The following is a 56854-nucleotide window of genomic DNA, read 5'->3' on the forward strand; positions in this document are numbered from 1 at the left end:
GACGTTGATAGGTCGGGTGTGTAAGCGCAGCGATGCGTTGAGCTAACCGATACTAATGAACCGTGAGGCTTAACCTTACAACGCCGAAGGTGTTTTGGCGAAGAGACGAAATTTTCAGCTTAGATTCAGAGTCCGAAGGATTTTGCGCTGAGACAAGGCGGCAAACGAAGGAAAGGAAGGAGCATACTGAGGTATGTGACTGACTTTACGAGAGCAGCCAACGCAGTATCAGTGCGAAAGACACAGGAGAGAGCACAAGAATTTGCCTGGCGGCTGTAGCGCGGTGGTCCCACCTGACCCCATGCCGAACTCAGAAGTGAAACGCCGTAGCGCCGATGGTAGTGTGGGGTCTCCCCATGTGAGAGTAGGGAACTGCCAGGCATCAAACAAGTGAAGAGGCCATCCGCAAGGATGGCCTTTTTGCGTTTGTTTGCTGAAAAACGGCAGGCCGTAAGGCGAAGCCGCCATCCGGCAACTCAGAGCGCACTATCCACATTCAAACGACGCAATTGCCGCTGATGGAAACGCCCAAGGATCAGCACCGTCGTTAACGCACCAAGCAGCGCGCAAAACATATCAGACTGGGTATCCCATGGATCGCCCTGCGTCCCCAGAAAATCATCCGCACCCTGTCCCATCGCCAAAGCAGCCCACCACTCAATGAGTTCATAGGTGGCGCTAATGGCCAGAGCAACACAGCACACCAGAAACCCCGTCATCTTATGTCCACGAACATACCCACCGCGCAGCAGAATTTCTCGCGCTGCCAGTGCGGGAACCAGCCCCTGGAAGAAGTGACCGAGCTTGTCATACGGATTTCGGCTAAGCCCGAGCATCTCCTGAACCTCAAAACCAACCGGAACCTTTGCGTAGGTGTACATTCCACCAACCATCAGAATGATGGCGTGGAAGAAAACCAGAGTATAGAGAAGGGGAGTCAAAGGGTATCGCCGGTGTGTGGCAAGCAGAAGTGGGATGATGATAATGACGGGCGTCACCTCCATCAACCAGGTGACGCGATCGCTCGTGAACAGGCCGGTATAAAACAGGATCATCAGCAGGAGCAGTGACCCGGCTTTTAAAGCAGATAAGGTCATATCATTTTCATTGTCAGGAAAAAAAATCACTATTACCTGACAGAAGGGAAAATTCAATGCGTAGCGGGGACAGAAAAGCAAAAACCCAGCCATAGGCTGGGTTCTTTAAATAGTGGTGCCCGGACTCGGAATCGAACCAAGGACACGGGGATTTTCAATCCCCTGCTCTACCGACTGAGCTATCCGGGCAACGGAGCGCATTAAACCGCAATCGCGCGCGATCGTCAACATTATTTCGGGAAAAGCTGTTCAACTGCTTAAGTTTGCGGCAATCTGTCCGTTTGTGCCCTGGAATTGCACAAATCTTCCAGACAGTTCAGGCAAGATGTGACAATGCTGACGGTAAGAGGAGGGCAGTATGGCAAACGACTGGCTTGAGCTGCGTCAGCATGCAGAAACAGGTATTGAGACAATTAAGGCGCATTTCGAAGGACATGCCTTTGATCCCCACTGGCATGATAGCTATCTGGTCGGAATAACCCTTTCCGGTACGCAGCAGTTCCACTGTCGCCGTGAACGCCACCGTAGCCAGCCGGGCGATGCTTTTTTACTTGAGCCCGGGGAGATCCATGACGGTGATGCGCCGGTAGAGGGCGGCTTTACTTATCTGACCTTTTATCTGGATGAACACTGGCTCACCCATACGCTTCAAGGCCTGTATGACTCTACTCCCGGGAGTTACACTCTCCACTTTGCCCAAACGCTGACGCGAGAGCCTCAGTTGGTGCGCGCTATCGGTGATACATTTGCCTCGTTGCATAACGATGAGATGAAGATCGTCCAACAGAGCACAATGGATAACCTGCTCTCTCAGATAACTACCCACTGCCACTGGCGTAAGAAACTCCCGTCGCAATTACAAAGCTCCGCTGTAGCGCATCGTGCCCGCGACTATCTCTATGCGCATATCGGCGAGAACGTGGGGCTATCAGACCTTGCCCGCGAGACGGGTACGGATCGCTTTACCCTCACCCGCTGTTTTAAACGCGAATTTCACCTGGCACCGCACGCCTGGCTTATCCAGCTGCGACTGGCAAAGGCCCGACAGATGCTGGCGTGTGGGGAACTGCCTGTTGATGTTGCGACGGCAGTGGGTTTTGCCGATCAAAGCCATCTTGGTCGCTGGTTCCAGCGTGCATACCGTATTTCTCCGGCACACTACCGCCGGTTGTGCACAAACCTTCCAGACGTTTCCAGAAAATAACGGCACATTCGTGGCTCTAATAAAAAAGGAGTCACCTGTGAATTTATTACCCTTCCTGCTGTTTGCATTTGTCGCCTCGATTACACCGGGGCCAACCAACATTCTGGTACTGGCTAACAGTCAGCACTTTGGTGTAAAAAATACGGTTCCTGCGATCCTGGGCGGGTGTATTGCCGCCAGCGCTATTGTTCTGGTTTCAGGCGCTGGGGCAGGAGAAGTGTTACGCCAGTATCCACTGATACGTCAGGTAATGAGCTGGGCGGGTGTGCTGTGGCTTTCCTGGATGAGCTGGCAGCTGTTTAGCGCCCCGGCCGCGAATCTCTCCTCCAGAAGTCACGTCCGATTTACCGCGCGGGCGGCGGCGTTACTACAGGTTGTAAACCCAAAAACATGGATGATGGCGCTGGCAGTTGTCAGCCTGTTTGCTCCGGCAAGCGACCATGCATTACGGGATATTACGCTGATGGCGCTATGGTTTCTGGCGATCTCCGTGGTCTGTTTGTTGTGCTGGGCGTGGCTGGGGAAGGCGGTGAACCGGATTTTCCGCACCACCGTGGCGATGGTGCGATTTCAGCGCGCGATGGCGCTGTGTTTGTTTATTTCCGCCTGGATGGGAATGCTGGCTTAGGTCAGTGCACCACCCATACGACACTGCGCGAACCGCAAAATATCTTCCGCCAGACGGTGCGCCGTATCCACATCCGCCTGGCTACGGTTCACCAGCATGCGGCTCAGGCAACCTTCCAGCACCAGCTCCATCTGCTTCGCGACCATTGCCGGATCATCCACTTCAAGTGTGGTCAGCAGCTCATGTGTGAACTCGTGCGCGGCTCGTTTTTGCTGATCTGCCAGTTGATGGATGGGGTGCCCAGGATCCGGATAGTAGGTGCAGGCGGCGATAAACAGACAACCTGGGTAACGGTTGTTGGTAACACACTCCGTCAGTGCGGTATAGCGCGCCAGCAGCTTTTGCTCGGTGGTCAGTTCTTCATTCAGCATCAGCTGCCTGCGCCAGATATCCACCTGCTGGCTGAGATAGCGCAGGGCATCGTACAGCAGCGCCTCTTTATCCGGCCAGAAGCGCTTAAGTTCATCCAGAGGGTAATCGATACGGTCGGCGACCATCTCAAGCGTGGTGCTGGCGATCCCTTGAATCTCAAGCAATTGCAGGGCTTGTCCCAGTACGTCTTCGCGTTGCACGGTTATCTCCTCCGCTATTCCCAACGGTTTGTCCCGTCTAAAGTGTTGTTTACGGTTGGCGATTGCGCAAATGCGCGTTGAATGCCGTCGCGTCCATAAACCCGGTTACACGCTGCGTCGGCTGTTCTTCCCCCTGTTCATTGAAGAACAGGATGGTAGGCAACCCGAGCACTTTAAGTTGCTTCAGCAGAGCCTTATCCTGCGTGCTGTTGGCGGTAACGTTCGCCTGGAGCAGAACGGTATCGCTCAGCGCATGTTGTACCTGCGGATCGCTGAAGGTGTATTTTTCAAACTCTTTGCAGGCCACGCACCAGTCGGCATAGAGATCGAGCATGACCGGTTTGCCTTTCGCCTGCGCCAGGGCGTGGTTAAGGTCATCCACGTTTTTAATCTGTATAAAATTCAGATGAGCCTGTGTTTGACCTGCCGGGGTGCCAAACGCCCAGTCCTGTAGCGGACGGACGCTCACCAGCGCGGCCGCCAGCAGAAGGATCTGTAGCAGGCGCATCCACGGTTTCTTCGCCCCCAGACTCACGATAAACGCCCAGCTGAAGAAGGCCACGCCGAGCATCGCCCAAAGACGTGTACCCCATACATCACCGATGATGCGCTCCAGCAGAAATACCGGCAGCGCCAGAATGACAAAACCAAACGCGGTTTTCACCGTCTCCATCCACGGGCCGCTTTTCGGCAGCAGACGATTGCCAAACACCGTCACCAGGATCAGCGGCAGGCCCATGCCGAGCGCGTAGAGGTACAGCGTGCCGCCGCCGAGCCACAGGTTGCCGCTCTGAGCAATGTATAACAGGATGGCGCTCAACGGCGCAGTGGTGCAGGGGGAGCAAATCAGCCCGGCGATGGCACCCATAGCGAACACGCCGCCCGCAGAGCCACCCTGCTGACGGTTGCTCATCAGCGTCAGACGGGTTTGCAGGGAAGAGGGCAGTTGCAGGGTGAACAGGCCAAACATCGACAGCGCCAGCAGAATAAACACTGCTGACAGTCCGATAAGCACATAAGGGTGCTGAAGGGCGGCCTGGAACTGCAACCCGGCAGCGGCGACCACGAGGCCGAGCGCCGTATAAGTTAACGCCATGCCCTGCACATAGATAAAGGCCAGCAACAGCGCGCGGGCGGTGGAAAGGCGTTGTTTACCGCCCAGCACGATGCCAGAGATAAGCGGGTACATAGGCAGTACGCAGGGCGTAAAGGCGATGCCGATACCAATCAATAACGCCCAAAGTGCTGAGAACGGAAGGTCTGAAGTGGCTTCGCCTGCGCCTTCACCCTTCATCCTGGCCCTCTCCCCTGATGGGAGAGGGGAGGCAGCGCCTTTCACTTCGCTAAGCGGAACGACCTTTGTTTCAGGTGGGTAACAGAATCCGGCGTCTGCGCAGCCCTGATAGGTGACCGTTAATGTGGCACCTTTATCGGCATGGTTCACCGTGACGGGCACGCTTAAGCGCTGGCGATAAATTTCACTCTTACCGTAGAACTCGTCCTCGTGCCACACGCCAGCGGGCATCTGCAATGCGCCGACGTTCGCCTTTGTCGGCGTGATGCTGACCTGCTTGCGATAGAGGTAGTAACCCTCTTTCACCTGCCAGGTGAGACTGAGATCGTGCTGGTTTTGCTGAAAGTCGAAAACGAATGCCTGGTCGGCAGGAATAAAGTTCGAACGGCCGGGTGCGTCAAACAACCCGGCAAAAACTGACGTGCTGCACAGCAGCAGGATCAGCGTAATGAAGCGTTGAGCCATGAGAGATAATCGTTATCGCCGTGGACCACTGGCAGCACCAGCAGCTCCGGGGTTTGGTATGGATGATGAGACTTGAGGCAGTCGAGGAGCGCCTGCTGGTTTGTCAGGTTGGTTTTGAGCAACATCTGGACTTCGTACTCTTGCTCCAGCTTGCCTTCCCAGTAATAAAGGGAGGTGGCGCCGGGAAGAAGCGTGACACAGGCAGCCAGTTTTTCGGCCAGCACTTTGGCGGCCAGATCCTGGGCAGAAGCTTCATCAGGGGCGGTGCACAGTACAACAAAAGCATCAGGCGTGTTCACAAGTCGACCTCCTCATCACGAAAGTCTTCACTATATCACGCAAGGCGGTTGGTCATTAATGAAACGGGCCGCAGAGCGGCCCGTTTTTAACTATTTTTACAACGGCTAATCGTTTACAGCACAATGCCGCCGATGATAAAGCCGAGGATCACGCAGAGCGTAATCGCCACCACGCCCGGGATGAGGAACGCGTGGTTAAACACGTACTTACCAATACGGGTTGAGCCGGTGTCATCCATCTCAACTGCGGCCAGCAGGGTTGGGTAGGTTGGCAGCACGAACAGGGCGGAAACCGCTGCAAAAGAGGCAATCGCCGTCAGCGGCGTCACGCCCAGCATCAGTGCCGCAGGCATCAGCGCTTTGGTGGTCGCAGCCTGGGAGTACAGCAGCGTCGCGGCAAAGAACAGCACTACTGCCAGCAGCCACGGATAGTTGTGCAGCAGGTCGCCTGCAACGGTCTGGATATCGCTGATGTGCGCTTTCACAAAGGTATCACCGAGCCACGCCACGCCCAGCACGCACACGCAGGCGCTCATACCGGATTTGAAGGTGCTGGCGTTCAGCACTTCACTGGTGTCGATTTTACAGGTGATGCTGATCAGCGTCGCGATGGTCAGCATAAACACCACAATGGCTTCGTTACGCGGCAGAACCGGGTTCTGGATCAGACCTACCGTGTCGCTGATGGCGGTCGCGTAGAACATCACGGCGACGATACCAATCAGAAACAGCAGCACGGAGCGTTTTGCATGCGGCTTCAGCTCGAAGACCTGGCTACCGCGCAGGCTCACTTCACCTTTTGCCAGACGCTCCTGGTAAACCGGATCGTCTTTCAGCTCGGCACCGAGGAAGTTACACAGCACGGCAGTGATCATTACCGCAATCAGCGTGACCGGAATACAGATTGCCAGCAGCGTCAGGTAACTTACGCCCATTGGCTCAAGGATGCCCGCGAAGAAGACCACCGCCGCGGAAATAGGCGAGGCGGTAATCGCAATCTGGGAGGCGACCACGGCAATAGAAAGAGGGCGAGACGGGCGAATACCCTGCTCTTTCGCCACTTCGGTGATGACCGGCAGCGTGGAGAAGGCAGTATGGCCAGTACCGGCGAGAATGGTCATAAACCAGGTCACCAGCGGGGCAAGGAAGGTGATGTATTTCGGATGGCGACGCAGCATACGCTCCGCCAGGCTCACCAGGTAGTCCATACCGCCAGCGACCTGCATGGCCGCGATAGCAGCAATAACCGCCATGATGATTTCGATAACGTCAAAAGGGATTGCGCCGGGTTTAATCTGAAAGATCAGGGTAAGTACAAGCACTCCGAGACCGCCAGCAAAACCGATGCCGATTCCCCCGAGTCGTGCGCCCAAATAAATCGCCAACAGGACGATGACGAGTTCTGCTCCAAACATAAAGACCTGCCTTGCTCATTAACAAGTTGATATTGAATTGTTGTGTTTTGGTAACGCCCATAAAGAAAAAAGGCACGTCACAAGTGACGTGCCTTTCGGAAGCTTAGCCTGAACGGTTACTGTTCGCTTTCATCGGTATATCGTTTCGCTTTATATGCCGGGTGCATCAGGTTCTGGGCGGAGAAGATATCGTCCAGTTCGGCTTCGGTCAACAATCCTCGCTCGAGAACCACCTCACGTACGCTCTTACCGGTTTCGGCACAAATCTTCCCGACGATATCGCCGTTGTGGTGGCCGATGAAGGGGTTGAGGTAGGTGACGATGCCGATGGAGTTATAGACGTAGCCTTCACACACTTCTTTATTCGCGGTGATGCCGTTAATGCATTTTTCCAGCAGGTTGTAGCAGGCGTTGGTCAGAATATGGATAGATTCAAACATCGCCTGGCCAATCACCGGCTCCATCACGTTCAGCTGGAGCTGACCGGCTTCGGAGGCCATGGTGACGGTCGTATCGTTACCAATAACCTTGAAGCAAACCTGGTTCACCACTTCTGGCACCACCGGGTTCACTTTAGCTGGCATGATGGATGAACCCGCCTGCAACTCTGGCAGGTTGATTTCATTCAGGCCAGCGCGCGGACCGGAGGAGAGCAGGCGCAGGTCGTTACAGATTTTGGACAGTTTCACCGCCAGACGTTTCAGGGCGCTGTGCACCATCACGTAGGCGCCGCAGTCTGAGGTAGCTTCAATCAGGTCTTCCGCAGGCACAACCGGCAGGTTGGACACTTCAGCCAGCTTCTGTACCGCCAGTTGCTGATAGCCATCTGGCGTGTTCAGGCGTGTACCGATGGCGGTTGCGCCCAGGTTCACTTCCAGCAGCAGTTCGGACGTACGCAGCAGGTTTTTCGTCTCTTCGTTCAGCAGCACGTTAAACGCGTGGAATTCCTGTCCGAGGGTCATTGGCACCGCGTCCTGCAACTGGGTACGGCCCATTTTCAGGATGTCCTGGAACTCAACGGCTTTACGCTGGAAGCCATCGCCCAGCTGATTAATCGCGTCGACCAGTTTGACGACAGAGGCATACACCGCGATGCGAAAGCCGGTTGGGTAGGCGTCGTTGGTGGATTGACATTTGTTAACGTGGTCGTTCGGGTTCAGGTACTGGTATTCACCTTTCTGATGACCCATCAGCTCCAGGCCGATGTTTGCCAGCACTTCGTTGGTGTTCATGTTGACAGAGGTGCCCGCGCCGCCCTGATAGACGTCGACCGGGAACTGATCCATGCATTTGCCGTTGTTCAGCACCTCATCGCACGCGGCGATAATCGCATTTGCAGCGCTTTTAGGAATGGTTTGCAACTCTTTGTTTGCCAGAGCCGCGGCTTTTTTTACCATCACCATGCCACGCACAAATTCAGGGATGTCGCTGATTTTGCTGTTGCTGATGTAGAAGTTTTCAATCGCTCTCAGAGTGTGAACACCATAGTAGGCATCCGCTGGAACTTCCCTGGTACCCAACAAATCTTCTTCGATACGAATGTTGTTTAACATGTGAACCTTCTTTTCAAGCTGCCGATGGATTGTACTAAACACACAGTATATATGTGGTTTTGAATATTTTATGACCGACGATTATTCCCTCAATCGGCCAGATGTTCGAGATCATATGCTGATGATAGCGAATTGCCGTAAGCTGGATCACTTATTATCGACCCGATTTCATGATAATTATTAATCTGTGAAATATGTCACCGCTTTAATATTTCCAGAAAAAATATCCGTGCAAACCGATTGAAATTTGGCTAACCGTCGCCATCTCTTATCTACGCGCTTCGCGAACACATTCAGTCAGGGCCAGAAGGCACCTGCCATACAGGAGATGCCAGTGCGCTGGATACCATTTATTGCTTTCTTTCTTTATGTTTACATTGAAATTTCGATTTTCATCCAGGTTGCCCATGTGCTGGGCGTCCTGCTGACGCTGATTCTGGTGATCTTCACCTCCGTCATCGGCATGTCGCTGGTGCGCAATCAGGGTTTCAAAAATTTCCTGTTAATGCAGCAGAAGATGGCCGCAGGCGAAAGCCCGGCCGCCGAGATGATCAAAAGCGTGTCGCTGATTATTGCTGGTTTGCTGCTGATCCTGCCGGGCTTCTTTACAGACTTCCTCGGCCTGCTGTTGCTGTTGCCGCCGGTGCAGAAGCACCTGACCATGAAGCTGCTGCCGCATCTGCGTTTCAGCCGTATGCCAGGCGGTGGTTTCAGCACCGGCCCGGGGGATACCTTTGAAGGGGAATACCAGCGTAAGGATGAGCAGCGCGACCGGTTAGATCATAAAGACGATCGGTGAGTTTCTGGCCCGGTGGCGCTCGCTCACCGGGCCTGCGGAGCTTGTCGCTTCGGTAAAAACACCCACAGCCCCGCCAGCATGACGATGGCGTACACACTCTTCCATCCCACCATCGCCAGCAGCATCAGGCACAGGACACACCCGACAGCCGCCAGCGCCTTAAAGCGTCCTTTCAGTAGCCGACAGCCCGCCAGCATGCACAGCAGGTAGATCATGATGAAAATACCGTTGGCGTAGACAATCAGCGCGTCAAGGTTGATGTCGAGGAGATAAATGGCCAGGGAACTCACCACGCAGCAGCCCAGTACGGTATTCAGCGCATTCACCGGAAGCTGACGCTTTGACAGGCGTGAGAGGGGGCTATCCGGTTTATAAAGTGCCTGAGACCACACCAGCCGGGCGAAGCTCTGAATATAAATGTTGAGGCTGGCAAAGCAGGCGAGATAGCCAATCACGCAGGCTACCCACAGGGCTTTAACACCAAACAGCTGCACCACGATGCCCGGCAGCGACGCGGCGGCGGCTTTCTCTTCACTGAACGCGTTGAAGTGCAGCACCAGTACGGTACAGGCCCAGTACACGGTGCCCGCCAGCAGCAGGCCAATCATCAGAGCGCGGGGAAAGTCACGCTCGGGCTGTTTAAACTCGGATGCCAGATGAGCGAACGCCTCCAGACCGACGAAACACCAGAACATGACGGATAGTGCAGCGAAAAGCTGTGCGTGGTCGATGTCGTTAATCGCGGGGAAAGGGATATCCGCCACCGTAATGTCACCCGCAAACCAGATGGCGACGATCAGCGCGACAATTAACACGGCGACCAGCGTTTGCAGATTGGCGCTGGAACTGGCCCCTCGCGAGCCAACCCACCAGACAATCGCCAGCGTACCGATTTCAGCCAGCAGCAGTTGTTCATCGTGCCAGCCAAACAGCGCCTGTCCGAAGCCGGTTGCGATATGCAGGGCTGCCGGAAGGCCAACGGGTATCACCGACAAAAATAGCCAGCCGGTGACACGCTTCATCCGCGGCCCAAACGCCATGCCGACAAAATGCGCTACGCCGCCTGCGCTCGGGAAGTGCCGCCCGAGTATGGCAAAGACAATCGCCACCGGAAACACCAGCACGATCAGCACCGGCCATGCCCAAAGACTGTTATTGCCGGCAACCAACGCCGCCAGCGCGGGAACCGCAAATACCCCCGTGCCTAATAAAGACGTTGAGAGTAAGCCAATGCCCTGCGCCAGCCCCAACTCCTGCCTGAGTCCACTCATTTACCTCGTCCCGCCACCATCAAAAGAGAGTGGATGGTAACACTTTCGCAAATTTTTTTTCGATTACCCCTTGAAGGGGTAAAAAGCTATCCCCATCTCTCAGGGCACTAGCCGGAAAACCGCATGCGGACCGGCGTCATCCATAACTGATAATGACTTTCTCAAAGGAGAGCTATCAATGAGTATTCGTCCGTTACATGATCGTGTGATCGTCAAACGTAAAGAAGTTGAAACCAAGTCTGCTGGCGGCATCGTTCTGACCGGTTCAGCAGCAGCAAAATCAACGCGTGGCGAAATCATCGCTGTCGGTAAGGGCCGCATCCTGGAAAACGGAACTGTGCAGCCACTGGACGTTAAAGTTGGTGACATCGTCATTTTCAACGATGGCTACGGCGTGAAATCCGAGAAGATCGACAATGAAGAAGTGTTGATCATGTCCGAGAGCGACATTCTGGCAATTGTTGAAGCGTAATTAACGCACGAAAACTGTACGAATTTGAGGAAATAAGAACATGGCAGCTAAAGACGTAAAATTCGGTAACGACGCTCGTGTAAAAATGCTCCGCGGCGTAAACGTACTGGCAGACGCAGTGAAAGTCACTCTGGGCCCGAAAGGCCGTAACGTAGTGCTGGACAAATCCTTCGGCGCGCCAACCATCACCAAAGATGGTGTTTCTGTTGCACGTGAAATCGAGCTGGAAGACAAGTTCGAAAACATGGGCGCACAGATGGTGAAAGAAGTTGCCTCTAAAGCGAACGACGCTGCCGGTGACGGTACCACCACCGCGACCGTACTGGCGCAGGCGATCATCACCGAAGGCCTGAAAGCCGTTGCTGCGGGCATGAACCCAATGGATCTGAAACGTGGTATCGACAAAGCCGTCGCTTCCGCTGTTGAAGAACTGAAAGCGCTGTCCGTACCGTGCTCTGACTCTAAAGCCATTGCTCAGGTTGGTACTATCTCCGCTAACTCCGACGAAACCGTAGGTAAACTGATCGCTGAAGCGATGGATAAAGTCGGTAAAGAAGGCGTGATCACCGTTGAAGACGGTACTGGTCTGGAAGACGAACTGGACGTGGTTGAAGGTATGCAGTTCGACCGCGGTTACCTGTCCCCATACTTCATCAACAAGCCAGAAACTGGCGCTGTTGAGCTGGAAAGCCCGTTCATCCTGCTGGCTGACAAGAAAATCTCCAACATCCGCGAAATGCTGCCAGTGCTGGAAGCCGTTGCGAAAGCAGGCAAGCCGCTGGTAATCATTGCTGAAGACGTTGAAGGCGAAGCGCTGGCGACCCTGGTGGTTAACACCATGCGTGGCATCGTGAAAGTGGCAGCGGTTAAAGCACCTGGCTTCGGCGATCGTCGTAAGGCGATGCTCCAGGATATCGCTACCCTGACCGGCGGTACCGTGATCTCCGAAGAGATCGGTATGGAGCTGGAAAAAGCGACTCTGGAAGACCTGGGCCAGGCGAAACGCGTTGTGATCAACAAAGACACCACCACCATCATCGACGGTGTGGGTGAAGAAGCCGCTATTCAGGGCCGTGTTGGTCAGATCCGTAAGCAGATCGAAGAAGCAACTTCCGATTACGACCGTGAAAAACTCCAGGAGCGCGTAGCGAAACTGGCAGGTGGCGTAGCGGTAATCAAAGTCGGTGCGGCTACCGAAGTTGAAATGAAAGAGAAGAAAGCACGCGTTGACGACGCCCTGCACGCGACCCGTGCTGCGGTAGAAGAAGGCGTGGTTGCTGGTGGTGGTGTCGCGCTGGTGCGTGTAGCCGCTAAACTGGCTGGCCTGACTGCTCAGAACGAAGACCAGAACGTGGGTATCAAAGTTGCGCTGCGCGCAATGGAAGCTCCGTTGCGTCAGATCGTGTCCAACGCCGGTGAAGAGCCGTCTGTGGTTGCGAACAAGGTGAAAGCGGGTGAAGGTAACTACGGTTACAACGCGGCAACTGAAGAATACGGCAACATGATCGACTTCGGTATCCTGGATCCAACTAAAGTGACCCGTTCTGCTCTGCAATACGCGGCATCTGTAGCTGGCCTGATGATCACGACCGAGTGCATGGTGACCGACCTGCCTAAAGGCGACGCGCCTGACTTAGGTGCTGCTGGTGGTATGGGCGGCATGGGTGGCATGGGCGGCATGATGTAATCATGCTGTTCTGAACCTCTCAGAACGAGCCCCGGGCAGCAATGCCCGGGGTTTTTTATTATCTTCTACTCAAACGTGCCTTTCACGCACACCACGCCTTCACGCACCATCTGGCGGCCTTTCGCCCAGACCTCACGGATCTTCAGGTCATCCGTCAGCACCAGGAAATCGGCATCGCATCCGGGCGCGATCCGCCCTTTATGCTCCAGACCGAGAAACTCCGCCACGTTACGCGTAAATGGCAGAAGTGCCTCCTCCAGAGGCAGGTGATACCGGCCGACCAGCTGCTGTAGCGTATCAAGCAGGGACTCAAAACCCGCCACGCCAATGCCAACAAGATTACCGTTTGCGTCAAAATTCGGCTGGCTGCCGTTGCCATCCGAGCTGAGCGTGAGCCGGTTAAACGGCACCTGCGCGTCACGGGCCGTCGCGATGGCGGTAGCGGCATCAATGGGCTCACTGATGCTGGTGGTGATGTCGATGTACCCCCCTTCGCGGGCATAGTCCAGTGCGGCGTGGAACAGTGCCTGGGCGCGGTTGACGTGGGTTGGCAGCAGCTTCGTGCGAGGCACGTCGGCGTTATTCAGGATGTTAAGCAGTGGCTCCAGCAGTTTAGGGCTGTTGCCGAGGTGAAATACGGATATCCCCGCTTTGGCGCCCAGCAGCCCGCCGACGCGCGACTGGGCGGCCATATTCGCGAGCTGGTCATCTGCCGGTGCGGAAGAGCGATGGTCAGAAATCGCGCATTTCACGCCAATGATTTTATCAATTAGCGCCACATCCTTTTCGATACTGCCAGTGATCGTCGGAGAAGGCAGGCCATACGCGCCTGTCAGCATCCATGCGCTGATCCCTTCATGCTCAAGTGCCCGCGTTTTCGCCAGCAGCGACTCGGGATGGCGGGTCACGCCGTCGGTGCCCAGCAGGCCTACAACGGAGGTGATGCCAGCCGCCACCAGCGCAGACAATCGTACCTCTGGCGTCCGGGTGTGGGGACCGGCTTCACCGCCGCCGCCAATCAGGTGTACATGCTGATCGATAAACCCCGGGCAAACCACCGCTCCGGCGAGATCGCTTTCAGGACAGTCTGGCCTCATTGTGGCGTGGCCCGCTTTTTCGACTGCGACGATTTTTCCTCCGGCAATCAGCAGATCGCAATGCCCAAGAGCCTCGGGAGCGTAAAGCTGCGCATTGCGGAAAAGGTGCGGTTCCAGCACTGAAAAATCCATTTTTATCTCCTCAGAAGAGTAGTTGCATCACCCACATTGAGAGCAGGGCGTTAATGACGCAGACAGCGATGATGTGCGGATAATACTTCGGGTTGACGCCTGCGGTGCCAAGGCAACGACCCGTGTTTTGCACCGGATTACCCATCAGATAGATGGCGGGCAGCAGGATGGTGGCATCGTGACCGTTGAGCGTGCCGGCAGCGACCAGACTGGCGCAGACCCCCACACCGCCCCCCATGCTCATCACCGAGGCCAGAAGAACCGTTGCCGCCGCACCCGGAAGTCCCCACAGAGCCATGATGGGCTCGCATACCCTGCCGACAATATCCAGCAGGCCGGTTACCTTGAGCGCCTGAATGATAACAAACGCCATGACCACGTTCGGCAGCAGGCTGGTGGTGGCGATGGTAAAGCCGCGGCGGGCGCCATCGATAAACAAGTCCATGATATTTTTACGCGACCGGGCGATCATTTTTCCTCCTGAGCGCAGCGAACTTCCATGTGGGCGATCCACAGTCGCAGAAAGTTCGCGCCAACAAATTTGAACACCAGAATGACGGCAAGCGGCGTGATTACGGGGACGGTAATAAAGGTAAAGAGTGCGGCGCCGGAAGAAAAATAGTTGGTAATAATGGCGCTACCGCTGGTCTGGAAGGTGGCGAAAATGGCGCGCTCATGGTCAGTAATTGCCCCTTCGTTGGTCAACTCTTTGGTCATCCCTGCGGCAGCATCAGTATTTTGCAGGTTGGCGATAAGCGCCAGAGAGCAAATGCCCGGCACGCCGAGCAGCGGGCGCAGAATGGGCGTCATAAGCTGTTGTGCGGCGCGCAGCCCGCCCAGCCCCTCGGTAACGGCAATGATCCCGAGCGATAAAATGACCGAGGGCGCCAGTTCAAGGGCAAACAAAAAACCATCTTTCGCTCCCGTGCCGCCCTCGCCGCGAAACGTCAGCGCACCGTTCACCGGTCCAAAGCTGCCGTTCAGGACGGTAAAATCCAGCACGCGCCACCATTCGGTACTTTTGGCGAAAAAACCTGAGAAAAATACGATGGTGAGCACGAACGCCAGATAGCCCACCCAGGTTACTTTTTCCTCTCCTGAGGATGATGCACTCATGAAACCCCCTTTTTTGAGTCGCGTACAAAAGTTGTACGTCGCATCACTAAAAACGATCGGGGGCTAAAACACGATATCCCAAAGGTTATTATCAGAATTCATTTAAGATGTCGGAGGAGTGCCAGCGGAATCTGGCTCGCAGAAATGCTCAGCATTTTTCTTTTGGTCATCTTTTTAGTATAAGGTTTACACGCGGACAACTACTGTCCAGCTTATTGAAAACGAGGAATAACATGCGCATAAAAGTCTGTGCAGGGATTGTAGGTGCAGCATTGCTGCTGGCGGGTTGTAGCACCAGCAATGAGCTGACGGCAGCGGGCCAGAGCGTTCGCTTTGTGGAAGATAAGCCGGGCAGCGAATGCCAGCTGTTAGGCACCGCCACTGGCGAGCAAAGCAACTGGATGTCGGGGCAGCACGGCGAAGAGGGCGGCTCTATGCGCGGTGCGGCCAATGCCCTGCGTAATCAGGCTGCGGCAATGGGCGGCAACGTGATTTACGGGGTGAGCAGCCCGACGCAGGGGATGCTGTCCAGCTTTGTGCCAACCGCCAGCCAGATGAACGGCCAGGTCTATAAGTGCCCGAACTGATATAACCGTTTGATGGCGCTGCCGCTTTATCTCCAGGGCAGGTAAGCGTAGCGCCACCTGCCTTTTTACTGCTGACGCAGCTGCAAATCCAGCGGCGTCTTACTCGGCTCTCCGCCAATCTCACGTGCCAGCTTCGGCACCATATAACCTGAAACCAGCGTTAACAGCTCGCGCATAATCTTCCGGGCCTCTTCATCTGTCACCATGAAGTGCGCCGCGCCCTGGACGCGATCCAGAACATGCAGGTAATAGGGCATAACGCCCGCATCAAATAAGGCATTGCTGAGATCGGCCAGCACGCGGGCGCTGTCGTTCACGCCGCGCAGTAATACGCTCTGGTTGAGCAGCGTCACGCCTGCCTTTCGCATACGCGCCATTGCCTCACGAAAGTCCGCGTCAATTTCATTCGCGTGGTTGATATGGTTTACCAGCAGCACCTGCAAACGGGACTGCTCCAGGCGCGTGACCAGGGCGTCGGTGATACGCGCCGGGATGACGATCGGTAAACGGCTGTGAATGCGCAGACGCTTAATGTGCGGGATGGTCTCAAGCTGAGTCAGCAGCCAGTCCAGCTCATGATCTTTTGCCATCAGCGGGTCGCCGCCGGAAAAGATGATTTCATCCAGTTCCGGGTGCGCCGTGATGTAGTCCAGCGCCACCTGCCAGTTGCGCTTATTGCCCTGGTTTTCGGCGTACGGGAAGTGGCGACGGAAGCAATAGCGGCAATTTACCGCGCAACCGCCCTTAACCAGCAGCAGGGCACGATTGCGGTATTTATGCAGCAAACCCGGTACGACACTGTTCTGCTCTTGCAGAGGATCGGTGCTGTAGCCGGGGGCGGTAATAAACTCATCCTGAGAGGTAAGCGTTTGTTTTAATAACGGATCATCAGGATTGCCCTTTTCCATTCGGGCAACAAACGCGCGGGGAACGCGCAGGGCGAAAAGGCGTTTCGCCTCACGACCTGCACGCAACGCTTCGTGCTGTTCGAGGTCTAAAAGACGCAGCAATTCATCAGGACTGGTGATTACATCGGCAAGTTGCGATAACCAATCTTCTCTGGACGGGGTGTTTAGGGTTACAATATGCGCCATTTTGTGGCTTAGCTACCAGTTAACAAATTTAGAGGGCCTTATGGCAACGTACTATAGCAACGATTTTCGTGCTGGTCTTAAAATCATGATGGACGGCGAACCGTACGCGGTTGAAGCCAGCGAATTCGTTAAACCAGGTAAAGGCCAGGCATTCGCACGCGTAAAGCTGCGTCGCCTGCTGACCGGTACCCGTGTTGAGAAAACCTTCAAATCTACTGACTCCGCTGAAGGCGCTGATGTTGTCGATATGAACCTGACTTACCTGTACAACGACGGTGAGTTCTGGCACTTCATGAACAACGAAACCTTCGAGCAGCTGTCTGCGGACGCAAAAGCGATTGGTGACAACGCCAAGTGGCTGCTGGATCAGGCTGAGTGCATCGTGACCCTGTGGAACGGTCAGCCTATCGCGGTTACGCCTCCGAACTTCGTTGAGCTGGAAATCGTTGAAACCGATCCAGGTCTGAAAGGTGATACCGCAGGTACTGGCGGCAAGCCTGCCACTCTGTCTACCGGCGCTGTGGTGAAAGTGCCACTGTTCGTACAGATCGGTGAAGTGATCAAAGTGGATACCCGCTCCGGCGAATACGTATCCCGCGTGAAGTAATTTACGTCATGATGTAAGGCGCAGCGCCCGCTGCGCCTGATTTTGCAGGCAGGGAAGATGAAACGTACCGTTAAAATTCTGCTTCTGTTAGCGCTCTCCAGCGCAATTCTCTCCGGTTGCAACACCGCGCGTGGCATGGGTGAAGATATCCAGGATCTCGGCCATATCATTTCCCATGCGGCCAGCTAATTCCGTCTAATTTTCCTAAAAATTCTTCCTTTTCCGTCAAACGACAAGATCTTGTCTATTCTTAAGTTGCTATACACAAAATAACTTTGGCTATAAAAGGAAGATATTATGGTTAAGAAAACAATTGCAGCGATCTTTTCTGTTCTGGTGCTTTCTTCGGTACTGACTGCATGTAACACCACCCGTGGCGTAGGGGAAGATATCTCCGACGGTGGTAACGCGATTTCTGGCGCAGCAACCAAAGCTCAGAACTAATGAAAGCGACGGTACGGCAGGTCATTTCACCGTACCGTCAATTCTCCACTTCCTGTAGCGATAAAAACGGGGAGTAGCGCGTATCCATATGTAGCTTCATGCGGATATTGCGTTTGTACGTGTACACCGTTTTTCCGTTAATGCGCAGATTGCTGGCAATTTTCTGGTTGCTCGCGCCATCCATCCACAGGCTAAGAACTCTCTCTTCCTGACGCGTCAGTAACGGTGCCGCCATCTCCGGAAGCTCCGCGCTTGCGCATGACGTTAGCGCGTCATTTATCACCGCCGCTAGTTTTTCCAGATCGGTATTTTTGGAAAGAGAAGACCATATCGGGAACTGCGCCAGATAATCTGTCATCTCTTGCTCCTGGCCTGATTGCAGCATAATAAAAGGCAATGTTTCGCTGGCAATCAGCAGGGAGGATAGCTGCTGAAAATGGTGTAAATCCTGCCGGAAGCCAGATAAATCAGCGATGACCAGCGCAGGTTTCCATTGCAGGATATGCTCTCTGGCGAGGAAAAGATTATTTACCCCGGTTACGACGAAATGACCCGAAAACAGGTCTGAATGATTGACCCAGGCTTCAAATCCCGTGCGGGTGAAGTGACAACGGTCAATCAAAAGAATTTTAAACATAAAATTTTCGCAGTCGGCTAGTGGTTTGGCTTCCTGCCATCAGAAAGCCTATCATCATAGAGAAGTCGGATGAGTCATAAATGCCTGAACTCCGTGTCTTACTGAGGCTATTTCTTGCCTTAACATGTTCAGCAGAAAAAGTTTGAAAAAAAATTCCATGCTAACCAAAATATAAGGCGCAACCTCAGCCTTGCGGGACGACCCGTAAGCGCTTCATTCATCGGGGACGGCCCCAACTTGTCGTTAAGTTAAGGAGCCTGATATGTCCTGGATCGTTCTTGTTATTGCCGGTTTGCTCGAAGTGGTATGGGCAATTGGCCTGAAATATACCCATGGTTTTACCCGCCTGACGCCCAGCGTCATCACTATCGCCGCAATGATTGTCAGTATCGTCATGTTGTCATGGGCGATGCGAAGCTTGCCAGTCGGAACGGCTTACGCTGTCTGGACGGGAATTGGCGCGGTAGGGGCTGCCATTACCGGTATTCTGCTGCTGGGGGAGTCTGCGAGCCTGGCGCGCATCGCCAGCCTCGCGTTAATCGTCGCGGGTATCATCGGGTTAAAACTCAGTACCCACTAATGCGGCTGTTTTACCCAGAGTAATTTCGTCACGTCAAACCCTTGCCGGGTCGCTATGTCCAGCATCTGCTGTTTCATTTCCGCCGGGATCGTTGGCGTGCGGGAGAGGATCCACAGATAGTTGCGATCCGGCCCACACACCAGCGCATGGCGGTACTCTCTGTCCAGCGCAATGACGTTATACCCGCCGTAGAATGGGCCGATGAAAGAGACTTTCATGGCCGCGCGGTTAGACGCGCCGGTGAAATAGGCCTGACCAACTGACTGCTGCCACATCTGGCGATCCGGGTTATAGCCGCGGTTAATGACCCGGATCCCGCCGTCATCCATCGCGCTGTAGTTGACCGTGACTTTTTCTAAGCCCCGTTCGAACTGATGGTCCATTCGGGCGATTTCATACCAGGTGCCGAGGAAGCGCTGTGCGTCGAAATTACTTACTACCGTGACGCCAGGCGGAGGAGTAGGGGAACTGCAAGCAACCACTAAAAACGCGGCTGTTACTGCGGCAATAACAGGCAGAATGCGCATAGGAGTTTCCTTACTGTTTTTTGTTAAGTGTAGATGACAGCAGGGAAAATGCGGGAGATTGTGTAGGGGGTTTTGCCGGGTAAGGCGAAGCCGCCACCCGGCAATGTTTTACTGTAGCGCCTCGAGGATATGGTATGCCGCCTCAACGCGTGCCGGGTTCGGATAGCTTTTATTCGCGAGCATCACAATACCGATCTGCTTTTCAGGAATAAAGGCCACGTAGCTGCCAAATCCGCCAGTAGAACCCGTTTTATGGACCCAGGACGCTTTGACCGGGGGAGCCGGTGGATTCACTTCAGCCACGGGTAACGGCGCCAGCGCTACCTTACTGTCGCTGCCTTCGACCACCGTGTTGGCCTCCACGGGCCAGTTGAGCATCTCCCAGCCCAGACCCTGATACATTGACCCGATACGCCAGTAGCGCGACTGCGCCAGCGCGATGCCCTGCTTAAGTGAGGCATCGGCAACCTTCTCCGGCGCCATGTTTGCCATGACCCAGTTCGCCATATCCTGCACGTTGGTTTTCACGCCATAGGCTTGTGCATCCAGCATTCCCGGCGAAACGCGCACCGCTTTACCGTCACGATAGCCCCAGGCGTAATGCGCCTCTTCCGCTTTCGGAACGTTAATCCAGGTATGGTCCAGCTTGAGCGGCTTAAGGACCCGCGTCGTCATGGCCTGCTCATAGGGCATGCCAGAAGGTTTGACCGCCAGCGCACCAAAAAGACCGATGCTGGCGTTGGCGTAAAGACGCGTTGTGCCAGGCTTCCACTGCGGCTGCCAGTTTTGATAAAAGCGCAGCAGGGAGGCGTTATCCGTGACCTCATCCGGTACCTGTAGCGGCAGGCCGCCAGCGGTGTAGGTGGCGAGATCCAGCATACGAATACCCTGCCACTGCTTGCCCGTCAGCTGTGGCCAGTATCTGGTCACCGGATCGTCCAGCGAAATTTCACCGCGAGCAATGGCATCCCCACCTAAAACGCCGGTGAAGGTTTTACTTATAGAACCCAGCTCGAACAGGGTCTGAGGCGTAACGGGTTTATTCGCCGCGATATCGGCCTTGCCAAACGTGTAATAGTGCGATTTTCCCTGATAAATAACGGCCACCGCCATGCCTGGAACAGACTGGGCTTTCATCAGCGGGGTAACCGTATTCGCGACCACCTCCGCCAGCTGTTTTTCTGATACTGGCGCGGCGAGAGCAGAGCAAGAGAGGCCCAGCAGCAGGGCGCAGCAAAGGGATTTTTTCATCATCAGTAATCTTCCGTAATAGCGAGTCAAGGGGATGTCCGGGCCCGTCAGACAGGCGTAGTCTGTTGGATTTGACTGTGCCTGACAAACGGTTAAATTTAGCATTAGCTGTTAATTTTTCTAACGGAAGAGACCATGACGCGAAGCTATCTCCCCCTCAATTCGCTTCGGGCTTTTGAAGCCGCCGCGAGACATCTCAGCTTTACGCATGCGGCCATTGAGCTGAACGTGACCCATTCAGCCATTAGCCAGCATGTGAAAACGCTGGAGCAGCACCTGAACTGTCAGCTGTTCGTTCGCGTGTCGCGCGGGCTGATGTTGACTACCGAGGGTGAAAATTTACTGCCGGTGCTGAATGATTCTTTCGATCGTATAGCCGGAATGCTGGATCGCTTCGCTAACCATCGTGCGCAGGAGAAGCTGAAAATCGGCGTGGTGGGTACATTTGCCACCGGGGTTTTATTCTCGCAGCTGGAGGATTTTCGCCGTGGCTATCCGCACATCGATCTTCAGCTTTCCACCCATAACAACCGCGTTGATCCGGCTGCCGAAGGGCTTGACTATACGATCCGATACGGTGGCGGGGCGTGGCACGGCACCGAGGCTGAATTCCTTTGTCATGCGCCGCTCGCGCCGCTGTGTACGCCCGATATCGCCGCCAGTCTGCACAGTCCGGCCGACATCCTCAGGTTTACGCTGCTGCGCTCTTACCGACGCGATGAATGGACCGCGTGGATGCAGGCGGCCGGCGAGCATCCCCCTTCGCCAACGCACCGCGTGATGGTATTTGATTCGTCCGTGACCATGCTGGAGGCCGCTCAGGCAGGGGTGGGCATTGCCATTGCGCCTGTCGATATGTTTACCCATCTGTTAGCCAGCGAGCGCATTGTGCAGCCCTTTGCGACGCAGATTGAGCTCGGCAGCTACTGGCTGACCCGATTGCAGTCCCGGGCAGAAACGCCAGCCATGCGCGAATTTTCCCGGTGGCTGGTGGAGAAGATGAAAAAGTAAAAAGCCCGCCGGATGGCGGGCCTGTTCAGTCAGATGGTGACCACGGCAATCAACGTGACGACCGTCAGAATGGTCGCCAGACCGTAGAAGACCCATTTACCGCTTGGCACATGGATTTTCAGATCGTGCATCGCATGGTGGATACGGTGCAGACCACACCACAGCGGCAGGACGATCATCAGGAAGATGAACACGCGGCCAATAAAGCTGCTCGCAAAGGCCAGTACGCGCTCATAGCTCAGCGCATCGCCCGGGAACAACCCCAGCGGCAGCATGATCCCGACCAGCAGGATAATGACCGGGGCAATAATGGCGCTCCACATGCCGCCTGCGCCAAACAGCCCCCAGAAAACCGGCTCGTCTGAACGTTTTGGATTTGGATTGATCACAGTAGTCTCCTTACCAGAACAGTGCGACAAACAGAATGACCACAGAGACAACTGCTGTCACTGCCCAGAGCCCTTTAATGACCGGTTCTGGCCCCATTTTTTCGCCTTTTACAATGATGTTCGCTGCTTTTGGTGCCAGTTCAAACCAGGTTTTGGTATGAAGCAGCGCGGCGGCGAGCACAATCAGGTTCAGTACTACGATGATTGGGTTTTGCAGGAAGCCCACAAAACTGGCCCAGGCTTCCGGGCCGTGCTTGAGGGCATACACCCCGTACAGCAGTTCGAGGCTGAACCAGACCGCGGGAACTGCCGTGCCTTCACGCAGCATATAGAAGCGATAAAACGGCAGTTTTTTCCACCAGGTGGACGGCATTGGTCGCACGTAGGCTTTGCGTTTAGTCGTCATCATGCACTCCTTAGCGTGGTTTCAGGGTAGCGATAAGAAAGTCTTTCGAGCTTTCCACCTTACCCTGCTGAATGGCGGCGGCCGGGTCGACATGCTTCGGACAGACTTCGGAGCAGTAACCGACAAACGTGCAGGTCCAGACCCCGTTCTGGCTGTTCAACTGGGCCATACGTTCTTTTTTGCCGTGGTCGCGGCTGTCTTCGTTATAGCGGTGCGCCAGGGTAATGGCGGCCGGGCCGATAAACTCAGGGTTCAGGCCAAACTGTGGACAGGCGGCGTAGCACAGGCCGCAGTTGATGCAGCCGGAGAACTGATGGTATTTCGCCATCTGCGCGGGCGTCTGGGTGTTTGGCCCCTGATCCGGTGTGCGCGGGTTGCCGATGATGTACGGCTTAATCGCTTCGAGGCTTTCGATAAAGTGGGTCATGTCGACCACCAGATCGCGCTCAATCGGGAAATTGCCCAGCGCTTCAACCTTGATGCCTTTGGTGTAATCACGCAGGAAGGTTTTACACGCCAGCTTTGGCACCTTGTTGACCATCATGCCGCAGGAGCCGCAAATTGCCATGCGGCAGGACCAGCGGTAGCTCAGGTCTGGGGCCAGGTTATCTTTGATATAGCCGAGCGCATCCAGCAGGGAGGTTTGCTCGTCGTAAGGGACTTCATAGAAAGCGCTATGCGGCGCGGCGTCCACTTCCGGATTGTAGCGCACCACTTCAACTTTCAGTTTTTGCATCTCAGCCATTCGCCTTCTCCTTCTTATCGGCGGCTTCTGCTTCTGCACCGTACACGCGTTTCGCCGGTGGCAGCGTGGTGATTTTCACGTCGCTGTAGTCCAGACGGGTGGTGCCATCCGCATCGCGCCAGGCGAGAGTGTGTTTAAGGAAATTGACGTCGTCACGTTCAGTGCAGCCCTCATCCAGACGCTGGTGCGCGCCGCGGGACTCTTTACGCGCCAGGGCGGAATGGGCCATACATTCTGCGACGTTCAGGCCGTGGCCCAGTTCAATGGTATAAAGCAGATCGGTATTGAAGACGCTGGAAGTGTCGGTGATACGCACGCGCTTGAAGCGCTCCTGCAACTCCGCCAGCTTATCGACGGTTTTCTGCATCAGCTCTGGCGTACGGTAGATCCCGCAGCCTTCTTCCATCGACAGCCCCATTTCGTCGCGGATCTTCGACCAGTTTTCGTTACCTTCCTGGTTCACCAGGTCTTTCAGGCGTTTTTCGACGTCTGCAACCTGCGCATCCAGCGCCGCGCTGTTAGCTTCACCTGCCGTTGCGGCACGCTCCACCGCACGTTCGCCCGCCATGCGACCAAAGACCACCAGCTCAGCCAGCGAGTTCGAGCCCAGACGGTTTGCGCCGTGCAGACCGACGGAGGAACACTCGCCCACCGCAAACAGCCCTTTGATGCGGGTTTCGCACTGCTGATCGGTTTCGATGCCGCCCATGGTGTAGTGCGCGGTTGGACGCACCGGGATCGGTTCTTTCACCGGATCGACGCCCACATACGCTTTCGCCAGCTCGCAGATAAACGGCAGACGCTCCAGCAGTTTCTTCTCGCCGAGATGACGCAGGTCGAGATGCACCACGTCGCCGCGCGGCGTTGAGATGGTGTTGCCTTTGCGCCACTCGTGCCAGAAAGCCTGAGAGACTTTGTCGCGAGGGCCGAGTTCCATGTATTTGTTTTTCGGCTCGCCAAGTGGGGTTTCCGGACCCATGCCGTAATCCTGCAAATAGCGATAGCCGTTTTTGTTGACCAGAATTCCGCCTTCGCCGCGGCAGCCTTCCGTCATCAGTATGCCGGAGCCCGGCAGGCCGGTTGGGTGATACTGGACGAACTCCATATCACGCAGCGGGACGCCGTGGCTGAGCGCCATGCCCATACCGTCACCGGTGACGATGCCGCCGTTGGTGTTGTAGCGGTATACGCGGCCCGCGCCGCCCGTTGCCATCACCACCGCATTAGCGCGGATCTGGACAAGCGTGCCTTCCATCATGTTCATCGCCACCAGTCCGCGCGCATGACCGTCGTCGACCAGAATGTCGAGAACGAAATGTTCGTCAAAGCGCTGGATTTGTGGGAACTGGAGGGAGGTCTGGAACAGGGTGTGCAGCATGTGGAAGCCGGTCTTATCGGCGGCAAACCAGGTGCGTTCGATCTTCATGCCACCGAAGCGGCGGACGTTGACGCTCCCGTCCGGACGGCGGCTCCACGGGCATCCCCACTGTTCCAGCTGGGTCATCTCCGTTGGGCAATGGTGCACGAAGTAATCAACGACATCCTGTTCGCAAAGCCAGTCGCCCCCTGCAACTGTGTCGTGGAAATGGTATTCGAAGCTGTCATGATCCTGCGCGACGGCAGCGGATCCTCCTTCTGCGGCTACCGTGTGGCTGCGCATCGGATAGACTTTTGAAATCAATGCGATTTTAGCGTTCGGATTGGCTTGTGCCGCAGCAATTGCAGCGCGTAATCCAGCCCCGCCAGCGCCTATTACGGCAAGATCGGCTTGAAAAGTTTGCACGACATTCCTCCAGATTTTTGTTTTCCCGCAACGCGATGAGCTAAAGGACGTTCACCTGCCCGAACGGGCGATTGCGGAAGCGATTCCACTGCTCCTTTATGGGTAAAACAGTATAACCGCGTAGAAGTGAGGGAAATTTGACGTGTTCGATTTTTTTGCTGTTCTGTGCGGTGATTTATCATCGTGATTAATGAATGGCGTCACAGTATTTCTCTGTGCAATGAAAAGGGACTTTTACTGTGCAAAATTTGTCTCTGCCCCGGCTTACGAGTAGACTTCGTGCCCTTGTCTGAAAACGGAGAAATAACTCATGAGCGAAACGGCCACCTGGCAGCCGAGCGCATCCATTCCAAACCTGCTAAAGCGCGCAGCAATTATGGCGGAGATCCGCCGTTTCTTTGCCGACCGCGGCGTCCTGGAGGTGGAAACGCCGTGCATGAGTCAGGCGACGGTCACGGATATTCATCTGGTCCCGTTTGAAACCCGTTTTGTTGGCCCAGGCCACTCTCAGGGCATGAATCTGTATCTGATGACCAGCCCGGAATACCATATGAAGCGTCTGCTGGCGGCCGGGTGTGGTCCGGTCTATCAGCTGTGCCGTAGCTTCCGTAATGAAGAGATGGGCCGACACCATAATCCGGAATTCACCATGCTGGAGTGGTACCGCCCGCACTACGACATGTATCGTCTGATGAACGAAGTCGACGATCTGCTGCAACAGGTGCTGGATTGCGCGGAAGCTGAAACGCTCTCCTATCAGCAGGCCTTCCAGCGCCATCTGGAAATCGATCCGCTGTCGGCTGATAAAACACAGCTGCGTGAAGTGGCGGCAAAACTGGATCTGAGCAACGTGGCGGATAACGAAGAGGACCGCGACACGCTGTTGCAACTGCTGTTCACCTTTGGCGTTGAACCGCAAATTGGTAAAGATCGCCCGACGTTTGTCTATCACTTCCCGGCCAGCCAGGCCTCGCTGGCGCAGATCAGCACCGAAGATCACCGCGTGGCGGAACGGTTTGAGGTGTACTTCAAAGGCATTGAGCTGGCGAACGGTTTCCACGAGCTGACCGACGCGCGCGAACAGCAGCAGCGTTTCGAGCAGGATAACCGCAAGCGCAACGCGCGCGGTCTGCCGCAGCAGCCGATTGACACCAACCTGCTGGAAGCGCTTAAGGCCGGTTTGCCGGACTGCTCCGGCGTGGCGCTGGGTGTGGATCGTCTGGTCATGCTGGCGCTGGGTGCCGAGCAGCTGGGCGATGTGATTGCCTTTACGGTCGATCGCGCCTGAAAAAATGCCGGGTGGCGCTGTCGCTTACCCGGCCTACTCGGTCATTTAACTCTGCCACATTAAAAACTGCTCTTTTCGCTATGCACGGGTCTTTTTCTTAAATTGACTCGGATAGCCACAATATTTGTCTGGTCATCTGCTACCATCCGCGCAGTTTAATTCCGTTTCGGATGGTTATATGTCTCACTCACTCAAAAAAATGACCCTTACCGGGCTCATTCTGATGATTTTTACGTCAGTCTTTGGCTTTGCCAATAGCCCGTCCGCGTTTTATCTGATGGGCTACAGCGCGACGCCGTTTTATATCGTTTCCGCTCTGTTCTTCTTTATCCCGTTTGCGCTGATGATGGCGGAGATGGGCTCGGCGTACCGGAAAGAAGAGGGTGGCATCTATTCGTGGATGAACAACAGCGTCGGTCCGCGTTATGCGTTTATCGGTACGTTCATGTGGTTTTCATCCTACGTCGTCTGGATGGTCAGCACGGCGGCCAAGGTCTGGGTGCCGTTCTCAACGTTTCTCTTCGGTGCGGATAAAACGCAGGTCTGGTCTCTGGCGGGGCTGAGTTCCACACAGGTGGTCGGTATTCTGGCGGTGTGCTGGATGGTGGTGGTCACGCTGGTGGCCTCGAAAGGCATCAACAAAATTGCCCGTATCACTGCCGTTGGCGGTATTTCCGTGATGTGCCTGAACCTGGTGCTGCTGCTGGTCAGCATCGCCATTCTGTGCCTGAACGGCGGGCATTTCGCACAGGAAGTCAACTTCGTTTCATCGCCTAATCCGGGTTACCAGTCCGGACTGGCCATGCTCTCCTTCGTGGTGTTTGCCATCTTTGCTTACGGTGGAATTGAAGCCGTGGGCGGCCTGGTCGACAAAACCGAAAATCCGGAAAAGAACTTCGCCAAAGGCATTATCTTTGCCGCCATCGTCATATCCATTGGCTACTCACTGGCGATTTTCCTCTGGGGCGTCAGCACCAACTGGCAGCAGGTACTGAGCAATAACACTACCAACCTCGGCAACATTACCTACGTGTTGATGAAAAGCCTGGGGGTGACGCTGGGCAACGCCATGGATCTCGCGCCGGAAACGTCGGCCACCCTGGGGATCTGGTTTGCGCGGATTACCGGTTTGTCGATGTTCCTCGCCTATACTGGCGCGTTCTTCACGTTGATCTACTCGCCGCTGAAAGCGATTATTCAGGGGACGCCAAAGACGCTGTGGCCTGCACGTATGACTCAGCTGAACGCTGCCGGTATGCCTGCCAACGCGATGTGGATGCAGTGCATGCTGGTGTGCGTGTTCATTCTGCTGGTGTCCTTCGGCGGTGATACCGCGTCGGCGTTCTATAACAAGCTGACCCTGATGGCAAACGTATCGATGACGCTTCCGTATCTGTTCCTGACCCTGGCGTTCCCGTTCTTTAAGGCGAAGCAGGATCTGGAACGACCGTTTGTGATCTTCAAAACCCGTGCGGCGACGCTGCTGGCGACCACTGTTGTGGTGCTGGTCGTCGCGTTCGCCAACATTTTTACCGTCATTCAGCCCGTTGTTGAGGCAAATGACTGGAACAGCACGCTGTGGATGGTTGGCGGACCGATCTTCTTCTCGCTGCTGGCAATGGGGATTTATGAGCATTACCGTCGTCGCTCGACGGCCTGTGTAGCAGAAGTGGCATAAAGGATTGACCCCCTCCCGATGGGGAGGGGGAAAGGATTACAAACTTCCCGCCGGGCGCGTACGCGCCGCTGACGTCAACGTTCTTCCCGTCTTACGTCCGTCCAGCGTTTCCAGACGCATCTGGAACGGTGGGAACGGCATATCAATTCCGTGCTCGCGGAAGCCAGCCAGAATCAGCTGGTGGATCTCATGGCGCAGCGGCATACGGTGTCCCATCTCGGCGGCGTAGATACGCAGCTCGAAAATCTGGATCCCCTGCTGCAAATCAACCAGGAAGACTTCCGGCGGTGGGTTGTCGATTACCAGCGAACAGCGTTCAGCAGCCGTATACAGGATCTGCGTCACCTCTTCGCTGTTGGCATCCGACGGAGCGGGTACGGTCAGCACCACACGCGTGACGGAGTCGGACAGCGACCAGTTGATAAACTGCTCGGTGATAAATGCCTTGTTCGGGACGATGATCTCTTTACGGTCCCAGTCGCTGATGGTGGTGGCACGGGTGTTGATCCTGGTGACGCTGCCGGTGAGATCGCGGATGGTCACCGTATCACCAATTCGAATCGGCTTTTCAAACAGAATGATCAGACCAGAAACGAAGTTGGCAAAAATCTCCTGTAAACCAAAGCCCAGGCCTACGGTCAGGGCGGCAACCAGCCATTGCAGTTTTGACCATTCGATACCAATCATCGAGAAGCCGACCAGCCCACCAAACAGCATGATTAAATACTTGGTGATGGTGGTGATGGCATAGCCTGTGCCTGGGGTTAAATCCAGATGCTGCAACAGCGCCAGCTCCAGCAAGGCAGGGAAGTTACGGATCAGCTGGGTGGTGATGATCAGCACCAGAATCGCAATCAGCACGGCCCCTAAGGTGATGGGCTCCAGGCTTTCGACTCCCTGCACCGTGGATGTCACATCCCATAAAGAGATGTTCTCCAGGAAGCCAAACGCGGAGTGGATTTCTGACCACAGGTAGATCACCGACAGCAGGGCAACCAGCATCAGAATTGAGCGTACCAGCCGCAGGGACTGGGTACTTATCGCATCCAGATCCAGTTCGACGTCATCAGCGTCTGTAGTCCCTTCGGTGCTGTTGACGTGGTTTGGCTCTTCCTCACCCCGCGCGCGCTGGGCCAGAATTTCTGCGCGACGATGTTTAGCACGGTCAAACGCCAGACGACGACGCTGGATCAGCATGCCGCGGCGGATAACATGGTAGACCACCAGCAGCAGGAACCAGATGGCCACCGACGTTTCCAGTCGGGCGAGCAGCGCCTGCGACGTGGCGAGATAACCGACCGCTGCCGCCAGCATCGCCGCCAGCGGCGCGCTGAGCAGCAGGTTCCACAGCAGACGGTTTAACATGTTATCGCCGCTGCCGGTCTTGTCGAGATAGAGCGGGATCCCGGCGCGTTTCAGGCTGAGCGTCACTACCGCTAACGCCCCGCAGATCAGCATAAAGCACAGCCGTCCCAGCGAGCCGGAGAACTCCCGGTCATTGAGATTATCGAACATGATCAGCGCCATAATCAGCGGCACAATCAGCCCGATGCTCATCAGGTAATAGCGCATCGCCCGCGCCACGCGATTACGCGGCCAGCCAAAGTGAGCGATGAACAGACCATTTGGCCGCGCAAACGTGGCGCAAATCATCACCACCCACAGCAGCGGAACGGTGGCGGTCACGCCATCGCCAATCGCGACGGCAAGCGGGTAGGGCCAGGCTTCACGCAGTCCGTATCCGAGCGTCATCCACAGCACCGGCAGCGGAGACGCGACCAGAATTGACCAGAACACCGTACGCAACGTCAACCAGAAGTGATCCTGGGTTACTTTTCCCACTCGGGCGCTGGAGCGCTCAAGGAAACGGGTAAAGTGACGACGGGAATAAATACTGAAGCCCACCAGAATCAGCGCCCCCAGCAACGGGAAGATAGTCTCCTTGCTGGTTATCATCATTACGCTGGCGAGGCCCAGCTGGCTAAAGGTGTCCAGCGAAATGAGGCGGCGCAGATCCTGCACGATCTCAATCGGCCAGGCGAAGGTCATCGGCCGCACGTCGGACGTCCAGAAAAGGTAACGGTGCGTGGCTTCGTTGACCTCTTTCAGCGCATCCTCCAGCTGGCTATTCGAGACTTTCAGCTTGGTCAGCTCAAGGATCAGCGTATCGCCCCCCTGCAACAGGGAATTGAGCAGTTCGCGTTGGGTGCGCAGCTGCGCTTCCAGAATACGACTTTGCTCGCCGGTGAGCGGCTGTCCGTCAGCCTGACGGATCTGGCGGATTTGCGGCTGCTTGTTGAGGAGATCTTCATAATGAAGACGCTGAACACGCAGCTGCGCCATCTCCGTATCAAGCTGCTGTGGTTTTGGCATCTCTGGCAGACGGGCCACCTGCGCGCGTAACGCTTCGCCCAACAGGTTAGACGAGCCAAGCCACTGGGACTGTTCACGCAGCGTGTTGAGTGCCTGACGAACCTGAAGGGTTTGATTGGTAGCCTGACGCTGCTGCGAGGCCACCAAATCCATGCGCTGCGCCTGCTGATTCAGCGCAGCAGAAAGCTCGCGGTTAACCTTAAACTGGGCGACGATGCTGTCGGGCAGGTTAGCGCTGTTTTCGGCCAGTAACTCTGTGCTTTCCAGAGCACGTTCAGCTTCACGCTGACGCTGGCTGTTGAGTTGATTTCTCAGCGCCTGGAGATACGCATCCAGCTGCTGGCTCTGCTTCTGCGCCAGCTCGGAACGCATCCGCGACAGCTCCTGGCGGTTGTTAGCGGAAAGCTGCGCCAGCTCCAGTTCATCAACCAGGGCTTTTAGTCTGGCGGATTCCGCCTGCAACCCAAGATTTTGCGCCTGATTCTGCGGTGTGCTGCCCGTCTGCGTCCCGATGCGGCGTTCCACCTCATTTAACTGACGGCGGGCATCGGTTTGCTGCTGTGGAAGCTGACTGAGGGAATCGGCAATTTCACGCGCCCGTTCCTGCTCCTGCTGCGCCAGACGGCTTTTTTCCAGCAGCTGGCTGCTGACTTGCAGGATCTCCTGATTCAGCGCCTCGGACGTCATCCCCGCGGGGATCTGGCGTGGTTCATCGCGCAGGTTGTTTAGCTGCGAGCGCAGGGTCTGAGAGAGTTTGGGGAAATTGTCGATAACCTGTTGATACTGCTGCGCGCGCTCAAGGGAACCCTTTCGTTCCTCAAGCGCGTTCAGTGCAGACTGGAGCGACTCAACGGTCTCCGGCTGAGCGGGTTTTGCCGCTTTTGCCTGCTCCAGCTCCTGGGTTATCTGTTTGGCGTCGGGGGCCGTCGCTGCGTACGCCCCCATGCTGAGGCACCAGGCCATCAGTAATACGATAATCGGGCGCACGTCAGCGATCCTTCTGTTGTTAGCCTTCGTCTTTTTTGTCGTCAACCAGCGGGCTGGCGTCGTGCTCGGCTTTGATCTCATCTTCCGGCAACGGGGCTGGCGCAACGTCTGGTGTTGCAAAGACCTCCGTCGATACTGCCAGAGGCTGGCCGAGTTTGGTCACGGACAGGCTTTCCAGCTCGTCGACCAGGTTAACTTTGCCCGGAGCGAACAGGTTGATGACCGTTGAGCCCAGCTTGAAGCGGCCCATTTCCTGACCTTTCAGCAGGGCCACAGAACCTTCTTCTTCGCCGGCAGGCCAGGTCCAGCGCTTGATCACGCCTTCGCGTGGCGGAGTAATGGTGCCCGCCCAGACGGTTTCGATGCTGCCTACAATGGTAGCACCCACCAGAATCTGCGCCATTGGGCCAAATTCAGTATCAAACAGGCAGATGACGCGCTCGTTACGGGCAAACAGGTTAGGAACGTTTTGCGCCGTCAGGTGATTGACGGAGAACAGATCCCCCGGCACGTAGATCATCTCGCGCAGAATACCGTTACACGGCATATGCACGCGGTGGTAATCGCGCGGGGAGAGATAGGTGGTCGCGAAAGTCCCGTTACGGAACAGATCGGCCATTATGTAGTTACCGGCCAGCAGCGCTTCCAGGCTGTAGTTATGGCCTTTCGCCTGCAAAATTTTGTCGTTTTCAATTTTACCCAGCTGGCTGATCACGCCGTCCGCTGGCATCACCAGCACGTTCGGGTCGGTATTCAGCGGACGCACTTCGTCGCGCAGCGGACGCACAAAAAATTCGTTGAAGGTACGATAGCTTGCCGTATCCGGCTTCTGCGCTTCTTTCATGTCGACCTTGTAGTATTTCACGAACAGGTCGATGACCAGTTTGGTCAGCCAGCCCGCTCGTTTGCTCGCGCCCCAGCCCGCCAGGCGAGTGAGCCACAGTTTCGGCAGAATGTATTGAAGCGAAAGTTTAAATGAGTTTAACAAGGTAGCCTCCAGGCCATTGTTTTGTCGTTCCTGATCCGGCATTACGCTGCCGGAACCTGAAAAAAGGGGACGATTTTAGCGACGCTTAGCTTAGTTGTCAGTTATCAGAATCAGAAAAGTTTTTACGCGTTTTTACCTGGTCCATGCTTTCGAGAATACGGTGGTAATTTTCGAAACGGGTTTCCGCAATTTCTCCGTTCTCTACCGCTTCGCGGATGGCGCAGCCCGGATCGTTGTCATGTTTACAGTCGCGGTATTTGCAAGCGCCTAAATAGTCATGGAATTCGACAAATCCGTTAAAGATTTGTTCCGGCTCGAGATGCCAGAGACCAAATTCACGCACGCCCGGGGAGTCAATCACATCGCCGCCGTGCGGGAAGTGATAGAGACGTGAGGCGGTGGTGGTGTGCTGGCCCAGCCCGGAGACGTCCGACACATCGTTGGTCAGGATCTCCTGCTGAAGGCCGAGCAGATTGTTAAGCAGGCTGGATTTACCCACGCCGGACTGCCCTGCAAAGATGCTGATGCGGTTGGTTAGCGCATCTTCCAGCGGCTTCAGGCCGTCTTTGGTGCGGCTGGAAACCATCAACACGCGATAGCCAATGTTGCGGTAAATATCCATCTGCTCATTGACAAAGGCCATGGCCTCGTCATCCAGCAGATCGATTTTATTCAGCACGATAAGCGGCTCAACCTGTAGCGTTTCGCAGGCCACCAGATAACGGTCAATAATGTTGAGTGAAAGCTCAGGCAAAATCGCCGAAACGATCACGATCTGGTTAATGTTGGCTGCAATGGGCTTCACGCCGTCGTAGAAATCCGGACGGGTCAGAACCGACGTGCGTTCATGCACGGCTTCAACGATGCCTTTAACCGTTACCCCTTCCGCCGCCTCCTTGCCCGGACGCCAGACCACGCGGTCACCGGTCACCAGGGAACGGATGGTGCGACGGATATTGCAACGGTGGATATCCCCGTCGGCAGATTCGACATCGGCGTGCATGCCGAAGCGGCTAATCACAACGCCTTCTGTCGCTTCGCCAAACAGGTTGTCGTCGTAATCGGGCTTCTCCGTAGTGGTTTTAAGACGGCGCTGGTGATTTGCATTCACGCGGCGCTGCTGCCCTTTGGAGAGTTTATTTTTACTCAATCGCGCTGGCTCCTGGTCGCCCGTAGCGGGCAAAACCTCTATGATACACTCTAATTAATACTAGTTAACCTGCTACTGCCGGTTATGCGAGAAGGGTGGAAAATAACATGAGCGCGGACGAAAACAACCTGATTTGGATCGATCTTGAGATGACCGGCCTTGATCCCGAGCGCGATCGCATTATTGAGATCGCCACACTGGTCACCGATGCCAACCTCAATATTCTGGCGGAAGGCCCAACGATTGCCGTGCACCAGTCCGATGACCAGCTTGCGCTGATGGATGAGTGGAACGTGCGTACCCATACCGGCAGCGGGCTGGTGGAACGCGTGAAGGCCAGCACCCTGGGCGACCGCGAAGCGGAGCTGGCGACGCTTGAATTTCTGAAGCAGTGGGTGCCGGCAGGAAAATCGCCTATCTGTGGCAACAGCATTGGTCAGGATCGTCGTTTCCTGTTTAAGTACATGCCGGAGCTGGAGTCCTACTTCCACTACCGCTATCTGGATGTGAGCACCCTGAAAGAGCTGGCCCGCCGCTGGAAACCGGAAATTCTCGACGGCTTCACAAAGCAGGGGACGCACCAGGCGATGGATGACATCCGTGAGTCTGTTGCGGAGCTGGCGTACTATCGCGAAAAATTTATTAAGCTCTGATTTTGCGATCCGGCGCCTTGCGTGGCCGGGTTTTTGTCGCTAAATTGTTCAGCTTGCCGATTAAATAAGCACTTGAACTGAATTTCAAAAAAATCGCTTTGAGGGGGGTTGCAGCTAAACGGATTTCTCGTATAATGCGCCTCCCGTAACGACAGAGAATTACACGTTACGACAGCAACAAAAGCAGTACAGATTTGCGGGAATAGCTCAGTTGGTAGAGCACGACCTTGCCAAGGTCGGGGTCGCGAGTTCGAGTCTCGTTTCCCGCTCCAAATTCTTCTTCATCTCCAGATTATCCACAGCGAAGTGCTTCGTTGGGGACGTTTTCTATTATGTCTGAAATACTCTTGTGAACAGAGTTATCCACAGAAACCGTGATAAAACCAGTCTCTACGAAATGTTAGCAGGGTGAATAATATCTTCGTAATTACCTGTAATTTATGAAGAAAATTTGATTTCAAAATGTTATTGAGATCACTTGACCTGTTTGCCAGAGCTGATGGCGCCTGAATTCTTATTTTTATTCACAGCCTGTGAATATATCACACATCCCGCGGCAGCCCTTTTTCAATCACCCTGACCAGGCGCTGTTTCTTCGGTAACTGCACTTCAACCACGCCGGCATTTCGCTTCTCAATTTGCTGCGCAATCGCCCATTCTATGTGCTCATCAAGAAGTGGGTGCTCACCTCTACGGCTTTCGAGCGCCTGAAGATTTGCCTCATCCCACGGGGCATTCCCCAGCGCAACGGCCACATTACGCAGCCAGCGCAGGTGGCCGATACGACGTATGGCGGAACCCTCCGTCACCTTCAGGAACCAGGCTTCGCTCCAGGCGAACAGTTCGATCAACTGCGGGGCATGTAACGCCTTGCGCGGACTGAAGTCTTCTTCGTCCGTCAACTGTGAATAACGGTTCCACGGACAAATCAGCTGACAGTCATCACAGCCGTAGATGCGGTTGCCAATAAGCGGACGAAACTCCTCTGGAATAGCGCCTTCCAGCTCGATAGTGAGATAAGAGATACAGCGGCGCGCATCAACGGTATACGGTTCGACAATCGCGCCCGTCGGGCAGATGGTCATACAGGCCACACAGCGACCACAACCTTCTTCCACCGGACTGTCTACCGGCAGAGGTAAATCAATCAGTAGTTCACCCAGGAAAAAGAATGAGCCCGCGTCGCGGCTTAAGATAAGTGAGTGCTTACCTGTCCAGCCGAGCCCGGCTTTTTCGGCGATCGGGCGCTCAAGAATAGGCGCAGAATCGACAAAGGGTCTAAAATTCAGCGAAACACAGTGCTGCTGAATGGTTTCCCCGAGCTTTTTTAGACGGTTGCGTAGAAGTTTATGGTAATCACGCCCCAGCGCGTATCGGCTGACGTAACCCAGCGAAGGATTTTTTAGCGTGCGCGCAAAGGCCGCGTTAGCAGGCAGATAGTTCATGCGTACGCTAATAACGCGCAGCGTACCCGGCAACAGCTCGTGGGGGCGGGCACGCATCATACCGTGACGCGCCATCCACTCCATCTCGCCGTGGTATTGTTTATCCAGCCATGCCTGGAGCTTAGGCTCACTGGCAGAGAGGTCGGTGTCAGTAATACCGACCTTCTGGAAGCCCAGTTCAGCACCCCACTGTTTTATTTTTTGCGCTAATTCATTGAGATCGAGGGGCTGTGACATGACGGACCATACTGTGAAGAAAAACCTCGCAAGTATACCACATTCCATCTGGCATGCGGATGACCTCCGTCGGGCCGAGAAAGAGGCCGCAGATAGCCTCGGCATTACCCTTTACGAACTGATGCAGCGCGCGGGCGAGGCGGCGTTTAACGTGGCGCGCACGGCTTATCCGGATGCCTCGCACTATCTGATCCTGTGCGGGCACGGCAATAACGGTGGCGATGGCTATGTGGTGGCTCGTCTTGCGGTGGCGGCGGGGCTGCGCGTCACCCTGATGGCGCTGGAGAGCGACAAGCCGCTACCGGAAGAGGCTGGCATGGCGAGAGAGGCCTGGCTGAATGCGGGGGGCATTATTCATGCGCCTGATATTATCTGGCCCGAGGATGTCGACGTGATTGTTGATGGTCTGCTGGGGACGGGACTGATGCGCGCGCCTCGCGATGACGTCGCCGCGCTGATTACGCGCGCTAATGCGCACCCCGCCCCGGTGGTAGCGCTGGATATTCCCTCCGGCCTGATGGCGCAAACCGGCGCGACGCCGGGCGTGTCGATTGAGGCGGCGCACACCGTGACCTTTATCGCCCTGAAGCCGGGGCTGCTTACCGGGAAAGCGCGGGATGTCGTGGGCACGTTACACCACAACGCCCTGGGGCTGGAAAACTGGCTGATCGGACAGGATACCCACATCACCCGCTTTGATGCCTCCCAGCTTGCACAGTGGCTACCGCCGCGTCGTCCCACCTCCCATAAGGGTGACCATGGCCGACTGCTGATTATTGGTGGCGATCATGGCACGGCAGGTGCGATTCGAATGACCGGAGAGGCCGCGTTGCGCAGCGGCGGCGGATTAATACGCGTGCTGACCCGCAGCGAAAACATTCCGCCCATTATTACCGCGCGGCCGGAGCTGATGGTCCACGAGCTTACCCCGCAGGCGATTGAAAAGGGTCTTGAGTGGGCGGACGTGGTGGTCATTGGTCCGGGCCTGGGTCAGCAGGAGTGGGGTAAACAGGCCCTGCAAAAGGCCGAGAATTTTCGTAAACCGATGCTCTGGGATGCCGACGCGCTTAACCTTCTGGCAATAAACCCGGATAAGCGTCACAATCGCATTCTGACGCCGCACCCCGGCGAAGCCGCACGGCTGCTTAACTGTAGCGTGGCAGAAATTGAAAGCGATCGCTTACTTTCAGCCCAACGTCTGGTAAAACGTTACGGAGGTGTTGCCGTTTTGAAAGGGGCGGGAACCGTTATCGCCAGCGATGATGCGATGGGCATCGTTGATGCCGGTAATGCAGGCATGGCGAGCGGCGGCATGGGCGATGTGCTCTCTGGCATCATTGGCGCATTGCTCGGACAGAAACTTCCCCTTTATGATGCAGCCTGTGCGGGCTGCGTGGCCCACGGTACGGCGGCTGACAGGCTGGCTGCTCGTTACGGAACGCGCGGTATGCTGGCCACCGATCTTTTTTGCACGCTGCGGCGTGTTGTTAACCCGGATGTGATTGACGTAGAAAATGACTAATCGAGCGATTCCTTTACCTGATGAACAAGCCACTTTAGATCTCGGCAAGCGCGTGGCGCAGGCCTGTCAGGGGGCGACCGTCATTTATCTGTATGGTGATTTAGGCGCGGGTAAAACAACCTTCAGCCGTGGCTTTTTGCAGGCGTTAGGCCATAACGGGAACGTAAAAAGCCCGACCTACACGCTGGTGGAACCGTACACGCTTGAAAATATCATGGTGTACCACTTTGATTTATATCGTCTTGCGGACCCGGAGGAGCTGGAATTTATGGGGATCCGCGATTACTTTGCCAACGACGCCATCTGCCTGGTGGAGTGGCCGCAACAAGGTGCGGGTGTGCTGCCTGACCCGGATGTCGAAATTCACTTAGATTACCAGGCACAAGGGCGTGAGGCACGCATCAGTGCGGTTTCCTCATCAGGCTGTTCCTTACTGGCGCGTTTAGCCGGTTGAGCGTAGGGATAACGGGATGATTAATCGCGTTAAAGGTTGGGTGCTGGCTGCCACGGTCCTGCTGTGCGCGCAGGTCGGGGCGGCCAGCCTCTCGGATATTCAGGTGTCGAATGGCGATAGCCAGGCCCGCATTACGTTCAGCTTTATGGGCGATCCTGAATATGCTTTCTCACAAATCGACAGCCGCAGCGTGGCGCTCGATATTAAACAGACCGGGGTGATCCAGGGGCTGCCGCTCCAGTTCAGCGGCAACAATCTGGTGAAAAGCATCCGTTCGGGAACGCCGAAGGATACGCAGTCTCTGCGTCTGGTGGTCGATCTCACCGAAAAGGGCAAAACGAAGGCGGTTAAGCAGCAAAACGGCGCCAATTATACGGTGGTCTTTACCATTAATGCTGATGTTCCGCCGCCGCCGCCACCGCCTGCACCTGTTGTAGCAAAACGCGTGGAAGCGCCGGTTTATACCCCAAGGCCGTCTGAGCCAGCCCGTAATCCGTTTAAATCACAAAATGACCGACTTACCGCCGTGACCAGCAGCAACACGGTGACGCGTCCGGCGGTCAGCGCGCGGCGAACACCGGTCAGTGGCGACAAAGTGATTATCGCCATCGACGCCGGACACGGCGGGCAAGATCCTGGCGCGATTGGCCCGGGCGGCACGCGGGAGAAAAACGTCACTATCGCCATTGCCCGTAAGCTGCGTGCGCTTCTGAATGACGATCCGATGTTTAAAGGGGTCATGACCCGCGACGGAGATTACTTTATTTCAGTGATGGGACGCTCGGATGTGGCGCGTAAGCAAAACGCCAACTTCCTGGTGTCGATTCACGCGGATGCTGCGCCGAACCGTAACGCCACCGGCGCGTCGGTATGGGTGCTGTCGAACCGTCGAGCCAACAGTGAAATGGCGAACTGGCTTGAAGAGCACGAGAAGCAATCTGAACTGTTAGGTGGGGCAGGCGATGTGCTGGCAAACAGCCAGGCCGATCCGTATCTCAGCCAGGCGGTACTGGATTTACAGTTCGGTCATTCTCAGCGCGTCGGGTATGATGTCGCCACTAACGTACTGAGCCAGCTGCAAAGCATTGGATCGCTGCATAAGCGTCGCCCGGAGCATGCAAGCCTTGGTGTCCTGCGTTCGCCGGATATCCCGTCGATTCTGGTAGAGACGGGCTTTATCAGTAACCATGGTGAAGAGCGTTTACTGGGAAGCGACAGCTATCAGCAGCAAATTGCCGAAGCGATTTATAACGGTCTGCGTAAATACTTTGACGCGCATCCGCTTCAGTCTGCGCCGCAGGGCGGGGCAGCCCAGACGGCAAGCGCCGCGCTGCCGGGTGAAATGACCGCGACTAATTAAGGAGAGTTCATGCCGATTCAGGTTCTACCGCCGCAGCTCGCGAACCAAATCGCCGCCGGTGAGGTGGTGGAACGCCCTGCGTCGGTGGTGAAGGAACTGGTGGAAAACAGCCTCGATGCAGGGGCGACCCGCATTGATATCGATATCGAACGCGGGGGCGCAAAGCTTATCCGCATTCGTGATAACGGCTGTGGCATCAAAAAGGACGAACTGGCGCTGGCGCTGGCGCGTCATGCCACCAGTAAAATTGCCTCACTTGACGATCTGGAAGCGATTATAAGCCTGGGTTTTCGCGGCGAAGCGCTGGCCAGTATCAGCTCCGTTTCCCGCTTAACGTTGACCTCCCGCACGGCCGACCAGCAGGAAGCCTGGCAGGCCTACGCCGAAGGGCGTGATATGGACGTCACGGTTAAACCTGCGGCGCACCCGGTAGGCACCACGCTTGAAGTGCTGGATCTCTTCTATAACACGCCCGCCCGGCGCAAGTTTATGCGAACCGAGAAGACCGAATTCGGACATATCGACGAGATCATCCGCCGCATCGCGCTGGCGCGCTTTGATGTCACGATCAACCTTAGCCATAACGGCAAAGTGATGCGCCAGTATCGCGCAGTGGCGGAAGGCGGGCAAAAAGAGCGTCGGCTGGGCGCTATCTGCGGCACACCGTTCCTGGAAAAAGCGCTGGCCATTGAGTGGCAGCATGGCGATCTGACCTTGCGTGGCTGGGTTGCCGATCCGAACGCCAGCAGCGCCGCTTTTGCTGAAATTCAGTATTGCTACGTCAACGGCCGCATGATGCGCGACCGCCTGATTAACCACGCTATTCGACAGGCCTGCGAAGATAAGCTCGGCGCCGATCAACAGCCCGCCTTTGTGCTTTATCTGGAGATCGACCCGCACCAGGTTGACGTTAACGTGCACCCCGCCAAGCACGAGGTGCGTTTCCACCAGTCGCGCCTGGTGCATGATTTCATCTACCAGGGCGTTGCCGCTGTATTGCAGCAGCAGGCAGAGCCAGAGTTGCCGCTGGCAAAAGAAGCGCCCGCGCCGCGCCCACTGCCGGAAAACCGCGTGGCGGCCGGGCGTAACCATTTTGCTGAACCGGCGGTAGCGCGCGAGCCGGCTGCCCCACGTTTATCCTCGGCGGGCAACGCGCCGCGACCAACCGGTGCCAACTATCCCAACGCTCAGCCGGGCTATCATAAACAGCAGGGGGCGCTGTACCGCAAGCTGCTGGATACCCCGTCCGTTGAGCATAAAGAGCACATCACGGTTTCACCCCCCTCTCTGGATGGACATAGCCAGAGTTTTGGTCGGGTATTAACCATTATTGCCCCCGACATGGCGTTGCTTGAACGCGAAGGTAAACTCCTGTTGCTGGCGCTTTCCGTGGCGGAGCGCTGGCTCAAACAGGCGCAGTTAACTCCGGGGGTGAATGCCGCCTGCGCGCAGCCGCTGTTGATTCCTGTTCGCCTGAAAATAACCCCTGAAGAAACAGGGGTTTTGCGGCGCGTGCAGACGCAACTGGCCGAAATGGGGATTGAAATCGTACTGGACGCGCAGCATGTGACAATTCGCGCAGTGCCTTTACCCTTACGCCAACAAAATTTACAAAACTTGATTCCTGAACTGATAGGCTACCTGGCGCAGCAAACGACGTTTGATGCCGCCGATACCGCGCAGTGGATCGCCCGCCATCTGGCCAGCGAACATTCGCCGTGGAGTATGGCGCAGGCGATTACCGTTCTGGCGGAGGTGGAGCGCCTCTGTCCACAGCTGGTGAAAGCACCTCCAGGTGGCTTGTTACAACCTGTTGATTTACAAACGGCGATGACCGCCCTGAAACATGACTGATGTAAGTAAGGCGAGCCTGCCAAAGGCGATTTTTCTAATGGGGCCAACGGCCTCCGGCAAAACGGCGTTAGCCATTGAGTTACGTAAAGTTTTGCCAGTAGAGTTGATTAGCGTTGATTCAGCCCTCATCTACCGAGGGATGGACATCGGCACGGCGAAGCCCAACGCAGACGAACTGCGTGCGGCACCGCACCGTTTACTGGATATTCTCGACCCGGCACAGGCTTACTCCGCGGCAGATTTTCGCCGCGACGCCTTAGCCGAGATGGCCGAGATTACCGCCGCGGGACGCATACCGCTGTTAGTTGGCGGCACGATGCTCTACTTTAAGGCGCTGCTGGAGGGGTTATCGCCTCTGCCATCGGCCGATCCGGAAGTGAGAGCGAAGATTGAGCGGCAGGCGGCAGAGCAGGGGTGGGACGTTTTGCACAGGCAACTGGAAGAGATTGACCCGGTTGCCGCAGCGCGGATCCACCCAAACGATCCGCAAAGGCTTTCCCGGGCACTGGAAGTTTTTTTCATTTCGGGTAAAACTTTAACGGAACTGACGCAAACGTCAGGAGACGCTCTGCCGTATCAGGTGCATCAGTTCGCCATCGCCCCGGCGAGCCGTGAACTGCTCCATCAACGAATTGAGCAGCGTTTTCATCAGATGTTGGCTTCAGATTTTGAAGCAGAAGTGCGGGCGCTTTTTGCCCGTGGAGATTTGCATACGGACATGCCTTCCATTCGTTGTGTGGGGTACCGCCAGATGTGGTCGTATCTTGAAGGCGAGATTTCATACGATGAAATGGTTTATCGAGGTGTTTGCGCCACGAGACAGTTAGCGAAGCGCCAGATCACCTGGTTACGCGGTTGGAAGGGGGTTCACTGGTTAGACAGTGAAAAACCACAACAGGCGTTAAACGAAGTGATTGAGGTTATTGGTGATATCGCTGACTGAATGTGTACAATTAAGCCGTATCGTGCGCAATTTTTCAGAATCGCAAGGTTCTAAGTACAAAACAAGCATATAAGGAAAAGATAGAATGGCTAAGGGGCAATCTTTACAAGATCCGTTCCTGAACGCATTGCGTCGGGAGCGTGTTCCAGTTTCTATTTATTTGGTGAATGGTATTAAGCTGCAAGGTCAGATTGAGTCTTTCGATCAGTTCGTGATCCTGTTGAAAAACACGGTCAGCCAGATGGTCTATAAGCACGCGATTTCTACTGTTGTTCCGTCCCGTCCGGTATCTCATCACAGCAATAACGCTGGCGGCGGCACTGGCAGTAACTACCATCACGGCAGCAACGCGCAGGGTTCTTCAACACCAGCGCAGGACAGCGAAGAAACCGAATAAGGTTTTGGGCTGTTATCCACACGGGGAGCCAGGGATCCTGCGTTCCCCGCTGATCTTTTTAGAGAGGTTTACGCTTGTTTGACCGTTATGACGCCGGTGAGCAGGCGGTGCTGGTACACATCTATTTTTCGCAAGACAAAGATATGGAAGACCTCCAGGAGTTTGAATCTCTGGTCTCTTCCGCCGGTGTCGAAGCAATGCAGGTGATTACCGGTAGCCGTAAAGCGCCGCACCCGAAGTATTTTGTAGGTGAAGGTAAAGCAGTAGAAATTGCGGATGCCGTAAAAGCAACCGGCGCATCTGTTGTGCTGTTTGATCATGCGCTGTCTCCGGCTCAGGAACGTAACCTGGAAGCTCTCTGCGAATGCCGTGTTATCGATCGCACGGGGTTGATCTTAGATATTTTTGCTCAGCGTGCGCGTACCCACGAGGGTAAGTTGCAGGTTGAGCTGGCGCAGTTGCGCCATCTGGCGACGCGTCTGGTGCGTGGCTGGACACACCTTGAAAGACAAAAAGGCGGGATTGGTTTGCGCGGCCCGGGTGAAACCCAGCTCGAAACCGACCGCCGTTTACTGCGTGGGCGTATTACCCAGATCCTTTCACGTCTGGAACGTGTAGAGAAACAGCGCGAGCAGGGGCGTCGGGCGCGAACGAAAGCTGACATCCCAACGGTGTCGCTGGTGGGCTATACCAACGCCGGTAAATCCACTCTGTTTAACCAGATAACCGAGGCCCAGGTGTATGCCGCAGACCAGCTGTTTGCGACCCTGGACCCAACCCTGCGCCGTATTGACGTCGCAGACGTGGGTGAAACGGTGCTGGCGGATACCGTAGGGTTTATTCGCCATCTGCCGCACGATCTGGTCGCGGCGTTTAAAGCGACGTTGCAGGAGACGCGTCAGGCGACCCTGCTACTGCATGTGATTGATGCGGCTGACGTACGCGTGCAGGAGAACATCGACGCGGTGAACGTGGTGCTCGAAGAGATCGACGCCCACGAAATTCCTACCCTGTTGGTGATGAACAAGATCGATATGCTGGACGATTTTGAACCGCGTATTGACCGAGACGAAGAGAACAAACCGATTCGGGTCTGGCTGTCTGCTCAGGCCGGGATTGGTGTGCCACTGCTTTTCCAGGCTTTGACAGAACGTCTTTCCGGTGAGGTAGCTCAGCACACGCTGCGACTGCCGCCACAGGAAGGCAGGCTGCGCAGCCGGTTTTATCAGCTTCAGGCGATAGAAAAAGAGTGGATGGAGGATGACGGCAGCGTGGGGATGCAGGTGCGTATGCCGATCGTTGACTGGCGTCGCCTCTGTAAACAAGAACCTGCGCTGGCGGACTATATCGTCTGATCAGAAAGGGGAAGCCTGAAAAATTCGCCCTTGCATAACAAATATGGAGCATATACATGGCGTGGAATCAGCCCGGTAATAACGGACAAGACCGCGACCCGTGGGGAAGCAGCAATAATCAAGGCGGCAACTCTGGGGGAAATGGCAACAAAGGTGGTCGCGAGCAGGGGCCGCCGGATCTGGATGATATCTTCCGCAAACTGAGCAAAAAGCTTGGTGGCCTTGGCGGAGGAAAAGGTTCTGGCTCGGGTGGCAATTCCACTCAGAGTCCGCGCCCGCCAATGGGTGGCCGCGTGGTGGGCATTGTCGCCGCTGCGGTAGTAATCATCTGGGCAGCCAGCGGGTTCTACACCATTAAAGAAGCAGAACGCGGCGTGGTCACCCGTTTCGGTAAGTTCAGCCATCTGGTTGAACCGGGCCTGAACTGGAAGCCGACCTTCATTGATGACGTGACCGCGGTTAACGTGGAGTCCGTCCGTGAACTGGCCGCCTCTGGCGTGATGCTGACCTCTGACGAGAACGTGGTGCGCGTTGAGATGAACGTACAGTACCGCGTGACCGATCCGGAACGTTATCTGTTTAGCGTGACCAGCGCCGATGACAGCCTGCGTCAGGCGACCGACAGCGCCCTGCGTGGCGTGATCGGTAAATACACCATGGACCGTATCCTGACCGAAGGTCGTACCGTTATTCGTAGCGATACCCAGCGTGAGCTGGAAGAGACCATCCGTCCGTACAACATGGGTATCACCCTGCTGGACGTCAACTTCCAGGCTGCACGTCCGCCGGAAGAGGTGAAAGCCGCCTTTGACGATGCGATTGCCGCGCGTGAAAACGAACAGCAGTACATCCGTGAAGCGGAAGCGTACACCAACGAAGTTCAGCCGCGTGCAAACGGTCAGGCGCAGCGTATTCTGGAAGAAGCGCGTGCGTATAAGACCCAGACCATCCTGGAAGCACAGGGTGAAGTGGCTCGCTTCGCGAAGATCCTGCCGGAATATAAAGCCGCGCCGGAAATTACCCGTGAGCGTCTCTATATCGAGACCATGGAAAAAGTGCTGAGCCATACGCGTAAAGTGCTGGTTAACGACAACAAAGGCGGAAACCTGATGGTCCTGCCGCTGGATCAGATGCTGAAAGGCGGTTCTGCACCGGCAGCAAAAGACAACAGCGGTGCGAACAACCTGCTGCGTCTGCCACCGGCCTCGTCTGGCAGCGCCAGTGCGAACACAACGCCTTCTTCGAACGATGGTGACATTATGGACCAACGCCGTGCCAACGCGCAGCGTAACGACTACCAGCGTCAGGGGGAATAAGGATGCGTAAGTCAGTTATTGCGATCATCATCATTGTACTGGTCGTGCTCTACACCTCCATCTTTGTGGTGAAAGAGGGCGAGCGTGGGATCAAGTTCCAGTTCAGCAGCGTCGTGCGTGACGGCGACAAGCGTCCGGTGATTTATGAGCCGGGTCTGCACTTTAAGATCCCGTTCATTCAGTCAGTGAAAACGCTCGATGCGCGTATCCAGACCATGGATAACCAGGCCGATCGTTTCGTGACCAAAGAGAAGAAAGACCTGATCGTTGATTCCTATATCAAATGGCGCATCAGCGATTTCAGCCGCTACTTCCTGGCAACCGGGGGGGGCGACGTTTCTCAGGCAGAAGTGCTGCTGAAACGTAAGTTCTCTGACCGTCTGCGTTCTGAAATTGGTCGTCTGGATGTGAAAGACATTGTGACCGACTCCCGTGGTCGTCTGACGCTGGAAGTGCGTGATGCGCTGAACTCCGGCTCTGCGGGCACCGAGGATGAAGTTGAAACCCCGGCGGCAGACGATGCGATTGCCAAAGCGGCTGAACGTGTTCAGGCTGAAACCAACGGTAAAGTGCCGGTGATCAACCCGAACAGTATGGCGGCGCTGGGCATCGAAGTGGTTGATGTGCGCATCAAGCAGATCAACCTGCCAGCGGAAGTGTCCGAGGCGATCTACAACCGTATGCGCGCCGAGCGTGAAGCGGTAGCCCGTCGTCACCGTTCACAGGGTCAGGAAGAAGCGGAAAAACTGCGCGCGGCAGCGGACTATGAAGTCACCAAGACGCTGGCGGAATCTGAGCGCCAGGGTCGTATCCTGCGCGGTGAAGGTGATGCGGAAGCCGCGAAACTGTTTGCTGATGCATTCAGCCAGGATCCGGACTTCTATGCCTTCATTCGTAGCCTGCGCGCTTACGAGAATAGCTTCAAGAGCAACCAGGATGTGATGGTGCTCAGCCCGGACAGCGATTTCTTCCGTTATATGAAGACGCCGACCAACGCAACGCGATAAACTCAGGCTCGTTTGAATATTCAAACCACCGCTCTTCACGGAGCGGTGGTTTTCTTTTATAAGGATGAAAAATGAATTCAACGATCTGGCTCGCGCTGGCCCTGGTTTTGGTGCTGGAAGGCCTCGGCCCGATGCTTTATCCGCGCGCATGGCGCCGGATGATCGCCACCATGAGCCAACTGCCGGATAATATTTTGCGTCGTTTTGGCGGTGGTCTTGTGGTTGCTGGTATCGTTATCTACTACATGTTGAGGAAAACGATTGGCTGATCAAAAACTAACCGCAATTGGCATATTTTAGGGTCAAAAAGTGCTGTATATCTGAAAAAGCGATGGTAGAATCCATTTTTAAGCAAACGGTGATTTTGAAAAAAATGGGTAACAACGTCGTCGTACTGGGCACCCAATGGGGTGACGAAGGTAAAGGGAAGATTGTTGATCTTCTGACTGAACGGGCTAAATATGTTGTACGCTACCAGGGCGGTCACAACGCAGGCCATACTCTCGTAATCAACGGTGAAAAAACCGTCCTCCATCTTATTCCATCAGGCATTCTTCGCGAAAACGTCACCAGCATCATCGGTAACGGCGTTGTGCTGTCTCCTGCTGCGCTGATGAAAGAGATGAAAGGTCTGGAAGACCGTGGTATCCCTGTTCGTGAGCGTCTGCTGCTCTCCGAAGCCTGCCCGCTGATCCTGGACTATCACGTGGCGCTGGACGTGGCGCGTGAAAAAGCGCGTGGCGCGAAAGCGATCGGCACTACCGGTCGTGGCATCGGCCCGGCATACGAAGATAAAGTGGCTCGTCGCGGTCTGCGCGTCGGTGACCTCTTCGACAAAGCAACCTTCGCTGAAAAACTGAAAGAAGTGATGGAATATCACAACTTCCAGCTGGTGAACTTCTATAAAGCCGAAGCCGTTGACTACCAGAAAGTGCTGGATGACGTCATGGCGATTGCAGACATTCTGACCGGTATGGTTGTTGATGTGTCCGATCTGCTGGACCAGGCGCGCAAGCGTGGCGATTTCGTCATGTTCGAAGGTGCGCAGGGTACCCTGCTGGACATCGACCACGGAACCTATCCGTACGTTACGTCCTCTAACACCACCGCGGGTGGCGTGGCGACCGGCTCTGGCCTGGGTCCACGTTATGTGGATTACGTTCTGGGCATCATCAAAGCGTACTCCACTCGCGTGGGTGCAGGTCCATTCCCGACCGAACTGTTTGATGAAACCGGCGAGTTCCTCTGCAAGCAGGGTAACGAGTTTGGCGCGACCACCGGTCGTCGTCGTCGTACCGGCTGGCTGGACGCCGTTGCCGTACGTCGCGCAGTGCAGATCAACTCCCTGTCTGGCTTCTGCCTGACCAAGCTGGACGTACTGGACGGCCTGAAAGAAGTGAAAATCTGCGTTGGCTACCGCATGCCAGATGGCCGCGAAGTGACCACCACTCCGCTGGCTGCTGACGACTGGGAAGGCATTGAGCCAATCTACGAAACCATGCCGGGCTGGTCTGAGACCACCTTCGGTGTGAAAGAGCGTAGTGGCCTGCCAAAAGCCGCGCTGGACTACATCAAGCGCATTGAAGAACTGACCGAAGTGCCGATCGATATTATTTCTACCGGCCCGGATCGTACTGAAACGATGATCCTGCGCGACCCGTTCGACGCATAATCTTCGTGACTGCTGGCCTGCGGGGAAACCCGTAGGCCGGATAAGCGCAGCGCCATCCGGCGACCGCTCCTGGATCTCCGCTTTTTCGCCCCGTCTGTCAAATAAATTAGCCGCTAACTATCTGGCTGGTTTATCATCATTAATGAATATCTCTGCGGTTTAACCGCGTTTTCCCTTTTTCCTGAGGTTGATGTGCAGTTAACAAGTTTCACCGATTACGGCTTACGCGCGCTGATTTACATGGCGTCGTTACCCGATGGGAAGATGACCAGCATCTCTGAAGTCACAGAGGTGTACGGTGTGTCCCGTAATCATATGGTCAAAATAATCAATCAACTTAGTCGTGCCGGATACGTTGCTGCCGTCCGCGGGAAGAATGGAGGGATCCGTCTCGGTAAACCGGCACAGAGTATCCGTATTGGCGATGTGGTACGTGAACTGGAGCCGCTCTCTCTGGTGAACTGTAGCAGCGCGTTCTGCCACATTACGCCCGCTTGCCGCCTGAAGCAGGCGCTTTCAAAGGCCGTGCAAAGTTTTCTCAAGGAACTGGATAACTACACGCTGGCCGATTTGGTTGAAGAGAATCAACCGCTTTATAAATTATTGCTGGTGGAATGAAGAAAATTTCCACCGGAGCTGACAACGGAGGAACCGACATGTCACAAGATCCTTTCCAGGAACGCGAAGCCGAAAAATACGCGAATCCTATCCCCAGCCGCGAGTTCATCATTGAACACTTAACAAAACGCGAAAAACCCGCCAATCGTGAAGAACTTGCCGTTGAATTAAACATTGAAGGTGAAGAGCAAATTGAAGCCCTTCGCCGCCGCCTGCGCGCCATGGAGCGTGACGGGCAGCTGGTCTTTACTCGTCGCCAGTGCTACGCGCTGCCAGAACGCCTCGACCTGCTGAAAGGCACCGTTATTGGTCACCGCGATGGCTTTGGCTTCCTGCGCGTGGAAGGCCGTAAAGACGACCTGTACCTCTCATCTGAACAGATGAAGATGTGTATTCACGGCGACCAGATCCTGGCGCAGCCGCTGGGTGCAGACCGTAAAGGCCGCCGCGAAGCGCGCGTGGTCCGCGTGCTGGTGCCGAAAACCAGCCAGATCGTTGGCCGTTACTTTACCGATGCGGGCGTAGGTTTTGTGGTGCCGGACGACAGCCGTCTGAGCTTCGACATTCTCATCCCGCCTGAAGAGGTGATGGGCGCGCGTATGGGCTTTGTGGTGGTGGTTGAACTCACCCAGCGCCCGACCCGCCGTACCAAAGCGGTAGGTAAAATCGTCGAAGTGCTGGGCGATAACATGGGCACCGGCATGGCCGTTGATATGGCGCTGCGCACCCATGAAATTCCGTACGTCTGGCCGAAAGCGGTTGAAGACCAGATCGAAAACCTGCGTGAAGAAGTGCCGGAAGAGTCCAAAGCAGGCCGCGTGGATCTGCGCGATCTGCCGCTGGTCACCATTGATGGTGAAGACGCCCGTGACTTCGATGATGCCGTATATTGTGAGAAAAAACGTGGTGGTGGCTGGCGTCTGTGGGTGGCCATCGCGGATGTGAGTTATTACGTACGTCCACACACGCCGCTGGATAACGAAGCGCGCAGCCGCGGTACGTCGGTCTACTTCCCGTCTCAGGTTGTACCGATGCTGCCAGAAGTGCTCTCCAACGGCCTGTGTTCCCTCAACCCGCAGGTGGACCGCCTGTGTATGGTCTGCGAAATGACCATCTCCAGCAAGGGACGTCTGACGGGCTATAAGTTCTACGAAGCAGTGATGAGTTCTCATGCGCGCCTGACCTATACCAAGGTCTGGCATATGTTGCAGGGCGATCAGGATCTGCGCGAACAGTACGCGCCGCTGGTCAAACACATCGAAGAGCTGCACAACCTCTACAAAACGCTGGATCAGGCGCGCGAAGAGCGCGGTGGGATCTCGTTTGAGAGTGAAGAGGCGAAGTTTATCTTTAACGCCGAGCGCCGTATCGAGCGTATCGAGCAGACCCAGCGTAACGATGCGCACAAGCTGATTGAAGAGTGTATGATCCTGGCGAACATCTCGGCGGCACGTTTCGTTGAGAAAGCCAAAGAGCCTGCGCTGTTCCGTATTCACGACAAGCCAACCACGGAAGCCGTAACCTCGTTCCGCTCCGTGCTGGCTGAACTCGGTCTGGAGCTGCCTGGCGGTAATAAGCCTGAGCCACGCGATTACGCCGAGCTGCTGGAATCCATCAGCGATCGTCCTGACGCGGAAATGCTGCAAACCATGCTGCTGCGCTCCATGAAGCAGGCGATTTACGATCCGGAAAACCGGGGCCACTTTGGTCTGGCCTTACAGTCGTACGCGCACTTTACCTCGCCGATCCGCCGTTATCCGGATCTGTCCCTGCACCGTGCGATCAAGTATCTGCTGGCGCACGAGCAGGGTCATAAAGGCAATACGACCGAAACCGGAGGGTATCACTACTCCATGGAAGAGATGCTGCAGCTGGGCCAGCACTGTTCCATGACCGAGCGTCGTGCGGATGAAGCAACGCGCGACGTGGCGGACTGGCTGAAGTGTGACTTTATGCTGGATCAGGTGGGTAATATCTTTAAAGGCGTGATTGCCAGCGTCACCGGCTTTGGCTTCTTCGTGCGTCTGGATGAGCTGTTTATCGACGGTCTGGTGCACGTTTCCAGCCTCGATAACGATTACTACCGCTTCGACCAGGTCGGACAACGTCTGATCGGCGAATCCGGCGGCCAGACCTACCGTCTGGGAGATCGGGTGGAAGTGAAGGTTGAAGCCGTGAATATGGACGACCGTAAAATCGACTTCAGCCTGATCTCCAGCGAGCGCGCGCCGCGTAACGTCGGGAAAACCGAGCGTGAGAAAGCGAAAAAAGGTGGCAACGGTAAAGCGGGCGGCAAGCGACGTCAGGCAGGTAAAAGAGTAAACTTTGAGCCAGACAGCGCTTTCCGTGGCGAGAAGAAACAGAAGCCCAAGGCGGCGAAAAAAGACGCTCGTAAAGCGAAAAAACCGTCGACCAAGACCCAAAAAATAGCGGCCGCGACCAAAGCGAAGCGCGCGGCGAAGAAACAGCAGGCGGAGTAATTTCCCCTCACCCTGACCCTCTCCCCAACGGGAGAGGGGAAATATTTATTACGAGAACCATCAATGAGTGAAATGATTTACGGCATCCACGCGGTGCAGGCCCTGCTGGAGCGCGCGCCGGAGCGTTTTCAGGAAGTTTTTATTCTGAAAGGGCGAGAAGATAAACGTCTGATGCCGCTGATCCACGCGCTGGAAGCGCAGGGCGTAGTGATCCAACTGGCGAACCGCCAGTATCTGGATGAGAAAAGCGAAGGAGCTGTACACCAGGGCATTATCGCGCGCGTGAAGCCAGGCCGTCAGTATCAGGAGAACGATCTGCCGGATCTGATCGCTGAGCTGGATAACCCGTTCTTCCTGATCCTTGATGGCGTAACCGACCCGCATAACCTGGGCGCGTGCCTGCGTAGCGCCGATGCAGCAGGCGTGCATGCGGTGATTGTGCCAAGAGATCGTTCCGCGCAGCTTAACGCTACCGCTAAAAAAGTTGCCTGCGGCGCGGCGGAAAACGTTCCGCTGATCCGCGTGACTAACCTGGCGCGCACCATGCGTCTGTTGCAGGAAGAGAATATCTGGATCGTTGGCACGACCGGTGAAGCGGATCACACCCTGTATCAGAGCAAAATGACCGGCCGCATGGCGCTGGTGATGGGGGCAGAAGGTGAAGGCATGCGTCGTCTGACGCGCGAGCACTGCGACGAGCTGATCAGCATCCCGATGGCAGGCAGCGTGTCGTCCCTGAACGTTTCTGTTGCGACGGGTATCTGCCTGTTCGAAGCGGTGCGTCAGCGCGGGTAGCCTGTTGTGCCGGGTGGCGGCTTCGCCTTACCCGGCCTACAAAAGCATGGTAACGTAGGCCCGCTAAGCGCAGCGCCACCGGGCAACAATCTCACTCCTCTAACGACCGTAAATGGTCATCCTTCCTCAGCGTCATCAGCGCGAAAATACTCACCACCGCCGTTGCCATCACGTAGTACGCCGGAATATCCAGATTGCCCGTCTCTTTAATCAGCCCGGTAATGATCAGCCCCGCACAGCCCGAGAAGATCGCATTCGACAGAGAATAGGCCAGCCCCAGCCCGGTATAACGCACGCGCGTCGGGAACATCTCAGACAGCATTGCCGGCCCCGGCCCTGCCAGCATCCCAACCAGACCTCCCGCAATCAGCACCACAATCGCTTTGACCGCCAGCGTACTGGTTTCCGCCTGCAAAATTTTCAGCAGCGGCAGGGCGAGGATCAGCAGGAGCACGGTGGAGATAATCATCACCGTCCGCCGCCCGATCCTGTCGCTCAGCATGCCCGACGGAATGATCGTGAGCGCAAACCCAATGTTAGAAATCACCGCAATCAGCAGCGCCTGGTTAAAACCGGTGTGCAGCGCAGATTGCAGATAGGTCGGCATAATCACCAGATAGGTATAGCCCGCCGCAGACCAGACCATCACGCGGCCAATGCCCATCAGGATGGTTTTGAACGTGGCGGCGGTGGTGGCCTGAGTAACAACCGGTTTTTCCCGTTGCTGCACAAAGCTCGGCGTCTCTTCCATGCTCACCCGCAGCCATAGCGCGACCGCACCCATCGGCAACGCCAGGAAGAACGGAATGCGCCAGCCCCAGTCGTGCAAGGCTTCAGGGGAGAGCAGGGCAGAGAGCAACGCGACAATACCTGCGCCCGCTAACAGTCCGAGCGCCACGGTGAAGGACTGCCATGCCCCGTAAAGACCGCGCTTGCCGCGCGGGGCGAACTCCGTCATCAATGAGACCGCACCGCCATACTCACCGCCCGCGAACAGTCCTTGCAGAATACGCAGGAGCGTAACGATCAGCGGCGCGGCAATCCCGATACTGGCGTAGACCGGCACAATACCGATGGCAGCGGTGGCGAGCGTCATCAATACCAGCACGATAATCAGCGTCGGTTTGCGGCCAATCCTGTCGCCAATGCGGCCAAAGACCACCGCACCCAGCGGACGGAAGAAGAAAGCGATGGCGAACGAGGCCCAGGTAAGGATCAGGCTGGTGAGCTCCGCTTCCCCCTCAAGCTGGAAGAAGTTTCTGGCAATCACCGTTGCCAGAAAACCGTAGACCGCAAATTCATACCACTCGATGAAATTACCGATGGAGCCTGCAATTAATGCACGCTTGTGCGCATCCTGTTGCATAACGATCCTCACAAAAACGGGGTAAGAATAAATTATTCAGCATTAGTGAAGTAATGAAATAGTTTATTCTTATGTTCTGTGAGCTATTTCACGAATGATATCAACACGATCGTCATCGTGTGACCCCCCTCCCATGCAGCGTGCATGCCCTCTGTCCATACTTACCTTTATTGCCAATGAAAGGAGGGAGACAGCATGCACTGGCAGACACATACCGTTTTTAATCAACCTGCACCGCTATCGAACAGCAACCTTTTTCTCTCTGATTGCGCCCTGCGCGATGCGGTAGCGCGCGAAGGGGCTGAGTGGGATGTGGATCTTCTTGCCAGCATCGGACAGCAGTTGGGTACGGCGGAGTCGCTGGAGCTGGGCAGGCTGGCGAACGTTAATCCGCCGGAGCTGCTGCGTTATGACGCCACGGGAGTGCGGCTGGACGACGTCCGCTTTCATCCGGCATGGCATCTTCTGATGCAGGGGCTTTGCGCCAACCGGGTGCACAACCTGGCGTGGGAGGAGGAGGCGCGGAAAGGATCGTTCGTCGCCAGGGCCGCGCGTTTTGTGCTGCATGCTCAGGTGGAGGCGGGAACGCTATGCCCGGTGACCATGACCTTTGCGGCCACGCCGCTGTTGCTACAGTCGCTGCCCAAACCGTTTCACGACTGGTTAACGCCGCTGATGAGCGATCGCTACGATCCCCATCTCGCACCGGGGGCGCAAAAGCGCGGCCTGCTGATCGGCATGGGGATGACGGAAAAGCAGGGCGGTTCGGACGTACTCAGTAATACCACCAAAGCAGAGAAATGCAGTGATGGCAGTTACCGGCTGGTGGGGCACAAATGGTTTTTCTCCGTGCCGCAGAGCGATGCGCATCTGGTGCTGGCGCAGGCGAAGGGCGGGCTTTCCTGCTTTTTTGTTCCGCGTTTCTTACCCGACGGGCAACGCAATGCCGTGCGCCTTGAGCGTCTGAAGGACAAGCTCGGTAACCGTTCAAATGCCAGCAGTGAGGCTGAGTTCCTTGATGCTTACGGCTGGCTGCTGGGCGAAGAGGGTGAAGGTGTCCGGCAAATTCTTAAGATGGGTGGGCTGACGCGCTTTGACTGCGCGCTTGGCAGCCACGGACTGATGCGCCGTGCGCTCTCGGTGGCGCTTTATCATGCCCATCAGCGGCAGACCTTCGGCAAAAATCTGATCGACCAGCCGTTAATGCGCGACGTGCTAAGCCGTATGGCGCTGGTGCTGGAGGGACACACGGCACTGCTGTTCCGACTCGCCCGGGCGTGGGATAACCGCACCGACCCGCAGGAAGCCGCATGGGCGCGGCTTTTCACGCCGGCGGCAAAATACAGCGTCTGCAAAGCGGGCATACCGTTTGTGGCAGAGGCAATGGAGGTGCTGGGTGGCGCAGGCTATTGCGAAGAGAGTGAGCTTCCGCGGTTGTACCGTGAAATGCCCGTTAACAGCATCTGGGAAGGCTCTGGCAATATTATGTGCCTGGATGTCCTGCGCGTGCTGGCGAAGCAGTCGGGCATTGTCGACCTGCTCGCCGATGATTTCGCGCAGGTAAAAGGCCAGGACAGGCACTTCGATCGCAGCTGGCGGCAGCTACAGCAGAAGCTGCGTAAACCGCAGGAAGCGCAGGGCAGGGAGATCGCGCGGCAGCTCTTTTTAATCGGGGCCGGAAGCCAGATGCTGCGGCACGCAACGCCGCCCGTGGCGCAGGCGTGGTGCCGCATGATGCTGGATACCCGGGGCGGCACGCTGATGAGCGAACAGGTGCAAAACGACCTGCTGCTGCGCGCCACGGGCCGGGTCGGTTAAGCTTTAAGCTGGAACAGGCTCACCAGCCGGGTGAGATGTGAACCCTTCTCGCGCAGCGTCTGCGCCGTCTGCTCGCTGCGTGAGATACGATCGGCATTGATGTGCGATGCCTCACCGATGTGCGTCATCGCCAGATTCACCTGACCAATCCCCGCAGACTGCTCGCGGGAGGCGTGGTTGATCTCGGTAACAAGCTGGCTGATGTTATCGATATGAACAATGATGGCATCCATCGCCAGACGCGTCTGCTCAGAAAGCGCATGGCCTTCGCTCACCTTGTTCAGCGTGTCGCCAATCAGCTGCTCAATCTCTTTTACCGCGTTGGCGCTGCGTGCGGCCAGGGCGCGCACCTCTTGCGCCACCACTGCGAAACCTTTCCCGTGCTCGCCCGCCCGCGCCGCTTCAACCGCCGCATTGAGCGCCAGGATATTGGTCTGGAAAGCGATGGACTCAATCACGCGGGTGATGTCTTCAATGCGTTTCGATGCATCACGAATATCATCCATGGTGGAAACTGCGTGGGTCACCGTCTCTCCACCCTGATGCACCGCGCGCGAGGTTTCACCCACTAGCTGCTGAGTTTGCTCCATGTTGGCGGCATTTTGCTGCACGGTGGCGGCTAATTGCTCCATGCTGGCGGAGGTCTCCTCAACGCTGCTGGCCTGTTTGTTGATCTGTTCAGAGATCTCGCCGGTATCTGAAGCCAGCGCGTTAGTCCCCAGATGGATTTCGCTTGCGGCCTCGCGGACCTGCAACACAATTTTTTGCAGGCCGCCCCCGATCCCGTTGATGGCATCAATCAGCTGGCCGACCTCATCCTGGCGGGTTACCGGCAGGCTGGCGCGCAGATCGCCTGCGGCATACTGCCGGGCAAGCGCGATCACTGCGCGCAGTGGGCGGGTTAGCATCCGGCGAATGAGGATAACGAACAGGCCCGCGAAGAGCGCGGATAGCACCACGCCCGCCATCAGGAAGCGATCGCGCAGCGTGGTGACGCTTGAAAGCAGTACGGCTTTATCCACTTCACCCACGATGGTCCAGTTCCAGCCCGGCAGCGGCGTGTAGGCGACTTTGAGCGTACGGCCATCCGCGCTCACGCGTTCCAGCGTGCCGGCTTTATCACTCAGAAGCTGCTGCTGTGTCGCCGTGTCCCAGTTGGGCAGTTTGCCCTCTTCGCTGGCATGGAACAGATACTGTCCGCGCGTTTTACCGCTGCTGCGATCCAGTACAAAGAAGTGACCGCTCTTGCCCAGACGACGGTTAAGGATTTTCTCGCGCATGACGTTCCAGGAATGGGTGATGTCGACGCCAACAAAGATAATCCCGATAACCTGGCCTTCCGCATTTTTAACAGGCTGGTACTGCGTGATATAGCGCTTGCCGAACAGCAGCGCGAGGCCGCGATAGACCTCCCCTTTGGTGACAGCCGCAAATGCCGGGCTGGTGGTATCAAGAACGGTTCCGATGGCGCGGTCGCCATTCTCTTTGCGCAGCGACGTGGCCACGCGGATAAAATCGTTACCACTGCGGACAAACAGCGTCGAGATGGCCCCCGTTCGGCTCAGGAAGTCATCAGAAAGCGTATTGTTTTCATGCAACTCCGTTTCACCGCCCTTCAGCAGAGGAACGGTAAGGCCGTTAATGGTGCGGCTCTGGCTGCTGTCGCTGTTCAATGGCTGTGGCAAAAAGGTGGTGAACAGGCGGGTATAGCTCTCGACCTCTTCGCTCAGGCTGGTGTTGAACATCTCTACCATATCCACCATGCCGGTAGACTGGTTATGCAGGTCTTCAACCGCAAGATCTTCAAGCTGCTGGCTGGTGTTGTGGCTCAACAGAAAAGTGAACAGCAAAAAAAGCGTGGCGACACTGGCACCTGTTAGCAGCGATAGCTTCGTGCCCAGACCTGCCCGGCGGAAAAAGGTGATCATAAATTGCT

Annotated in this window: 53 protein-coding genes, 2 tRNA genes and 2 rRNA genes; 32 read left to right on the forward strand and 25 right to left on the reverse strand. The window is 55.9% G+C overall.

The genetic code is table 11. The features are described from left to right. Both ACOTX1_RS15970 and rrf read left to right on the forward strand, forming a co-directional pair. Nucleotides 1-77 (forward strand): 23S ribosomal RNA (locus ACOTX1_RS15970); the annotation flags it as partial. A gap of 188 nt (nt 78-265) precedes the next feature. Next, nucleotides 266-381 (forward strand): 5S ribosomal RNA (gene rrf / locus ACOTX1_RS15975). A 95-nt stretch (nt 382-476) separates the two neighbouring features. Here rrf and ACOTX1_RS15980 read toward each other — a convergent pair. Together ACOTX1_RS15980 and ACOTX1_RS15985 are read right to left on the reverse strand one after the other, a co-directional pair. Continuing rightward, on the reverse strand, nt 477-1097 hold the full coding sequence (locus ACOTX1_RS15980) for a DUF2238 domain-containing protein (RefSeq protein ID WP_032608268.1): 621 nt from the start codon (nt 1095-1097) through the stop codon (nt 477-479). 113 nt (nt 1098-1210) lie between these two features. Continuing rightward, nucleotides 1211-1286: transfer RNA gene (locus ACOTX1_RS15985), tRNA-Phe, on the reverse strand. Between the two features lie 169 nt (nt 1287-1455). On the opposite strand from ACOTX1_RS15985, the gene ACOTX1_RS15990 reads away from it, so the two are divergent. Then, nucleotides 1456-2301, forward strand: coding sequence for an AraC family transcriptional regulator (locus tag ACOTX1_RS15990; protein ID WP_003855901.1), 846 nt, complete (start codon nt 1456-1458; stop codon nt 2299-2301). A gap of 37 nt (nt 2302-2338) precedes the next feature. Next, complete coding sequence (locus tag ACOTX1_RS15995) at nt 2339-2929, forward strand: LysE family translocator (protein WP_003855903.1); 591 nt, start codon at nt 2339-2341, stop codon at nt 2927-2929. Here the strand turns inward: ACOTX1_RS15995 and ACOTX1_RS16000 are convergent. From ACOTX1_RS16000 to aspA, 5 genes are all read right to left on the reverse strand, one after another. Next, entirely contained in the window at nt 2926-3501 is a 576-nt protein-coding gene (locus tag ACOTX1_RS16000) for a transcriptional regulator (protein ID WP_017383972.1), read from the reverse strand. The two genes, ACOTX1_RS15995 and ACOTX1_RS16000, sit on opposite strands and share 4 nt — an antisense overlap. Nucleotides 3502-3550: 49 nt before the next feature. Further along, a complete protein-coding gene (locus ACOTX1_RS16005; RefSeq protein WP_023315244.1) occupies nt 3551-5260 on the reverse strand; it encodes a protein-disulfide reductase DsbD in 1710 nt (569 codons plus the stop codon). After that, nucleotides 5236-5559 carry a divalent cation tolerance protein CutA gene (cutA, locus tag ACOTX1_RS16010; RefSeq protein ID WP_023315245.1) on the reverse strand — a complete coding sequence of 108 codons (324 nt, stop codon included), beginning with the start codon at nt 5557-5559 and terminating at the stop codon, nt 5236-5238. Before cutA ends, ACOTX1_RS16005 begins: the two co-directional genes overlap by 25 nt. Nucleotides 5560-5672: 113 nt before the next feature. After that, nucleotides 5673-6974, reverse strand: a complete 1302-nt coding sequence (locus ACOTX1_RS16015) for an anaerobic C4-dicarboxylate transporter (RefSeq protein WP_003855921.1) — start codon at nt 6972-6974, stop codon at nt 5673-5675. Between the two features lie 116 nt (nt 6975-7090). After that, a complete protein-coding gene (gene aspA, locus ACOTX1_RS16020) occupies nt 7091-8527 on the reverse strand; it encodes an aspartate ammonia-lyase (protein WP_003855923.1) in 1437 nt (478 codons plus the stop codon). Nucleotides 8528-8861: 334 nt separating this feature from the next. Between aspA and ACOTX1_RS16025 the strand changes: the two genes are divergently transcribed. Beyond that, nucleotides 8862-9326, forward strand: a complete 465-nt coding sequence (locus tag ACOTX1_RS16025) for an FxsA family protein (RefSeq protein ID WP_003855925.1) — start codon at nt 8862-8864, stop codon at nt 9324-9326. Nucleotides 9327-9349: 23 nt separating this feature from the next. On the opposite strand, the gene yjeH is transcribed toward ACOTX1_RS16025, so the two are convergent. After that, the gene (gene yjeH, locus ACOTX1_RS16030) at nt 9350-10597 is read right to left on the reverse strand and encodes an L-methionine/branched-chain amino acid transporter (protein ID WP_023315246.1); all 1248 of its coding nucleotides are present in this window, start codon (nt 10595-10597) and stop codon (nt 9350-9352) included. A gap of 178 nt (nt 10598-10775) precedes the next feature. Here yjeH and ACOTX1_RS16035 point away from each other — a divergent pair, with 178 nt between their 5' ends. Both ACOTX1_RS16035 and groL read left to right on the forward strand, forming a co-directional pair. Further along, nucleotides 10776-11069: a co-chaperone GroES gene (locus ACOTX1_RS16035; protein ID WP_003855929.1), complete on the forward strand. Its 294-nt coding sequence runs from the start codon at nt 10776-10778 to the stop codon at nt 11067-11069. A gap of 40 nt (nt 11070-11109) precedes the next feature. After that, nucleotides 11110-12756: a chaperonin GroEL gene (gene groL / locus ACOTX1_RS16040; protein WP_003855930.1), complete on the forward strand. Its 1647-nt coding sequence runs from the start codon at nt 11110-11112 to the stop codon at nt 12754-12756. Nucleotides 12757-12821: 65 nt separating this feature from the next. Here the strand turns inward: groL and iadA are convergent, their stop codons facing one another. Genes iadA through ACOTX1_RS16055 form a run of 3 tightly spaced genes read right to left on the reverse strand, consistent with a single transcriptional unit; the run spans nt 12822 to nt 15101 of the window. Next, a complete protein-coding gene (iadA, locus tag ACOTX1_RS16045) occupies nt 12822-13985 on the reverse strand; it encodes a beta-aspartyl-peptidase (protein ID WP_023315247.1) in 1164 nt (387 codons plus the stop codon). Between the two features lie 10 nt (nt 13986-13995). Beyond that, on the reverse strand, nt 13996-14457 hold the full coding sequence (locus tag ACOTX1_RS16050) for a YjiG family protein (protein ID WP_023315248.1): 462 nt from the start codon (nt 14455-14457) through the stop codon (nt 13996-13998). After that, nucleotides 14454-15101, reverse strand: a complete 648-nt coding sequence (locus tag ACOTX1_RS16055; protein ID WP_022650246.1) for a nucleoside recognition domain-containing protein — start codon at nt 15099-15101, stop codon at nt 14454-14456. The genes ACOTX1_RS16050 and ACOTX1_RS16055 overlap by 4 nt, the downstream gene beginning before the upstream one ends. Before the next feature lie 233 nt (nt 15102-15334). Here ACOTX1_RS16055 and ACOTX1_RS16060 point away from each other — a divergent pair, with 233 nt between their 5' ends. Beyond that, on the forward strand, nt 15335-15688 hold the full coding sequence (locus tag ACOTX1_RS16060; protein ID WP_003855938.1) for a DUF4156 domain-containing protein: 354 nt from the start codon (nt 15335-15337) through the stop codon (nt 15686-15688). A 65-nt stretch (nt 15689-15753) separates the two neighbouring features. Here ACOTX1_RS16060 and epmB read toward each other — a convergent pair whose 3' ends face one another. Continuing rightward, nucleotides 15754-16782 (reverse strand): EF-P beta-lysylation protein EpmB, encoded by a 1029-nt coding sequence (epmB, locus tag ACOTX1_RS16065; protein ID WP_023315249.1) that lies wholly within the window; start codon nt 16780-16782, stop codon nt 15754-15756. Nucleotides 16783-16822: 40 nt separating this feature from the next. On the opposite strand from epmB, the gene efp reads away from it, so the two are divergent. The 3 genes from efp (at nt 16823) to ecnB (ending at nt 17833) form a co-directional block, all read left to right on the forward strand. After that, nucleotides 16823-17389: an elongation factor P gene (efp, locus tag ACOTX1_RS16070; RefSeq protein ID WP_003855940.1), complete on the forward strand. Its 567-nt coding sequence runs from the start codon at nt 16823-16825 to the stop codon at nt 17387-17389. Nucleotides 17390-17446: 57 nt separating this feature from the next. Continuing rightward, entirely contained in the window at nt 17447-17578 is a 132-nt protein-coding gene (locus ACOTX1_RS16075) for an entericidin A/B family lipoprotein (protein ID WP_003855941.1), read from the forward strand. 108 nt (nt 17579-17686) lie between these two features. After that, nucleotides 17687-17833, forward strand: a complete 147-nt coding sequence (gene ecnB / locus ACOTX1_RS16080; protein ID WP_003855942.1) for a lipoprotein toxin entericidin B — start codon at nt 17687-17689, stop codon at nt 17831-17833. A gap of 37 nt (nt 17834-17870) precedes the next feature. Here the strand turns inward: ecnB and ACOTX1_RS16085 are convergent, their stop codons facing one another. Continuing rightward, the gene (locus ACOTX1_RS16085; RefSeq protein ID WP_022650247.1) at nt 17871-18470 is read right to left on the reverse strand and encodes a helix-turn-helix transcriptional regulator; all 600 of its coding nucleotides are present in this window, start codon (nt 18468-18470) and stop codon (nt 17871-17873) included. A 262-nt stretch (nt 18471-18732) separates the two neighbouring features. On the opposite strand from ACOTX1_RS16085, the gene sugE reads away from it, so the two are divergent. Beyond that, on the forward strand, nt 18733-19050 hold the full coding sequence (gene sugE / locus ACOTX1_RS16090; RefSeq protein ID WP_003855944.1) for a quaternary ammonium compound efflux SMR transporter SugE: 318 nt from the start codon (nt 18733-18735) through the stop codon (nt 19048-19050). Here sugE and ACOTX1_RS16095 read toward each other — a convergent pair. Together ACOTX1_RS16095 and ACOTX1_RS16100 are read right to left on the reverse strand one after the other, a co-directional pair. Beyond that, the gene (locus tag ACOTX1_RS16095; protein WP_003855945.1) at nt 19047-19577 is read right to left on the reverse strand and encodes a lipocalin family protein; all 531 of its coding nucleotides are present in this window, start codon (nt 19575-19577) and stop codon (nt 19047-19049) included. The two genes, sugE and ACOTX1_RS16095, sit on opposite strands and share 4 nt — an antisense overlap. Before the next feature lie 108 nt (nt 19578-19685). After that, on the reverse strand, nt 19686-20831 hold the full coding sequence (locus ACOTX1_RS16100) for a cephalosporin-hydrolyzing class C beta-lactamase ACT-16 (RefSeq protein WP_023315250.1): 1146 nt from the start codon (nt 20829-20831) through the stop codon (nt 19686-19688). A 132-nt stretch (nt 20832-20963) separates the two neighbouring features. Here ACOTX1_RS16100 and ampR point away from each other — a divergent pair, with 132 nt between their 5' ends. Beyond that, nucleotides 20964-21839: a LysR family transcriptional regulator AmpR gene (gene ampR, locus ACOTX1_RS16105; protein WP_003855952.1), complete on the forward strand. Its 876-nt coding sequence runs from the start codon at nt 20964-20966 to the stop codon at nt 21837-21839. Nucleotides 21840-21868: 29 nt separating this feature from the next. Here the strand turns inward: ampR and frdD are convergent, their stop codons facing one another. From frdD to frdA, 4 genes are read right to left on the reverse strand one after another with little or no spacing between them, the layout of a single operon-like run. Continuing rightward, on the reverse strand, nt 21869-22228 hold the full coding sequence (frdD, locus tag ACOTX1_RS16110; protein ID WP_000609653.1) for a fumarate reductase subunit FrdD: 360 nt from the start codon (nt 22226-22228) through the stop codon (nt 21869-21871). A 10-nt stretch (nt 22229-22238) separates the two neighbouring features. After that, nucleotides 22239-22634: a fumarate reductase subunit FrdC gene (gene frdC, locus ACOTX1_RS16115; RefSeq protein WP_017383964.1), complete on the reverse strand. Its 396-nt coding sequence runs from the start codon at nt 22632-22634 to the stop codon at nt 22239-22241. A gap of 10 nt (nt 22635-22644) precedes the next feature. Then, entirely contained in the window at nt 22645-23379 is a 735-nt protein-coding gene (locus ACOTX1_RS16120) for a succinate dehydrogenase/fumarate reductase iron-sulfur subunit (RefSeq protein WP_003855955.1), read from the reverse strand. Next, on the reverse strand, nt 23372-25162 hold the full coding sequence (gene frdA / locus ACOTX1_RS16125) for a fumarate reductase (quinol) flavoprotein subunit (RefSeq protein WP_003855957.1): 1791 nt from the start codon (nt 25160-25162) through the stop codon (nt 23372-23374). The genes ACOTX1_RS16120 and frdA overlap by 8 nt, the downstream gene beginning before the upstream one ends. Before the next feature lie 310 nt (nt 25163-25472). On the opposite strand from frdA, the gene epmA reads away from it, so the two are divergent. Beyond that, nucleotides 25473-26450: an elongation factor P--(R)-beta-lysine ligase gene (gene epmA, locus ACOTX1_RS16130; RefSeq protein WP_003855960.1), complete on the forward strand. Its 978-nt coding sequence runs from the start codon at nt 25473-25475 to the stop codon at nt 26448-26450. Nucleotides 26451-26628: 178 nt separating this feature from the next. Next, nucleotides 26629-28128 carry a glutamate/gamma-aminobutyrate family transporter YjeM gene (gene yjeM, locus ACOTX1_RS16135; RefSeq protein ID WP_023315251.1) on the forward strand — a complete coding sequence of 500 codons (1500 nt, stop codon included), beginning with the start codon at nt 26629-26631 and terminating at the stop codon, nt 28126-28128. Between the two features lie 36 nt (nt 28129-28164). On the opposite strand, the gene mscM is transcribed toward yjeM, so the two are convergent. The 3 genes from mscM to rsgA form a co-directional block, all read right to left on the reverse strand. Next, the gene (gene mscM / locus ACOTX1_RS16140; RefSeq protein ID WP_023315252.1) at nt 28165-31488 is read right to left on the reverse strand and encodes a miniconductance mechanosensitive channel MscM; all 3324 of its coding nucleotides are present in this window, start codon (nt 31486-31488) and stop codon (nt 28165-28167) included. A 19-nt stretch (nt 31489-31507) separates the two neighbouring features. Continuing rightward, nucleotides 31508-32476: an archaetidylserine decarboxylase gene (asd, locus tag ACOTX1_RS16145; RefSeq protein WP_003855963.1), complete on the reverse strand. Its 969-nt coding sequence runs from the start codon at nt 32474-32476 to the stop codon at nt 31508-31510. A gap of 97 nt (nt 32477-32573) precedes the next feature. Then, nucleotides 32574-33626 (reverse strand): small ribosomal subunit biogenesis GTPase RsgA, encoded by a 1053-nt coding sequence (gene rsgA / locus ACOTX1_RS16150; protein WP_023315254.1) that lies wholly within the window; start codon nt 33624-33626, stop codon nt 32574-32576. Between the two features lie 107 nt (nt 33627-33733). Here rsgA and orn point away from each other — a divergent pair, with 107 nt between their 5' ends. Further along, a complete protein-coding gene (gene orn, locus ACOTX1_RS16155; RefSeq protein ID WP_023315255.1) occupies nt 33734-34279 on the forward strand; it encodes an oligoribonuclease in 546 nt (181 codons plus the stop codon). 196 nt (nt 34280-34475) lie between these two features. Beyond that, a tRNA-Gly gene (locus ACOTX1_RS16160) sits at nt 34476-34551 on the forward strand. Between the two features lie 270 nt (nt 34552-34821). On the opposite strand, the gene queG is transcribed toward ACOTX1_RS16160, so the two are convergent. Beyond that, on the reverse strand, nt 34822-35961 hold the full coding sequence (queG, locus tag ACOTX1_RS16165; RefSeq protein ID WP_003855966.1) for a tRNA epoxyqueuosine(34) reductase QueG: 1140 nt from the start codon (nt 35959-35961) through the stop codon (nt 34822-34824). Between queG and nnr the strand changes: the two genes are divergently transcribed. The 14 genes from nnr to rlmB all read left to right on the forward strand — a co-directional run bounded on the left by nnr (nt 35960) and on the right by rlmB (nt 51734). Continuing rightward, the gene (nnr, locus tag ACOTX1_RS16170; RefSeq protein WP_032634386.1) at nt 35960-37483 is read left to right on the forward strand and encodes a bifunctional ADP-dependent NAD(P)H-hydrate dehydratase/NAD(P)H-hydrate epimerase; all 1524 of its coding nucleotides are present in this window, start codon (nt 35960-35962) and stop codon (nt 37481-37483) included. The two genes, queG and nnr, sit on opposite strands and share 2 nt — an antisense overlap. Further along, the gene (gene tsaE, locus ACOTX1_RS16175; protein WP_003855970.1) at nt 37476-37937 is read left to right on the forward strand and encodes a tRNA (adenosine(37)-N6)-threonylcarbamoyltransferase complex ATPase subunit type 1 TsaE; all 462 of its coding nucleotides are present in this window, start codon (nt 37476-37478) and stop codon (nt 37935-37937) included. Before nnr ends, tsaE begins: the two co-directional genes overlap by 8 nt. Before the next feature lie 16 nt (nt 37938-37953). Then, nucleotides 37954-39297 (forward strand): N-acetylmuramoyl-L-alanine amidase AmiB, encoded by a 1344-nt coding sequence (gene amiB, locus ACOTX1_RS16180; RefSeq protein ID WP_023315257.1) that lies wholly within the window; start codon nt 37954-37956, stop codon nt 39295-39297. Between the two features lie 9 nt (nt 39298-39306). Then, the gene (gene mutL / locus ACOTX1_RS16185) at nt 39307-41151 is read left to right on the forward strand and encodes a DNA mismatch repair endonuclease MutL (RefSeq protein WP_003855987.1); all 1845 of its coding nucleotides are present in this window, start codon (nt 39307-39309) and stop codon (nt 41149-41151) included. After that, nucleotides 41144-42094, forward strand: coding sequence for a tRNA (adenosine(37)-N6)-dimethylallyltransferase MiaA (gene miaA, locus ACOTX1_RS16190; protein ID WP_003855989.1), 951 nt, complete (start codon nt 41144-41146; stop codon nt 42092-42094). Before mutL ends, miaA begins: the two co-directional genes overlap by 8 nt. Nucleotides 42095-42179: 85 nt before the next feature. Further along, nucleotides 42180-42491, forward strand: a complete 312-nt coding sequence (hfq, locus tag ACOTX1_RS16195) for an RNA chaperone Hfq (protein WP_003855990.1) — start codon at nt 42180-42182, stop codon at nt 42489-42491. Nucleotides 42492-42565: 74 nt separating this feature from the next. Further along, nucleotides 42566-43846 carry a ribosome rescue GTPase HflX gene (gene hflX, locus ACOTX1_RS16200; RefSeq protein WP_003855991.1) on the forward strand — a complete coding sequence of 427 codons (1281 nt, stop codon included), beginning with the start codon at nt 42566-42568 and terminating at the stop codon, nt 43844-43846. A gap of 56 nt (nt 43847-43902) precedes the next feature. Next, nucleotides 43903-45162: an FtsH protease activity modulator HflK gene (hflK, locus tag ACOTX1_RS16205; RefSeq protein WP_003855992.1), complete on the forward strand. Its 1260-nt coding sequence runs from the start codon at nt 43903-43905 to the stop codon at nt 45160-45162. A gap of 2 nt (nt 45163-45164) precedes the next feature. Beyond that, nucleotides 45165-46169 carry a protease modulator HflC gene (gene hflC / locus ACOTX1_RS16210; RefSeq protein WP_003855994.1) on the forward strand — a complete coding sequence of 335 codons (1005 nt, stop codon included), beginning with the start codon at nt 45165-45167 and terminating at the stop codon, nt 46167-46169. 71 nt (nt 46170-46240) lie between these two features. Continuing rightward, complete coding sequence (locus tag ACOTX1_RS16215; protein ID WP_003855996.1) at nt 46241-46438, forward strand: DUF2065 domain-containing protein; 198 nt, start codon at nt 46241-46243, stop codon at nt 46436-46438. Nucleotides 46439-46542: 104 nt separating this feature from the next. Beyond that, complete coding sequence (locus ACOTX1_RS16220) at nt 46543-47841, forward strand: adenylosuccinate synthase (RefSeq protein ID WP_003855997.1); 1299 nt, start codon at nt 46543-46545, stop codon at nt 47839-47841. A 192-nt stretch (nt 47842-48033) separates the two neighbouring features. After that, entirely contained in the window at nt 48034-48459 is a 426-nt protein-coding gene (nsrR, locus tag ACOTX1_RS16225; RefSeq protein WP_003855998.1) for a nitric oxide-sensing transcriptional repressor NsrR, read from the forward strand. Between the two features lie 38 nt (nt 48460-48497). Continuing rightward, the gene (rnr, locus tag ACOTX1_RS16230; protein ID WP_023315260.1) at nt 48498-50939 is read left to right on the forward strand and encodes a ribonuclease R; all 2442 of its coding nucleotides are present in this window, start codon (nt 48498-48500) and stop codon (nt 50937-50939) included. A gap of 63 nt (nt 50940-51002) precedes the next feature. Then, the gene (rlmB, locus tag ACOTX1_RS16235) at nt 51003-51734 is read left to right on the forward strand and encodes a 23S rRNA (guanosine(2251)-2'-O)-methyltransferase RlmB (RefSeq protein WP_023315261.1); all 732 of its coding nucleotides are present in this window, start codon (nt 51003-51005) and stop codon (nt 51732-51734) included. Between the two features lie 91 nt (nt 51735-51825). On the opposite strand, the gene ACOTX1_RS16240 is transcribed toward rlmB, so the two are convergent. Further along, complete coding sequence (locus tag ACOTX1_RS16240) at nt 51826-53100, reverse strand: MFS transporter (RefSeq protein ID WP_023315262.1); 1275 nt, start codon at nt 53098-53100, stop codon at nt 51826-51828. A 195-nt stretch (nt 53101-53295) separates the two neighbouring features. Between ACOTX1_RS16240 and ACOTX1_RS16245 the strand changes: the two genes are divergently transcribed. Further along, entirely contained in the window at nt 53296-54918 is a 1623-nt protein-coding gene (locus ACOTX1_RS16245; RefSeq protein WP_003856005.1) for an isovaleryl-CoA dehydrogenase, read from the forward strand. Here the strand turns inward: ACOTX1_RS16245 and ACOTX1_RS16250 are convergent. Beyond that, the gene (locus ACOTX1_RS16250; protein ID WP_023315264.1) at nt 54915-56846 is read right to left on the reverse strand and encodes a methyl-accepting chemotaxis protein; all 1932 of its coding nucleotides are present in this window, start codon (nt 56844-56846) and stop codon (nt 54915-54917) included. The two genes, ACOTX1_RS16245 and ACOTX1_RS16250, sit on opposite strands and share 4 nt — an antisense overlap. Nucleotides 56847-56854 lie beyond the last annotated feature (8 nt).

The organism is Enterobacter cloacae complex sp. IR5401 (assembly GCF_049238425.1).
Taxonomy (GTDB): domain Bacteria; phylum Pseudomonadota; class Gammaproteobacteria; order Enterobacterales; family Enterobacteriaceae; genus Enterobacter; species Enterobacter hormaechei_C.

Coding starts and splice junctions, on each gene's coding strand:
- ACOTX1_RS15980 (WP_032608268.1), bottom strand. CDS start 1,097: ATGACCTTATCTGCTTTAAAAGCCGGGTCACTGCTCCTGCTGATGATC.
- ACOTX1_RS15990 (WP_003855901.1), top strand. CDS start 1,456: ATGGCAAACGACTGGCTTGAGCTGCGTCAGCATGCAGAAACAGGTATT.
- ACOTX1_RS16005 (WP_023315244.1), bottom strand. CDS start 5,260: ATGGCTCAACGCTTCATTACGCTGATCCTGCTGCTGTGCAGCACGTCA.
- ACOTX1_RS16015 (WP_003855921.1), bottom strand. CDS start 6,974: ATGTTTGGAGCAGAACTCGTCATCGTCCTGTTGGCGATTTATTTGGGC.
- aspA (WP_003855923.1), bottom strand. CDS start 8,527: ATGTTAAACAACATTCGTATCGAAGAAGATTTGTTGGGTACCAGGGAA.
- yjeH (WP_023315246.1), bottom strand. CDS start 10,597: ATGAGTGGACTCAGGCAGGAGTTGGGGCTGGCGCAGGGCATTGGCTTA.
- ACOTX1_RS16035 (WP_003855929.1), top strand. CDS start 10,776: ATGAGTATTCGTCCGTTACATGATCGTGTGATCGTCAAACGTAAAGAA.
- groL (WP_003855930.1), top strand. CDS start 11,110: ATGGCAGCTAAAGACGTAAAATTCGGTAACGACGCTCGTGTAAAAATG.
- iadA (WP_023315247.1), bottom strand. CDS start 13,985: ATGGATTTTTCAGTGCTGGAACCGCACCTTTTCCGCAATGCGCAGCTT.
- ACOTX1_RS16050 (WP_023315248.1), bottom strand. CDS start 14,457: ATGATCGCCCGGTCGCGTAAAAATATCATGGACTTGTTTATCGATGGC.
- ACOTX1_RS16055 (WP_022650246.1), bottom strand. CDS start 15,101: ATGAGTGCATCATCCTCAGGAGAGGAAAAAGTAACCTGGGTGGGCTAT.
- ACOTX1_RS16060 (WP_003855938.1), top strand. CDS start 15,335: ATGCGCATAAAAGTCTGTGCAGGGATTGTAGGTGCAGCATTGCTGCTG.
- epmB (WP_023315249.1), bottom strand. CDS start 16,782: ATGGCGCATATTGTAACCCTAAACACCCCGTCCAGAGAAGATTGGTTA.
- efp (WP_003855940.1), top strand. CDS start 16,823: ATGGCAACGTACTATAGCAACGATTTTCGTGCTGGTCTTAAAATCATG.
- ACOTX1_RS16075 (WP_003855941.1), top strand. CDS start 17,447: ATGAAACGTACCGTTAAAATTCTGCTTCTGTTAGCGCTCTCCAGCGCA.
- ecnB (WP_003855942.1), top strand. CDS start 17,687: ATGGTTAAGAAAACAATTGCAGCGATCTTTTCTGTTCTGGTGCTTTCT.
- ACOTX1_RS16085 (WP_022650247.1), bottom strand. CDS start 18,470: ATGTTTAAAATTCTTTTGATTGACCGTTGTCACTTCACCCGCACGGGA.
- sugE (WP_003855944.1), top strand. CDS start 18,733: ATGTCCTGGATCGTTCTTGTTATTGCCGGTTTGCTCGAAGTGGTATGG.
- ACOTX1_RS16095 (WP_003855945.1), bottom strand. CDS start 19,577: ATGCGCATTCTGCCTGTTATTGCCGCAGTAACAGCCGCGTTTTTAGTG.
- ACOTX1_RS16100 (WP_023315250.1), bottom strand. CDS start 20,831: ATGATGAAAAAATCCCTTTGCTGCGCCCTGCTGCTGGGCCTCTCTTGC.
- ampR (WP_003855952.1), top strand. CDS start 20,964: ATGACGCGAAGCTATCTCCCCCTCAATTCGCTTCGGGCTTTTGAAGCC.
- frdC (WP_017383964.1), bottom strand. CDS start 22,634: ATGACGACTAAACGCAAAGCCTACGTGCGACCAATGCCGTCCACCTGG.
- ACOTX1_RS16120 (WP_003855955.1), bottom strand. CDS start 23,379: ATGGCTGAGATGCAAAAACTGAAAGTTGAAGTGGTGCGCTACAATCCG.
- epmA (WP_003855960.1), top strand. CDS start 25,473: ATGAGCGAAACGGCCACCTGGCAGCCGAGCGCATCCATTCCAAACCTG.
- yjeM (WP_023315251.1), top strand. CDS start 26,629: ATGTCTCACTCACTCAAAAAAATGACCCTTACCGGGCTCATTCTGATG.
- orn (WP_023315255.1), top strand. CDS start 33,734: ATGAGCGCGGACGAAAACAACCTGATTTGGATCGATCTTGAGATGACC.
- nnr (WP_032634386.1), top strand. CDS start 35,960: ATGACGGACCATACTGTGAAGAAAAACCTCGCAAGTATACCACATTCC.
- queG (WP_003855966.1), bottom strand. CDS start 35,961: ATGTCACAGCCCCTCGATCTCAATGAATTAGCGCAAAAAATAAAACAG.
- tsaE (WP_003855970.1), top strand. CDS start 37,476: ATGACTAATCGAGCGATTCCTTTACCTGATGAACAAGCCACTTTAGAT.
- amiB (WP_023315257.1), top strand. CDS start 37,954: ATGATTAATCGCGTTAAAGGTTGGGTGCTGGCTGCCACGGTCCTGCTG.
- mutL (WP_003855987.1), top strand. CDS start 39,307: ATGCCGATTCAGGTTCTACCGCCGCAGCTCGCGAACCAAATCGCCGCC.
- miaA (WP_003855989.1), top strand. CDS start 41,144: ATGACTGATGTAAGTAAGGCGAGCCTGCCAAAGGCGATTTTTCTAATG.
- hfq (WP_003855990.1), top strand. CDS start 42,180: ATGGCTAAGGGGCAATCTTTACAAGATCCGTTCCTGAACGCATTGCGT.
- hflK (WP_003855992.1), top strand. CDS start 43,903: ATGGCGTGGAATCAGCCCGGTAATAACGGACAAGACCGCGACCCGTGG.
- hflC (WP_003855994.1), top strand. CDS start 45,165: ATGCGTAAGTCAGTTATTGCGATCATCATCATTGTACTGGTCGTGCTC.
- ACOTX1_RS16215 (WP_003855996.1), top strand. CDS start 46,241: ATGAATTCAACGATCTGGCTCGCGCTGGCCCTGGTTTTGGTGCTGGAA.
- ACOTX1_RS16220 (WP_003855997.1), top strand. CDS start 46,543: ATGGGTAACAACGTCGTCGTACTGGGCACCCAATGGGGTGACGAAGGT.
- rnr (WP_023315260.1), top strand. CDS start 48,498: ATGTCACAAGATCCTTTCCAGGAACGCGAAGCCGAAAAATACGCGAAT.
- rlmB (WP_023315261.1), top strand. CDS start 51,003: ATGAGTGAAATGATTTACGGCATCCACGCGGTGCAGGCCCTGCTGGAG.
- ACOTX1_RS16240 (WP_023315262.1), bottom strand. CDS start 53,100: ATGCAACAGGATGCGCACAAGCGTGCATTAATTGCAGGCTCCATCGGT.
- ACOTX1_RS16245 (WP_003856005.1), top strand. CDS start 53,296: ATGCACTGGCAGACACATACCGTTTTTAATCAACCTGCACCGCTATCG.
- ACOTX1_RS16250 (WP_023315264.1), bottom strand. CDS start 56,846: ATGATCACCTTTTTCCGCCGGGCAGGTCTGGGCACGAAGCTATCGCTG.